This is a genomic window from Duganella vulcania (assembly GCF_009857655.1).
In the GTDB taxonomy this organism is placed as follows: domain Bacteria; phylum Pseudomonadota; class Gammaproteobacteria; order Burkholderiales; family Burkholderiaceae_D; genus Rugamonas; species Rugamonas vulcania.
This window is the reverse complement of record NZ_WWCX01000013.1, coordinates 56,268-112,970: the sequence shown is the minus strand read 5'-3', so window position 1 is coordinate 112,970 and position 56,703 is coordinate 56,268. Positions and strand designations below refer to the sequence as shown.

Genomic DNA, 56,703 nt, shown 5'->3' with positions numbered 1-56,703 from the left:
CGCAGCAGCTGCCGCTCGGTCGAGCTCGACACGGTCTTGGAGAAATCGTTCGGATAGTTGTTGTCCGACGCCGCCCGAAGGCTCCAGCTGTAGGCCCAGTCCTTGGACAGTTCCTGGTTGTGGATCGACTTGATCATCCAGCGGTCGGTCGAGCCGCCGGCGGTGGGCGGCACGTACTGCTTGTCGTGCGGCAGGTACTCGACATAGGTCTCGCCCTGGTACAGGCCGCCGGCGGCCTCGCCCAGGTAGCGGCCGTTGGCGCCCAGCTGGAAGCCGCGCCGCGGGATGATCTTCGGGTACACCGTCAGGTCGCGGTTGGGCGCGATGTTGAAGTAGTACGGCACGGTCAGCTCGGCCGCGCCCTTGGAGCCGAAGCCCGGCATCGGCGACAGCCAGCCCGAGCGGCGCGCGCCCGACAGCGAGAACGACATCGCCGGCGTGCCCAGGATCGGCACGTCCTTGAAATAAATGATGGTCTGGCCGGCGGTGCCGACGTCGCGCCCGGAGTCCAGGTTCAGCGTGTTCGAGCGCAAATACCAGTCCGGGGTCGGCCCCTGGCAGGTGCTGTAGGTGCCGTTGACCACCACTGCCTCGTCCTCGTTGACGAAGTTGATGCGCTCGGCCTTGCCCTGGGCGTGGTTGGCCTCCAGCTGGTACGTGGGGTTGAGCATATAGCCCTTGCCGCTGTCCATGTTCAGCTTGAGCTCGTCGCCGGTGAAATAGTCGCCGAAGCGCCAGATCTTCACATGGCCCTTGGCCTCGACCTCGTCCTCGACCTGGCGGTAGCACGCGGTGTCGGCCTTGACGCGGGTCTTGTCCTTGACCAGCTCGGCGTCGCGCTCCAGGGTGATCTCACGCTCGGGGCGGCCGCTGATGTCCTCGGCCTGGATGGTGGTGACCGCGTTCTTGTCCTCCACCCGCGGCGCGCGCGCCTTCGGCGGCAGGCTCTGGGCGTGGGCCGGCAGGGCCGCGATGGCGGCGGCGATGGCAGTCAGGGCAAACGCCCAGCGATGCGGGGTAGTGGGGGGGGCCGGAAGCCAGCGCATGCGACTCATGAAAAGAAGGGATGAAACACCATGACAGGCGATTTTTTGATTTGAATCCCTTATTATATGGGAATCTTCACCCAACACCGGATTCCGGGCCCCGCTTAATGTCTTTATTACAGAATTTAACTTCCGATACATCTTCCGGCAGTGCGCCAGACCTGCGCCTGGAGCAGCTGACCGCCTGGCTGGCCACGCTGAACGTGGTGGACGCCGCCAGCGCCCGCCCGGCCTCGGCCGACGCCAGCTTCCGCCGCTATTTCCGTGTCAATGTATTGCCTGAACAGCAAGCCGCGCTGGGCGCCACGCTGGTCGTCATGGACGCGCCGCCCGAGCGCGAGAACGTGCTGGCCTTCGTCAAGCTGGACGAAATGCTGGCCCACGCCGGCGTCAGCGTGCCGCGCATCGTCGCCACCGACTACGAGCGCGGCTTCCTGCTGATGTCCGACCTGGGCGTGACCACCTACCTGCAAGTGCTGGACCATGACAACGCCTCGACCATGTACGCCGAGGCGCTGGAGGCGCTGGTCAAGTTCCAGCTGACCAGCCAGCCGGGCGTGCTGCCCGAGTACGACCGCGCCTTCATGCTGCGCGAGATGAATTTGTTCCCCGAGTGGTACATCGGCAAGCACCTGAACGCCACTTTGACCGACAAGCAGGCCGCCGAGCTGCAGGGCGTGTTCGACGCCATCCTGGCCAACGTCACGGCCCAGCAGCAGGTCTATGTGCACCGCGATTTCCACTCGCGCAACCTGATGTGGATGGACGCCGGCAACCCCGGCGTGCTGGACTTCCAGGACGCGCTGTACGGCCCGATGACCTACGACCTGGCCTCGCTGCTGCGCGACGCCTACGTGCAATGGGACGAGGAGCTGGTGCTGGACTGGGCGATCCGCTACTGGCAGCACGCCAAGGCGGTGGGCCTGCCGGTCAACCCGGACATCGACGGCTTCTACCAGGACTTCGAGTACGCCGGCTTGCAGCGCCACCTGAAGATCCTCGGCCTGTTCTGCCGCCTGAACTACCGCGACGGCAAGGACCAGTACCTGCACGACCTGCCCACCGTGATGGACTACGTGCGCAAGACCGCCGGCCGCTACAAGGAGCTGCGGCCGCTGGTGCGCCTGCTCGACCAGCTGGAAGACAAGCAGCCGCAAGTCGGCTACACCTTCTGAGGCGGCGCGCATGAAAGCCATGATCTTCGCCGCCGGACGCGGCGAGCGTATGCGTCCGCTGACCGACACCACGCCCAAGCCGCTGCTCAAGGTGCGCGGCCGGCCGCTGATCGTCTGGCACATCCTCAACCTGGTGCGGGCCGGCATCACCGAGATCGTCATCAACCACGCCCACCTGGGCGACCAGATCGAGGCCGCGCTGGGCGACGGCAGTCAGTTCGGCGCCAAGCTGATGTACTCGCCCGAGGCCACCGCGCTGGAGACCGCCGGCGGCATCGCCACCGCGCGCCACCTGCTGGGCGAGGAACCGTTCGTGGCGGTGTCGGGCGACATCTACATGCCCTACTTCGACTTCGCCCAGGTCAAGGACGTGTTGCACGACAAGGACATGTGGGGCAATCCCTACCCGGCCGACCAGCGCGACATCTGCTGGCTCTACCTGGTGCCCAACCCGGACTTCCATCCCGAGGGCGACTTCGGGCTGACCATGTACACGCTGACCAACGAAGGCTCGCCCAAATGGACCTTCGGGAATGTCGGCGTCTACCGTCCTGAAATGTTCGACGGCATCGCGCCGGGCGAATACGCCAAGCTTGGCCCGCTGATCCGCGCCTACATCGACAAGAAGCAGGTCGGTGGCGAGGTGTACGAAGGCGAATGGCACAACCTGGGCACGGTGCAGCAGCTCGACCTGCTCAACGCCCCGCCGGCCACGCGCCTGGCCGCCGCCAAGGGCGTCCAGTGATGCAGCGCCATGCCGCCCGCCGCGCGCACCTGCTGGCGCACATGCCGCCCGGCGCGGTGGCGGTGCTGCCGACCGCGCCCGAAGTCGCCCGCAACAGCGACAGCGAATACCTGTACCGCCACGACAGCTACTTCTACTACCTGACCGGCTTCGCCGAGCCGGAAAGCGTGGTGGTGCTGGTGGCCGCGCGCGGCGATGCGCCGGCGCGCTCCATCCTGTTCTGCCGCCAGAAGAACGTCGAGCGCGAGATCTGGGACGGCTTCCGCCACGGCCCGGACGGCGCGCGCGTGGCCTTCGGCTTCGACGACGCCCACCCGGTCGAGGACCTCGACGGCGAGATCGTCAAGCTGCTGGCCGACGCGCCGGCCCTGTACTACGCGCTGGGCAGCGCGTTGGACGCGCGGGTCCGCCAGTGGCTGTCCAGCGTCAAGGGCATGGCGCGCACCGGCGTCGGCGCACCGGCCAGCGCGGTCGACCTGCTGCCGCTGCTCGACGAGATGCGCCTGTTCAAGGACGACGCCGAGCAAGCCACCATGCTGCGCGCCGCCACCATCTCGTCGCAGGCGCACGCGCGGGCGATGCGGGCGTCGCGGCCCGGCATGTACGAATACGAAATCGAGGCGGAGCTGCTGTACGAATTCCGCCGCAACGGCGCGCAGGCGCCGGCCTACAACTCCATCGTCGCAGCCGGCGCCAACGCCTGCGTGCTGCATTACAGCGCCAACAACGCGCAAAGCCGCGATGGCGACCTGATACTGATCGACGCCGGCTGCGAGCTCGATGGCTACGCCTCCGACATCACGCGCAGCTATCCAGTCAACGGCCGTTTCAGCGCGCCGCAGCGGCGGTTGTATGAACTGGTGCTGGCCGCGCAATCGGCGGCGCTGCAGGCCATCGTCCCTGGCCAGCCCTACTCCGGCGTGCACGAGGCGGCGGTGCAGGTGCTGGCGCAGGGCATGCTGGACCTGGGCCTGCTCAATCACGACACCCACGGCAGCGTGGCCGACATCATCGCCAACAAGCGCCACCTGCAGTTCTACATGCACGGCACGGGACACTGGCTGGGCATGGACGTGCACGACGTCGGCCAGTACCGCGACATGGCGGCCGAAGGCAAGCCGTCGCGCGCGCTGCAGGCGGGGATGGTGCTGACGGTGGAGCCGGGCATCTACGTGCGGCCGGCCGAAGGCGTGCCGGAGGAATACTGGAACATCGGCATCCGCATCGAGGACGATGTGCTGGTCACGCCCGAAGGCCACACGATACTGAGCGCCGCCGCGCCTAAGACGGTCGCCGAGATAGAACAATTAATGCAGTCTCCATGAACACACTCAATCACGCAGCACCCGCGCACGACGGCAACGGCGACGCTCCATCCTACGACATCGCCATCTGCGGCGCAGGGCCGGCCGGCATGGCGCTGGCCGCGCTGCTGGCCCGGCGCGGCACGCCGGCGCAGCGCATCGCCCTGATCGACGCCAAGACGCTGGAGCAAGCCAGCAACGATCCGCGCTCGATCGCGCTGTCGTGGGGCAGCCGCCAGATACTGGAGGAAATCGGCGCGTGGCCGGCCGCGGCCACGGCGATCCACCAGATTCACGTGTCGCGCCGCGGCCAGTTCGGCCGCAGCCTGATCGACCGCGATGAACATAAACTGCCGGCGCTGGGCTATGTGCTGCGCTACGGCGATCTGGTGACGGCGCTGGGTGCGGTCTGCCAGCGCGCCGGCATCGCCACGCTGCGCCCGGCCCGCGTTGAAGCCGTCGACGAAGGCGCCGACGCGGTCGCGCTGACCATCGCCGGCGCGGACGCCACCACGACCACCACGGCCGCCATCGTCGTGCAGGCCGAAGGCGGCTTGTTCAGCGATCAGGAAAGCAAAGCGCAGCACCGCGACTACCAGCAGACCGCGATCATCGCGCAAGTGCGCACCAGCCGCCCGATCGCGCACCGCGCCTACGAGCGCTTCACCGAACAAGGCCCGCTGGCCCTGCTGCCGCAAGGCGAAGAATATTCACTGGTCTGGTGCGTTCGGCCCGAAACCGCCGTTCGCCTTCAGGCGCTGGACGACGCGGCCTTCCTCGCCGAACTGGGCGCCGCGTTCGGCGAGCGCCTCGGCACATTCACGCGCTCGTCGCCACGGCTGGCATTCCCCCTGGGCTTGAACGCCGATCCACGCAGCACGGCGCGCACGGTCGCCATCGGCAACGCGGCGCAAACGCTGCATCCGGTGGCGGGGCAAGGCCTGAACCTCGGCCTGCGCGACGTCGCCGTGCTGGCGCGCCTGCTGGCGCAAGGCGCGAATCCAACCATGCTGGCGCAATTCACCGAACTGCGCCGCCAGGACCGCAACACCACCGTGCGCCTAACCGACACCATGGCCCGCATCTTCGCCAACGACTCGCCGGCGCAAGCGCTGCTGGGCCTGTCGCTGGCCGCGATCGACATGGTCGGCCCCGCGCGCGGCGTGCTGGCCGAGCTCATGATGTACGGCCGACGTTGACCTGAGAATACACACAGGGGGTACCTTGCGCGCTCCCTTGGGGGAACCACGCTATTTCCGTCCTCTCGTTCCCATTCGTCTTCTCTATTTTCTTCTGAAATTCGCAAACGGCCGAGCGCAGATAAGAATCAAGAAAAATAGAAGGGAATAGAGAGCCGGAATAGTATCGTTCCCAGAAGGGCCGTGCAGATACCCCCCATACATATACCCCTGCGCGGATCCAGGCTCAGGTGCGCGTGATCGAAGCGCCGCCATCGACCAGCGACGCGGTGCCGGTGACAAAGGACGAATCGTCCGAAGCCAGGTACAGCACCGAGCGCGCCAGCTCCTCCGGCTGCGCCACGCGCTTCAGCGCATGCAGGTTGGTGACAAAGGAAGCCGCCTCCGGCGTGTCGTTCATATCGCGATACATCGCCGTATCGACCGCGCCCGGCAGCACCGAATTCACCCGCACGCCCTGCGCGCCGTACTCCGAGGCCAGCGCCTGCGTCAGGCCGATCAGGCCCGCCTTGCTGGCCGCATAAGCCGCCACGCCGGGGAAGGCAAAGCTGTAGCCGACAAAGGTCGAAGTGAAGATCACCGAACCGCCGCCATGCTTGATCATTTGAGGAATCTGATGCTTCGCGCCGAGGAAGGCGCTGGTCAGGTTGGCGGCGATGGTCTCGTTCCAGCCCTGCTCCGACACGCCGGTGGACTCGCCCATCTCGCCCAGCGTACCGGCGTTGTTGTAGGCGATATCCAGCCGCCCGAACGCCTCGACGGCGGTGGCGACCAGCTGTGCATTGAACGATTCGGAAGTGACGTCGCCGGCCAGCGCGATGGCGGTACCGCCGTCGGCGGCGATCTCCGCCACCAGCGACTCCAGCTCGGGCAGCCGGCGCGCGGCGACCACGACCCGCGCACCTTCAGCGGCAAACAGTTTGGCGGTGGCGCGGCCGATGCCCGACGATGCGCCAGTAACGATGGCGACTTTGTTTTGCAAGCGGTTCATGGTGAATCTCCTTGAGGTGGGTTGATGCAGCCATCGTAGGCCCCATCAACCCCACCATCAATCGGCTAAACGCCAATGACCCGTTCACAAAAGATGAATCAAGCTTACTCCACAGCCTTGACCATGTCCTCGATGACCTTCTTCGCGTCACCGAACACCATCATCGTATTCGCCTGGTAGAACAGCTCATTATCCAGCCCCGCATAACCGGAAGCCATCGAACGCTTGTTGACGATGATGCTCTTGGCCTTGTACGCCTCCAGGATCGGCATGCCGGCGATCGGCGACTTCGGATCCTTGGCGGCCGGGTTGACCACGTCGTTGGCGCCCAGGATCAGCACCACGTCGGTCTGGCCGAATTCGCCGTTGATATCCTCCATCTCGAACACCTGGTCGTACGGCACCTCGGCCTCCGCCAGCAGCACGTTCATATGGCCCGGCATGCGGCCCGCCACCGGGTGGATCGCATACTTCACGGTCACGCCCTTGTGGGTCAGCTTCTCGACCAGCTCCTTGAGCGAATGCTGCGCGCGCGCCACCGCCAGGCCGTAGCCCGGCACGATGATCACGCTTTCCGCGTTGGCCATGATGAACGCCGCATCGTCGGCCGAACCGGATTTGACCGGACGCTGTTCCTTCGCGCCGCCCGCACCCGCTTCCGCAGGAGCGCCGCCGAAGCCGCCCAGGATCACGTTGAAGAACGAACGGTTCATCGCCTTGCACATGATGTACGACAGGATCGCGCCGGACGAACCGACCAGCGAACCGGCGATGATCAGCATCGCGTTGTTCAGCGAGAAGCCGATGCCGGCCGCCGCCCAGCCGGAGTAGGAGTTCAGCATCGACACCACCACCGGCATGTCGGCGCCGCCGATCGGGATGATGATCAACACGCCCAGCACGAAGGCGATCGCGGTCATGACCAGGAACGGCAGCCATGCCGGCTCGGTGCCGCCGGCGAAGCAGAACGCCAGGCCCAGGCCCACCATGACGATGGCCAGGATCAGGTTCAGCATGTGCTGGCCGGCGAAGCTGACCGGCGCGCCCTGGAACAGGCGGAACTTGTATTTGCCCGACAGCTTGCCGAACGCGATCACCGAACCGGAGAAGGTAATCGCGCCGACAAAGGTACCGATGAACAGCTCGATGCGGTTACCGAACGGCAGCGCCTCGCCCACGGCGGCGATGCCGAAGGCGTGCGGCTCCGACACGGCGGCCACCGCGATACAGACTGCGGCCAAACCGATCAGCGAGTGCATCGCCGCCACCAGTTCCGGCATCTTGGTCATCTCGACCTTCTTGGCCAGCACCGCGCCGATGCCGCCGCCGACGATCACGCCCAGCGCCACCAGGCCCAGGCCCATGCCGCCGGACGCGCCGGCGGCCGCCGCCGCCGTGGCTTCCGCCTTCAGCTTGAGGATCAGCGCGATGGTGGTCACGGCGGCAATCGCCATGCCCGACATGCCGAACGCATTACCGGTGCGCGCCGTGGCCGGCGACGACAACCCTTTCAACGCCTGGATGAAGCACACCGATGCGATCAGGTACATCATCGTCACCAGGTTCATGGAGATGAAATTCATGCGTGATCTCCCTTCTTCGCTTTAGGCTCTTTTTTCTTGAACATCTCCAGCATGCGCTGCGTGACCAGAAAACCGCCGAACACATTGACGGCGGCCAGCGCCACCGCGACGGTGCCGGCGACCTGGCCGATCACGCCCTCGGTCAGCGAGGCCGCCAGCATGGCGCCGACGATGATGATCGCCGAGACGGCGTTGGTGACCGCCATCAGCGGCGTATGCAGCGCCGGCGTCACGGTCCAGACCACGTGGTAGCCGACATAAATGGCGAGCACGAAGATGATCAGATTGATGATGGTGTGGCTGACTTCCATGTTGACTCCCCTATTATTTTCTAAGCAGCTCGCCGCCGCTGCACAACAGCGTGGCCTTGATGATTTCGTCTTCGCGGTCGATCACCAACTTGTCTTCCTTGTCGATGATCAGCTTGAGGAAGTCCAGCACATTGCGCGCGTACAGCGCCGACGCGTCGGCCGCCACCAGCGTGGCCAGGTCCGGCTCGCCGACGATGTGCACGCCGTGCTTGACGACGGTTTTATTGAGCTCCGACAGCGGGCAGTTGCCGCCCTGCGACACGGCCAGGTCGACGATCACCGAACCCGGTTTCATCGCCTTCACGGTCTCCTCGGAAATCAGCACCGGCGCCGGCCGCCCCGGGATCAGCGCGGTGGTGATGACGATGTCGGCCAGCTTGGCGCGTTCGTGCACCAGCTCCGCCTGGCGGCGCATCCAGTCCGCCGGCATCGGCCGCGCGTAGCCGCCCACGCCTTGGGCGATTTCCTTTTCCTCGTCGGTCAGGAAGGGCACGTCGATGAACTTGGCGCCCAGCGACTCCACCTGCTCCTTGACCGGCGGGCGCACGTCGGACGCCTCGATCACCGCGCCCAGCCGCTTGGCCGTGGCGATCGCCTGCAGCCCGGCCACGCCCACGCCCATGATCAGCACCCGCGCCGCCTTGACCGTGCCGGCCGCCGTCATCAGCATCGGCATGAAGCGCTGGTAGGTGTTGGCCGCCACCATCACCGCCTTGTAGCCGGCGATGTTGGCCTGCGACGACAGCACGTCCATCGACTGCGCGCGCGTGATGCGCGGCACCGCCTCCAGCGCGAAGGCCTGCAGGCCGGCCGCCGCCATCGCCGCGTTGTTGTCGGCGTCGAAGGGATTCAGCATGCCGATCACCACCGTGCCGGCCGGGATCAGCGCGCGCTCCTCGGCGTTGGGGGCACGCACTTTCAACACCACCTCCGCAGCAAAGGCTTCCGCCGCGCTGCCGATCTGTGCGCCTGCGGCCACGTAGGCCTCGTCGGTGACCGAGGCCGAAAGTCCGGCGCCGGCCTGCACGATCACTTGATGCTTGGCTGCGAGTTTCTTGACTGTCTCGGGCGTCGCCGCCACCCGGGTTTCTCCCGGCCGCGTCTCGGCCGGTATGCCTACTCTCATGGTGCCTCCAAATGATTAATAAACTGACTAGAATCTAACACGGAATGCCGGGACAGCAACGCCCCTCGTTGGCCCCATCATACTTAATATATATTTATCAATAAATAGCGCATTTATCACATCATTTATTACTATTTATCACGAATTGCCGTTAAAACACTGAATTTTTCGCAAGGCAGTCAGTCAAACACGGATTAACACAACAAACCTTGCGAAATTTCAATACGAACCCACCTTTCCGTGCAGGCGGGTTCAAACCAAACGCCCGGAACAGGCTAAAATGTCGGCTCTTTCAAGGATGACTCATGCCGCGTATCTGGAAACCCTCTGTTACTGTTGCCGCCATCGTCGAAAAAGATGGCAAATTCTTGCTGATCGAAGAAGAGACCAGCGATGGCGTCCGCATCAACCAGCCGGCCGGTCACCTCGACCCGCACGAATCGCTGGAGCAGGCCGTCATCCGCGAAACGCTGGAGGAAACCGCGCACGACTTCACGCCGACCGCGCTGGTGGGCATGTACATGTCGCGCTACACCTCCAACCGCACCGGCGAGGAAGTGACGTATTTGCGCTTCACCTTCTGCGGCGTGCCGGGCGCCAAGCATGACCGTCCGTTGGACGAAGGCATCCTGCGCACCATGTGGCTCACGCGCGACGAACTGGCCGCCTGCGCCGACCGTCACCGCAGCCCGACGGTGCTGCAATGCGTGGACGAATACCTGGCCGGGCGCCGCGCCCCGCTGGAACTGATACAAACCCACACCTCGGTGTACAAGGAAGCGGCCAACGCCGCGAATGGATGAAAGCAAGATGAGCAAGAAGAAGGTCGTAATCGGCATGTCGGGCGGGGTCGACTCCTCGGTCGCGGCGTGGATGCTCAAGGAACAGGGCTATGACGTGGTCGGCCTGTTCATGAAGAACTGGGAAGACGACGACGACTCCGAGTACTGCTCCACGCGCCAGGACTGGATCGACGCGGCCAGCGTGGCCGACGTGATCGGCGTCGACATCGAGGCGGTCAACTTCGCCTCCGAATACAAGGACCGCGTGTTCGCCGACTTCCTGCGCGAATACCAGGCCGGCCGCACGCCCAACCCGGACGTGCTGTGCAACGCCGAGATCAAGTTCAAGGCCTTCCTCGACCACGCGATGCACCTGGGCGCCGACCTGATCGCCACCGGCCACTATGCGCGCGTGCGCCAGAACGGCGGCCGCCACGAGCTGCTCAAGGCGGTCGACCACACCAAGGACCAGAGCTACTTCCTGCACCGCCTGAACCAGGCGCAGTTGTCCAAGACCCTGTTCCCGCTGGGCGAAATCCCCAAGACCGAGGTGCGCAAGATCGCCGAGAAGCTGGCCCTGCCCAACGCGGCCAAGAAGGATTCGACCGGCATCTGCTTCATCGGCGAGCGGCCGTTCCGCGAATTCCTCAACCGCTACCTGTCGTACAAGCCGGGCCCGATGAAGACGCCGGACGGCAAGGTGGTGGGCGAGCACGTGGGCCTGAGCTTCTACACGCTGGGCCAGCGCAAGGGCATCGGCGTGGGCGGCATGAAGGCCTACAAGAACCCGGACGGCAGCAGCGACGCCTGGTACGTGGCGCGCAAGGACGTGGCCGAGAACACGCTGTACATCGTGCAGGGCCACGACCATCCATGGCTGCTGTCGTCGACCCTGCGCGCCGACCAGGCCAGCTGGATCGCCGGCGAGGCGCCGGTCGCGCGCGCGCTGTCGGCCAAGACCCGCTACCGCCAGGCCGACGTGGCGTGCGAGATCGCCCCGGAAGGCGATTCCGATTTCGCGTTGAAGTTCATGGAAGCCCAGTGGGCGGTGACGCCGGGCCAGTCGGCCGTGCTGTACGACGGCGACGTCTGCCTCGGCGGCGGCATCATCGACAGCTCGACCTTCGCCGCCTGATCACGCCTCGCCGGGTTCGCCGGCGTCGGGCGGGGCCTCGGCGCTGTCCTTGGCCAGCGCCGCGCGCTGGCGCTTGACCATGGCGATCACCGTGTTGCGTATCGTGTTGAGCACCGTATCGGCCTTGAACGGCTTGACGATGAAGCCGTTCACGCCCATCGCGTGGGCGGCCTGGATGGTGGCGGCGTCGAATTCGCTCGAGACCATGAAGATCAGCGTCTTCGGCCAGTTGGTCTTGATCTCGCGCACAACGTCCTCGCCGTTCTCGATCTGCTCGCGGGCGATGCAGACGATGTGGGGATTATGCTTGATCAGCAGCGCCAGGCCGCTGGCGCAGGTATGGCTCTGGCCCACCACGTCGTAGCCGCCATCGAGCAGGACCGTGTTGAGCAGGCCGCGCGCGATGGCGCTGGTGTCGATAATGACCGCTTTTAACATCTTGCAAACCTTGTCTTAGTGGGCGCGCGCTCAGTTCCGGTCCCACGCCAGCATATTCCAGCTCACGCCGACCCGCACGTCCGTTTTTAATTGCACCAATTGTCTCGAAAGATACAGCATTTCGCGTTCTTTTCGTAGAGTTTCGCCCAGCGTGTCCTTCAGAATGCCCGCCCCGGCCATGATCCCGTCCAGAGTGCCGTATGTACGCAACAGTCGCGCCGCCTTCTTGACGCCGACTTTTGACACGCCGGGGATGGAGTCGGTGGGGTCGCCCATCAGCGCCAGCAGGTCCGGCAGCTGCTCGGGCGGCACGCCCCACTTGCGCTCGACCCAGGCGTGGTCGTGCCATTCGCTTTTGAAGTGGTCCCACACGCGGGCGCCCTGCGCGATCAGGCCGTGCAGGTCCTTGTCGGTGGTGGCCACGGTGGCCTCGCCGCGGCCGTCGGCCAGCCAGCGCAGCACCACGGTGCCGATCACGTCGTCGGCCTCGACCTCGGGCAGCGACACCACATGCAGGCCGATGCCGCGCAGCTTGTCGTAGAAGGCCGGCAGCGCCTCGCGCAGCGGCGCCGGCATCGGCGCGCGGCCCTCGCGGTAGCCGGCGTACAGCGCGTGGCGCCAGGTGGGGCCGCCGAAATCGAAGGCCGGCAGCACGTGGGTCGGTTCGTGGTCGTTGACCAGTTTGCGGAACGAGGACAGCGCGTGGCGCAGCGCGATCTCGGCCTTCTCGGCGCTATCGGGTTCGGGGCTGGCTTCGTAGACGCGGCGCACGATATTGAGGCCGTCGATGGCAAGGAGTCTACCCATGTTCAACATCATCCGGGCTTGTTCAATCCATCATTTTACCCGACCTGCCTCAACCCTTGTCCGAATCGGGATTGCATCCGCCTTGAATCAGCCTATGATTTGAGCATACGCAGATCAATGGAGGCGACCATGCTCATCGCTATTTCGCTATCGGAATTCAGGGAACAGGCGCCCGCCATCTACCGGCGCCTGATCGAGTCTGGCGGACCGCTCTACGTGGAGATGGATGGCCGGGCTGTCATGGAAATACGGAAGTTCCAACAGGGCCCCACGATAACGCACGATCCGGTGCGCGGCGTGGTACTGAACGATGGCGACATCGTCTCGCCACTCGAGCCAGACGGATATGAGCCATTCGAATGATCATGCTCGACACGCATGCGTTGATCTGGTGGCGCGACAGCAGTGCCAGACTCTCGCCAAACGCCAGGGCCGCCATAGCGCAAGAGGCGCAAGGCGGAAAAATTGGCATATCTGCTTTCTCGTTCTGGGAAATTGCCTTGCTGGTCGAGCACAATCGGCTACGCCTGCCGCTGGACCTTGCCAGCTGGCTGGCCGCGGTGGAGGCAATCGACCGCATGCGCTTCATTCCGGTCGATAACGAAATCGCCGTGACCTCCGTTCAGCTCCCGCCGGGTCTGCACAAGGATCCGGCGGACCGCATCATCGTTGCCACCGCCATGCTGCTCGATGTGCCCATCGTGACTGCGGACCTGAAGATCCAAGCCTATCCGCACGTGCAAAGCATCTGGTAGCGGCCTACTTCAGCAGCTCGTACGGCCCGCCGCGCTCGAGCGCGCGCTGGAAGGCCGGGCGGCTGTGGATGCGCTTGAGGAAGGCGGTCAGGTTGGGCCGGCTGCCGTCCAGCCCCGCGCGCGCGGCGGCCGCCTCCAGCGGAAAACTCATCTGGATATCGGCCGCGCTGAACTCGGCGCCGGCAAACCACGGCCACTTGTTCAACTCGGCCTCCAGGTAATTCAGGTGCGCGGCGATCTGCGGCTCGATGTAGCCGGCCTTGACCCGCTGCGCGATGCCGCGCGCGATCGGCTTGACGAAGAACGGCGCCGGACTGTTTTCCACCCGGTCGAAGATCAGCTTCATCAGCAGCGGCGCCATCGCCGAGCCTTCCGCGTAGTGCAGGAAATACGTCCAGCGGCGGCGCTCCTCGGTGCCGGCCGGCGGCACCAGCCGGCCGTGGCCGTAGGTCTCGACCAGATACTCGATGATCGCGCCCGACTCCGCCACGACGATGTCGCCGTCGCTGATCACCGGCGACTTGCCCAGCGGGTGGATGGCGCGCAGCTCCGGCGGCGCCAGCATGGTGTGCTTGTCGCGCTCGTAGCGCACGATCTTGTAGTCCAGCTCCAGCTCCTCGAGCAGCCAGAGCACGCGCTGCGAGCGCGAATTGTTCAAATGGTGGACCACGATCATGGCGAGCTTCCCGCGAAAAAGCGGCCGAGCGCCGCAACCCCGCTACTTTAGCATCGTTGGCAACCTTGCGCGCCCCCTCCGCCAGAGAGCGATGGATTCCCGGGAGGAACAGCAGTACACTGCGCCATCAGCCGCCCACCGGAGTGTCCATGAACCTGTTGTCCCCGCGTTACCTCGTCTTCATCGCCGCCATCGTCACGCTGGCCGTGTCGCTGGCACTGGCCGCGCCCTGGTGGATCCCGCTGACGGCGGCCGCGCTGACCGTGGTCGGCATCACCGACCTGTTGCAAACCAAACGCGCGCTGCGCCGCAACTACCCGATCCTGGCGCACTTCCGCTTCTTCTTCGAATCGATCCGCCCCGAGATCCGCCAGTACTTCCTGGAGGACGACACCGTGGCCGAGCCGTTCTCGCGCAACCAGCGCAGCATCGTCTACCAGCGCGCCAAGATGGACACCGACAAGCGCCCCTTCGGCACCCAGCTCGACGTCTACGCCCCCGGCTACGAATGGATCAACCACTCGATCAGCCCCGCGCCCGAGCAGCACCACGACTTCCGCATCGAGATCGGCAACCACCCGGACTGCCCGCGCGCCCAGCCCTATTCGGCCAGCGTGTTCAACATCTCGGCGATGAGCTTTGGCGCGCTGTCGGCCAACGCCATCCTGGCGCTCAACGGCGGCGCCAAGGCCGGCGGCTTCATGCACGACACCGGCGAAGGCAGCATCAGTCCCTACCACCGCCAGAACGGCGGCGACCTGGTGTGGGAGATCGGCTCCGGCTACTTCGGCTGCCGCAACCCCGACGGCACGTTCTCGGAGGCGAACTTCATCGCCAACGCCACCACGCCGCAGGTCAAGATGATCGAGCTGAAGATGTCGCAGGGCGCCAAGCCCGGCCACGGCGGCGTGCTGCCCGGCGCCAAGGTCACGATCGAGATCGCCACCACGCGCGGCGTGGCCATGGGCCAGGACTGCATCTCGCCGTCCAGGCACTCGGCCTTCGACACGCCGCTGGAGATGTTGGCCTTCATAGACCGCCTGCGCACGCTGTCGGGCGGCAAGCCGACCGGCTTCAAGCTGGCCATCGGCCACCCGTGGGAATTTTTCGGCATCGTCAAGGCCATGCTGGCCACCGGCATCACGCCCGACTTCATCGTGGTCGACGGCGGCGAGGGCGGCACCGGCGCCGCGCCGGTCGAGTTCACCGACCATATCGGCACGCCGCTGCAGGAAGCGCTGCTGCTGGTGCACAACACGCTGGTGGGCGCCAACCTGCGCGACAGGATCAAGATCGGCGCCTCGGGCAAGATCATCACCGCCTTCGACATCGCCCGCACGCTCGCGCTGGGCGCGGACTGGTGCAACTCGGCGCGCGGCTTCATGTTTGCGCTGGGCTGCATCCAGTCGCAGAGCTGCCACACCGACCGCTGCCCGACCGGCGTGGCCACCCAGGACCACAACCGCCAGCGCGCGCTGGTGGTGCCGGACAAGACCCGGCGCGTGGCCAACTTCCACGAGAACACTTTGAAGGCGCTGGCCCAGCTGATCGCCGCGGCCGGCCTGACGCACCCGTCGCAGCTGAAGGCGCATCATTTGGTGCGGCGCATCTCGCCCAACCAGGTCAAGCTGGCGTCGGCGCTGCTGCCCTACCTGGAGCCGGGCGAGCTGCTCGACCCGAGCCAGCTGTCACGCCTGCCGCCGGTGTTCGGCCTGTACTGGCCGATGGCGCAGGCGGAGTCGTTCAACCCGGTTTGCTGAGCGGCGGGAGATCAGCGCTGCACGCGCAGCATGATCACGCGCTTGAGGGGCGCGGAGGTGGGTGCGTCGGACGATGCCGATGGCGTGGTTTCGCACGAGCCGCAACTGGCGCAGCCGTCGCCGCAGCTCGATTTCGTGTTAAACAGTTTAGCCAGTTTATTCTGGTCGAAGCCTCGCCGCGACAGCAGGTAGACGATCTGCCTGCGCAAGGCCGCCGGCAAATACTTGGTGCAGAAATGCCCCAGCGCCGCCACCACAATCACCGCCACGATCACTTGCTGCCACATGCTCAGCCTCCGATGAAGAACAGCGAAATACGATACGTCAGGAACGACGCCGTGTACGCCAGCGCGAACATATAACCGGCCATCATCAGCGGGTAGCGGATGCTGTTGGTCTCGCGCCGCACCACGCTCAGCGTCGACATGCACTGCGGCGCGAACACATACCACGCCAGCAGCGACAAGGCGGTCGGCAAGGTCCACGAGCTGGCGATGATCGGCGTCAGCGACTGCGCCAGTTCCTCGCCGCTCTGCGACAGCGCGTACACCGTGCCCAGCGCCCCCACCGCCACCTCGCGCGCGGCCAGGCCCGGCACCAGCGCGATGCAGATCTGCCAGTTGAAGCCGATCGGCGCGAACACATATTCCAGCCCGCGCCCCAGCATGCCGGCCATGCTGTAATAGATGGCCGGATGGGTCGCCCCTTCAGGCGCGCCGGGGAAGGAGCTGAGGAACCACAGCAGCACCATCAAGGTCAGGATGATCGTGCCCACGCGCGACAGGAAGATCTTGCAGCGCTCCCACAGGCCCAGCGCCAGGTTCTGCAGATGCGGCCAGTGATAGGCCGGCAGCTCCAGCATCAGCGGCTGCTTGTGGTTCGAGCCCATGGTGCGCTTCATGAAGTAGGCCACCGCCATCGCCGACGCGATGCCGGCGAAGTACAGCGCGAACAGCACCAGGCCCTGCAGGCTCATGAAACCGCCCACTTCGCGCTCGGGAATGAAGGCCGCGATGATCAGCGCATACACCGGCAAGCGCGCCGAGCACGTCATCAGCGGCGCGATCATGATCGTCACCAGCCGGTCGCGCGGGTTCTGGATGGTGCGCGCCGCCATGATGCCGGGGATCGCGCACGCAAAGCTCGACAGCAGCGGAATGAAGGCGCGCCCCGACAGGCCCACGCCGCCCATCAGCCGGTCCAGCAGGAAGGCCGCGCGCGGCAGGTAGCCGCAGTCCTCCAGGATCAGGATGAAGAAGAACAGGATCAGAATCTGCGGCAGGAACACCAGCACGCTGCCGGCCCCGCCCAGAATCCCCTCCACCAGCAGGCTGCGCAGCAAACCATCCGCCATCGCGCCCTTGAGCAGGCTGCCAACGCTGTCGACACCGGCCTTGATCATATCCATCGGCACATTGGCCCAGCTGAACACCGCCTGGAACACCAGGAACATCAGCACCGCCAGGATCACCGGGCCGAGCACCGGATGCAGCACCACATTATCGATCTTCTCGGTCAGGTTGCCGGTGTCGCGCGCGTCGCTGCTGACCAGCGCCAGGATGCGGCGCACCTCGCGCTGCGTCTCCTCCACGCCGACCGCGTCGATCGCCGACAGCGACGCCGGCTTGACCTCGTGCAGCGGCCACATGCCGTCGAGCGCGCGCAGCAGCGACTTCTCGCCGCCGGCCTGCACCGCCACCGTCTCCACCACCGGCATCTCCAGCTCCTGCGCCAGGCGCGCGGCGTCGATCTCGATGCCGCGCTTCTTGGCCACGTCGACCATGTTCAGCGCCAGGATCATCGGCAGGCCGAGGCGCTTGATCTCCAGCACCAGCCGCAGGTTCAGGCGCAGGTTGGTGGCGTTGACCACGCACACCACCACGTCCGGCGACTGCTCGCCCGCGCGCAGGCCGGCCACCACGTCGCGCGTGATGGCCTCGTCCGGCGTGTGGGCCGACAGGCTGTAGGCGCCCGGCAGGTCCAGCACGCGGAAGGCGCGCCCTTCCGGCGAGGTGAACGCGCCTTCCTTGCGCTCGATGGTCACGCCGGCGTAGTTGGCCACCTTCTGGCGCGCGCCGGTCAGGCGGTTGAACAGCGCGGTCTTGCCGCAATTCGGATTGCCCAGCAGGGCCATCATCGGTGTCCTCGACAGGACCGGCGCCACCGGCGCCGCGATATCAGCTGCACCCATGGCTTATTCCGGCTGGATCGATGGTTGAACCGAAACCAGCGCCGCCTCGAAGCGGCGCAGCGCGAAGGTGGAGTTGCCGACCTTGATCGCCAGCGGCTCGCCGCCCGGCATGCCGCGCTTGAGCATGCGGATTTTTTCGCCCGGCACGAAGCCCAGCTCCATCAGGCGGCGCGCCAGCATGGGGCCGTCGTGCGCCGCGTCGCCGGGGGCGATGTGCACCACGGTGGCGCTGTCGCCGACCGTCAGGGTATCAAGGGTGATCAGGGGAGCTGCATGCGTCATGGCAAAGTCCGTTCAAATCGCCGCCCGGCCAAGGCCGCGGCGGCTTGCCGGCGAACTGCAAGATCGCGTTCTGGCCGGAAATAAGATAGTAGCATTATAAACGGTAATGCGAATTACTTCTATTTGCGCTTGCATCCCGCTCAAACTTGAGGCAGTATACGATTAATGATAATGATTCGCATTAAGTAGCTAACACGCAATCATGTCAGTTCATTCTTTTTGTACAGCCTAGCCAGAAGGTGCATCGATGATTGTATGTGTCTGCAACAACATATCTGATCGTGAAATCCGTCAAGCCGTGGAATTGGGATTGACCTCGATGGAAGAACTGCGCCGCGACCTGGGCGTGTCCACCTGCTGCGGCCAGTGTTTCGCCTGCGCCGAGGAAATCCTGAACGAACACCTGGCGGCCACCGCCCAGATCCAGGAAACCGTCCTGAAGCGCCCGGTTTTCACCAACTAAATTACTCCGATGAACACACTGAGCTATGGCCGCGCGGCGACGCCGGCGGCGGACGACAGCGGCCTGGCCGCCCTCCTCAAGCAACAATGGCAGGCGCGCGGGCGCAAGTTCGCGCCGCTGGCCGCCATCGTCATGGTGCACGCGTTCGGGTTTTACATGTTCCAGTCGGGAATGCTGCGCCAGGTGTCGCACGCCATCCTGCCGCAAGTAGTCAACGTCACCTTTGTCGCGTCGCCGGAGCCGCTCAAGCCGGCCCCGCCGCCGCCCAAGACCGTGCCGGTGGTGCGCCAGGCGCCCGCCTTCATCCCGCCGATTCCGCTGGTGAACGTGGCGCAGACCGAGCCGACCATCACCGTGCCGCAGCCGCAGCCGCGCCCGAGCGAGCCGGCCGCCGTGGCCGCGCCGCCCGCCCCACCGGCACCGGCCCATGTGGCCGCGCCGTCCGCGCCGAAAACCGTGTCCGGCGTCGAATACATCCGCGCGCCGCAGCCGGTCTACCCCAGCATCTCGCGCCGCATGGGCGAGAGCGGCACCGTGATCCTGCGCGTGCTGATCGGCGAAAAAGGCCAGGCCGAGCAAGTGGTGATCCACAAGTCGTCCGGCTCCAGCAACCTCGACGAGGCCGGCCGCCAGGCCGTGCTGCGCGCCCTGTACAAGCCCAACATGGAAGACGGCAAGCCCGTGCCCGTGTACGCGCTGGTGCCGATCAACTTCCAGCTGGGCTGATCCTTCAGACGTCCAGCCTGCCCTCGACCGAGTCGTCGAGCGGCTTGCCGAGCACGGCGCCCAGCAGCATCTTGACGCTGGCCACCGCGCGGCCGTGCCGGGTATCCCAATAGTAGCCGTAGGTCGGCGCGAACTTGATCAAGGTGATGCGCGGATCGTCCTCGCCGCCGGTGAACCAGGTCTTCATCGTAAAGCTCCACAACTCCTTCAGCTTGACCGGATCGCGCAGCACCGTGGCGATGCCCTCCAGGTGCATGTACTCGGCGTTGCCGGCGCCCTGGAAGTACAGCGTGGCCGACGGCTCGGCCGCCAGCTCCAGGTTCTTCAGGCTGTCGCTGGCGCTGACAAACCACAGGTTGCCCAGCGTATCGACCTGCAAGGCGGTCATCGGCCGCGCGTCGCCGGGGCCGCCGTCCACGTCGCTGGTGCAGAAGAAGCAGCCCGGCGAACTGTCGACAAAGTCGCGGATCTTCCTGACGGCGTCCTCGCCGACCAGGTCCTGGTGATGGCTCTCACTGTTCGAGTCCATGACGGTACTCTCCGTTAGCAATGGAACCTCCATCCTACTCCTGACGCCGGCCATCCTCGGTGGGTTGCCTCACACTTCGGCCCACATGCGCAGCAGGTTGTGATAGTGGCCGGTCAGGTCCACCGCGATGGCGTCGTCGCCATGCGCGGCGCGCAGCTTCTGGATGTTCTGGTCCAGCTCGAACAACATGCCCCGCTTGGCATCGTCGCGCACCATGCTCTGGCTCCACAGGAAGGCCGCCACCCGCTCGCCGCGCGTGACTGGCGCCACCCGATGCACGCTGCTGGACGGATAGACGATCAGGTCGCCCGCCGCCAGCTTGACCTCGTGCGTGCCGTAGGCGTCGCTGACGATGAGTTCACCGCCGTCGTATTCCTCCGGCTCGCTGAGGAACAAGGTCGACGACACGTCGGCCCGCATCGCGTTGGCCGTGCCGGGCCGCGTGCGGATGGCGCCGTCGATATGCATGCCGTAATGCTCGCCGCCGGCGTAGCTGTTGAAGTAAGGCGGCAGTATGCGCAGCGGCAGCACCGCCGCGAAGAACAGCGGATGGCTGGCCAGCACCTGCGTGATGAACCCACCCAGCTCCTGCGCCAGCGGCGACAGCTCCGGCAGCTGGCGGTTGCGTTTGACCTGCGTGCTCTGCGCGCCGGCTGTGGCGCGGCCGTCCACCCACTCGGCCTGCGCCAGCCGGTGGCGGAATTCCTGCACCTGCGGCTTGGTCAGCACGGCGGGGATATGCAGCATCATGGGAACATCCTTTCAACTTGGCGATACGGGAATGTTAATTGTTTTCATTTGCGCCAACAATCTCACTCCGCCGATATTGGTACACTTTGCACGCATTGCCCCACGCGAGCACGGCGTTCGTGGCAAAATGTCAGTATTCCACCACCATTTTAGAAAGCATCCCATGAAGGGTGACCCAGAAGTTATTCGCCTGCTGAACGCTCAGCTGACCAACGAACTCACCGCCATCAACCAGTACTTCCTGCACTCGCGCATGTACCGTCACTGGGGTTTCGAGAAGATCGCGAAGAAGGAATACGAAGAATCAATCGGCGAAATGAAGCACGCCGACAAACTGATCGACCGCATCCTGATGCTGGACGGCCTGCCCAACCTGCAAGCCATGCACAAGATCATGATCGGCGAGAACACCGAGGAAATGCTCGGCTGCGACCTGAAGCTGGAAAAGGGCGCGCAGATCACCGTCAAGGAAGGCATCGCCGCCGCAGAGAAGGCCGCCGACTACGTCTCGCGCGACCTGCTGCTGATGATTTTGGAAGACACCGAAGAACACATCGACTGGCTCGAAACGCAGCTGGACCTGATCGGCAAGGTCGGCATCCAGAACTACCTGCAAAGCCAGATGCACGAAGACTAAGCCGTCCTGGCTTCCTCAGCAAGCCGCGGGTTCACAGCCTGCGGCTTTTTTATTTTCACCGCCAGTACCGCCAGCGCGCCGCACAGCATCAGGCCACCGGCCAGGCGGATCACGTTCTCCGGGTTCCCGCCCAGCAGGCTGCGGTAGTACAACGGCAGCGTGAAGATCTGGATGATCATCGGGATCACGATGAACATATTGAAGATGCCCATGTAGACGCCGGTGCGCTCCGGCGGTATGCAACCCGCCAGCATCACATACGGATTGCCCATGATGCTGGCCCACGCCAGCCCGATGCCCACCATCGGCACGAACAGCAGCGCCGGCGTATGGATCATCGGGATCGCCAGCATGCCCACGCCGGCCAGCGCCAGGCAGGCGCTGTGCGTCAGCTTGGGCCCATAACGCCGCGTGAACGGCACCAGCGCCAGCGCGCCCACGAATGCGATGAAGTTGTAGAACGCCCCGACCTGCCCCGCCAGCAGGCCGGCGTCGCGGAAGCCCTGCGAGGCCTGGTCGGTGGTGCCGTAGATGGTGGTCGACAGCGACAGCATGATGTACTGCCAATAGCAGAACATCGCATACCACTGGAACAGCTTGACCCAGGCCAGCTGCTTCATCGTCGGCGGCATCTCGCGCACCGCGCTGGCGATGTCGCCCAGCGTGTGGCGCCAGCCGGCCGGCCGCGCGCGGATCTGCGCCAGCTCCTCGCCGCTGAGCGGATGCTCGGGCGTGGTCTTCAGCGTCCACAGCACCGAGGAAATCGAGAACACCGCGCCGATCAAAAAGGCCACGATGACGATGTGCGGAATATGGCTGCCGTTGACGGCGTCCTTGTTCATCCCCATCCACACCAGCAGCGACGGCGTCAGGTAGGCCAGCGTCTGACCCAGGCCCGTGAAGGCGCTCTGCGTCAGGAAGCCGACCGAATGCTGCGCCGGATCGAGCTTGTCGCTGACGAAGGCGCGGTACGGCTCCATCGTCACATTGTTGGCCGCGTCCAGTATCCACAGCAGGCTGGCCGCCATCCACAGCGTGGGGCTGAACGGCATCGCCAGCAGGCCAAGGCTGCACAGGATGGCGCCGATCAGGAAGTACGGCGTGCGCCGTCCCCAGCGCGTGACCGTGCGGTCGCTCATCGCGCCAATCAGCGGCTGCACCAGCAGGCCGGTCATCGGCCCGGCCAGCCACAGGTAGGGCAGGCTGGCCTCGTCCGCGCCCAGGTATTTGTAGATGGGGCTCATGCTGCTCTGCTGCAGGCCGAAACTGAACTGGATGCCAAAGAAGCCGATGTTCATGTTCACGATCTGCCAGAACGACAGCCGCGGCTTCATGCGACGGCTCCGGGCATGACCGCGTCGCCGCGCCAGGCCGCGATCCACGGCCGGTAGAACGCGATATCGGCCGGCACCGCGCCGGAGATGCCGCAGATGGCGCCGGCGAAGGCGTTGGCGCGCGCCAGCGTCAGGCTGAGCGGCCACCCCTGCGACTGCCCGAACAGGAACACGGCGGAGAAGGCGTCGCCCGCGCCCACCGTGTCGACGATGCGCACCGGCGCGTGGCAGTCCTGGTTGGCGATGACCGCGCCGTCGGCGCCGAAGTACAGCGCACCGCGCTCGCCCAGCGTGACGATCAATCCCTTCAGCGTGAAGATGCGCATCAGCGCCTGGCAGGCGTCCACCATCTCGGCGCTGTCGATGGCCTTGGTGCCTGGCTTGGTGTGGGTGTACCAGCTGAACAAATCCTTCAGCTCATCCTCGTTGACCTTGACGATGTCCGCCAGGTGCAGCGACTCGAAGGCGCAGCGCTCGGTCACCTGGCCGTCGCGCACATTCAGGTCCAGGTAGCGCTGGACGTTGAACGCGGCCGATGCGTCAAGCATCGCCCGCAGCGCCGCGCGAGAGCGCTCGTGCCGCTGCGCCATGGTGCCGAAGTAGATCGTGCCCGGCGCGGCCTGTGCCAGCGCCGTCAGCGCCGGCGCGGTTTCCACGTAATCGTAGGCCTGGTCGGGCAGGATGATGAAGCGGTGGCCTTCCGCGTTACGCTCGACCACCACGCGGCCGGTGGCCTCCTGCGGATCGAGTTGCAGGCCCGCCTCGCTCATGTCGAAGCGTTCGAACTCGTTGCGCACCAGGGCGCCGTTCTTGTCCGTGCCGATGCGGGTGACCATCAGCGTCGCCACGCCGAAGGCGGCCAGATTGCGCGCGACGTTGAACGGAGCACCGCCGACAACCTGCTCGGTGATGAAATCGTCGACCAGCGCTTCGCCGAATACGGCGATGGTTTGTTGGGTCATGCTTGTCTCCACGCCCTGTTTGGGCGATTCTATATTATTCGCGTTCCAGCCAGTACATCGCGTACGGTTCCAGCACCAGCGTGCCACCCACCGCCAGCTCCGCCACGCAATCGCGCCACGCGCCTTGCAGCGCATAGCTTTGCGGCTGGCCGGAGAAGTTCATCAGCGTCAGGAAACGCTCGCCGCGCGCCAGCGCCAGCATGCCTTCCGGCGCATCGGCCAGCAGCGTGCGGGGCGCGTTGGCCGCCAGCGCATCATGCCGCCGGCGGATACGCACCAGCCTTGCCAGCGCCTGGTGCATCATGCCTGGCAAGGTGGAGACATCGTAGCGGTGCTTCCAGCGCTGCTGGTCGAACACCGGCCGTTGCAGCCAGCGGCTGTCCATCGCGTGCTGCGGGCGTTGCAGGTAGCTGTAGTCGTTCTCCATCGCCAGCTCGTCGCCCATGTACAACACCGGCAGCGCGCCGAAGCTCAGGGCCAGGCCGTGCAGCAGCAGCATGCGGCGCAATGCCAGCGCGCGTTCCTCGTCGGTGCTGGCAGACTGCAAGCCGGTCAGCGATGCGGCCATGCCGTTGCTGCCGTGCGCCGCGTTCGGATCCGTGCTCTGGAATGCCGCGCCGATGGCGTAGCTGCCCTCCGCACCGCTGAAGAAGCGTGCCACGCGCGCCAGCCGCGCCGCACTGTCGCTGCCGTCGGCCGAGGCCTCGGCGCGCAGCACGTTCCAGCCGATGTCGTCGTGGCAGCGCACATAACTAAGCCACGTCGCGGCGGCCGGCAGCGCCGGTGTGTTGCGTATCACTTCGCGCAGCACGCTGGTGCCCTGCTCAGCCAGCGCCACCCAGCCGGCCGCCATCAGGCTGCTGTGATAGGCGATGTGGCACTCGGGTGCAGCCGCACTGCCCAGGTATGCCGGCAGCTCGCGCGTCGGCACGATGGCCTCGGCCTTCAGCAACAGGCCCGGCGCGACGATATCGACAATCGCCCGCAAGGCTTGCAGCAGCTGGTGCGCCTCCGGCTGGTTCATGCTGTTGGTGCCCTCGCGCTTCCACAGGAAGGCGGTGGAATCGAGCCGGAACACTTCGATGCCGCGATTGGCCAGCCGCAGCATCGCGGCGGCCATCTCGGCGAACACCGCCGGGTTGGCGTAGTTCAGGTCCCATTGATACGGGTAGAACGTGGTCCACACCCAGCCGCCCATCGCCTCCACATGCGTGAAATTGCCCGGCGCTACCTGCGGAAACACCTGGCCCAGCGTGCGCTCGTGGCGGTCCGGCATGTCGCGGTCGGGGAACACATGGAACATCGCCCGCGCCGCCGCGTCGCCGGCCTTGGCCGCCTGCGCCCAGGCGTGATCGTCGGCCACGTGGTTCAGGATGAAGTCCGAACACAGGCTGATGCCGGCCGCGCGCAGCTGCGTGGTCAATGCATCCAGGTCGGCGTTGCTGCCCAGCGCGGGATCGACCTCGTCGAAACTGGAGACGGCGAAACCGCCGTCGTTCTCGCCCGCGCGCGGACGCAGGAACGGCAGCAGGTGCAGATAGCTGACGCCCAGTTCCCGCAGATAAGGGATCCGCGCCGCCACGCCGTTCAAGTCGCCGCCGAAGTTCTGCACGTAGGCGCAGTAACCCAGCATGCGCTGGCTGAGGAACCACTCCGGCTGCGCGGCGCGTTGCGCGTCAAGCGCCCGCAGCTCCGGCGGCCGCGCCGAATACAGCGCGCCCAGCGACTCCATCAGCTTACCCAGCCATGCATCGAAATCCGCGCGCTCGCCATACAGGCCGGCCAGCAGCCGGCGCAGCACCGGCTCCGCCGCCACCAGCCGTTGCGCAGCCTGCGGGCGCAGGTCGTCGGGCAGGACCGCCAGCAGGCGGTCCGACATTACTTTAGAAGGCATAGGACAGGCTGACTTTCGCGGCACGGCCGGTGATGGAACGGGCGGCATGGCCGTCGCCTTCGACTTCGGTGTAGCCGATCTTGTTGAACAGGTTATTCACGCTCAGCGACAACGTGGCTTTCTCGGTCACGCGGTAGTTGACGAAGGCGTTCACCACCTCATACGCCGGCAGCACGATGGTGTGCGCATCGTCGCCCCACGACTTGCCGGTGCCGATCAAGCTGGCGCCAACGGTGGCCTGGCCGAAGGTGTAGGTCGGAGCGATCTGGTACACCACCTTGGCCTGGCGGCGCGGCGTGTTGCCGATCACCGCCACATCGCCGGGCGCGGTGCCGGTGATCTTGGCATCGGTGTAGGTCATGCCGCCGGTGACGCGGAAGTCGCCCAGCGCATACGCGCCTTCCAGCTCCACGCCCTTGGCGTCATACTTGTTGGAGGTGCTGCGCTGCGTGGTCGCCTCGTAGTTGCTCTCGTCGGTCTTGGCCTGGAACAGCGTCACGAAGGTGCTCACGCCACCACTGCGCCACTTCACGCCGCCCTCGATCTGCTTGACGGTGTTGATGTTGATCGGCGCGCTGCCGTCCAGCGGAGTACCGAACAGGATGCGGTCCGCGTTGAAGGCCACGCCGTCGCTCACACGTGCAAACGCCGCCAGGCTGCTGGTGATGCGGTAGTTGCCGCCGACCGAGTACGAGTTGTGGTTGATCTTGTAGTCCACCAGCTGCTGCGTGGCCGGATCGTAGCGCAATGCGCCGCCGCTCATGGTCGCGATGTTGGCCGTGCCGCTGGCGCGCTGGCGGTCCTGGCGCACACTGGCGTCGATGTTCAGAGGACCGGTTTCATAGCCCACGTTCAGGTAAGGCGAAGTCAGTTTGTATTCCATGTCGACCGCGCGCGAGCAGCAGCCGCCGAAGGCCGGACCGACCAGGCCAGGCGTGGCGCTGGAAGTCTGCAGCAGCGCGGGCTTGTCGCCGCTGGCCTGCATCAGGTACTCGTTGAAGTTCCAGGTCAGCGCCAGCTTCTGCGTCGACAGATACAGGCCGGCGGTGGTGGTCAGCTTGGAGCCGTCGGCCAGCTTGAAGGTCTTGGCCAGCTTGGTGTCGTTGAGCGTGTTGCCCGCGTCATCGATCGAGGTGTTGAACACCACGGCGGAGAAGGCGCGGCCATTGTAGGCCTGGCCCTTGCTCGGACCCGTCGCGAACACATAGCTGCCAACCTTGCCGTTGTTGCCGGCGAAGACGCCGGTGAAGCGCCCGCTGTTGCTGGAGGTGCGGAACTTGTCGCTCAGGTTCCAGCCGTCACCCAGGTCGAACGAGCCTTCCAGGCCGATGGTGTCGCTCTTCACTTTCAGGCCGTCGTTGACGTTGGTCGACACCGGCGTGTTGTTCTTGCCCAGCGTGACATCGCGCACCCAGTACGGCGAGTAGAACGTCACCTTGCGCGGATCGATGCCGGGGATTTCCTGGATCTGCTGGTTCACCACCTGCACCGGCACCGGCAGCGCGGTCGGCGATTTGTCGTCCACGTGTTTGAACGACACGCGGATAAAGCCATTGTCCAGGTCATGCGTCAGATTGCCGCGAATCTGGCCGCCGTCCTCGGTGCTCATGCCGGTATTGCGCACGCCTTCGCCCGTGCGGTAGTTCCCGCCGATGAAGAAGCGCGTCTTGTCCGAGATCGGCGCGCCGTAGTCGAAGTCCAGGCGGGTTTCATCGTAGCCCAGGCCATGGCTGATGCCCACATGGCCGCCCTTCTCCTCGCCGGTCTTGGTGATGAAGTTGATGATGCCGCCCGGCGCGTTGGTCGCCAGCGTGGAGGCCGAACCGCCGCGCACCACTTCCAGGTGGTCCAGCGTGCCGTCGATCTTGACGAAGCTGTCCGGCGTGATGAAGTTGAAGTCACCCGATTGCAGCACCGGCAGGCCGTCTTCCTGGATCTGCACATAGCGCGCGCCGCCGGCCGAAATCGGCACGCCGCGCACGGTGATGTTGGCGTTGCCCTCGCCGCCCGACGATTCCGAGCGCACGCCCGGCACCGAGCGCAGCACCTCGGCGGCGCTTAATGGCGCGCTGTTCTTGATGGTGTCGCCTTCCAGGGTACTGATCGACACGCTGGTCTTCATCTTGGTGGAACCGCCGGAGGTGCCGGTGACGACCACGCGCTCCATGTTCAGGCCATCGGCCGGGGCGGCCGGTGCGGCCTGCTGCGCCGAGGCGCTACCCATGTGCAGGACAGCCGTTGCAACAGCGGCAGCGATGCCGCCCATTTTGAATGTGCGTTGTTCCATTGTCGTCTCCAGATATTGTCGTTTTGATCTGCCATTAAATTGAGCAGGTACGCCATTATTTCTCGGTTTTCGATTTAATGCAATCGATTGCATAACCCTGCAAAAAAAATATTTGCAGCCCTCATTGTAAGGTTCATGCAATCGGTTGCATAAATCAGACAGAACTGTTGCGGACGATCAATTGGGTAGGGATTTGCAGCGAAGGCGCCGGACGGCCGTCGACCAGCTCCAGCAGCTGGGACACCAGCGCCCGGCCGGCCTCGCGTATAGGTTGCTGCACGGTGGTCAGCGGAGGATGGAAGTAGCCGGCCAGCTCGATATCGTCGTAGCCGACCACGGCGACCTGGCGCGGCACATCGTAGCCGAGCTGGCGCAGCGTGTTAATCGAGGTCATGGCCATCAGGTCGCTGCCGGCGAAGACCGCGTCGAACGGCACGCCGCGGCGCAGCAGTTCCTGCACCGCCTCCCTGCCGCCCTCCGGCAGGAAGGACACCGACACCTGCAGCGCCGGATCGACCTGCATGCCGGCCTTGCGCAGCGCGCGGCACTGGCCCTCGTAACGCTGGCCCACCTCGGGCAGGTTGATGTCGCCGAAGAAGGCGATATGCTTGCGGCCCTGCGCGATCAGGTGCGCGGCCGCCAGCTCGCCGCCGGTGACGTTGTCGCCGCCGACGGTGCAGTACAGCTGCTGCGGCAATTGCGCGCCCCACACCACGATCGGCACATGGCGCGCGGCCAGCTGGTTAAGTTGTTCATGGTGGCGCCACTGGCCGATCAGGATGATGCCGATCACGCGGCCCGTGTCGAACGGCGCGGCCGCCGCGTCCAGCTCCTCGGCGTCCACGCGCGAGACCAGCATGTCGAAACCCAGCTCGGTGAGCGCGTCGGCCAGGCTGCCCAACATCGACAGGAAGAAGGGATCGGACAGGTGCTGGCGCGTGGCCGAGTCGTACGGGATCACCACGCCGACGGTGCGGTTCTGCTTCATGCGCAGGTTCTGCGCACCGATGTTGATGGTGTACTTGAGCGAGCGCGCCAGCTCCATGATGCGCACCCGCGTCTCTTCGCTCACCAGCTTGCTGCCGGCCAGCGCGCGCGACACGGTCGATGTCGACACGCCGGCCAACCGCGCGATGTCGGCCATCTGCAGGCGCCGCTGCTGGGCGGAGCTGTCCGCGTCGGGCGGCGTGGTCTTGGGCATGACTTAGCGCGGGACCGTGTCCTTGAACGACTGGCGTTCGGATAGCTTGTCGAGCAGGCGGGCCAGGTTGGGATGGTCGTCGCGCCAGGTGATTTCCGGGAAGCGGAACGACAGCCACGCCAGCGTGCAGCCGACCGCCACGTCGGCCAGCGAGTAATGGATGCCGGCGCAATACGGCGACTCGCCCAGCTTGTCCGACAGCGAGGCCAGGCCCAGCTGCACCTTGCGCATCTGGCGCGCCATCCACGCCTCGCTCTGCTGCTCAGGCGGACGGTGGATGCGCTCCAGGCGCACGGTGACGGCGGCGTCCAGGATGCCGTCGGCCAGCGCTTCCCAGCACTTGACGTCCGCGCGGTCGCGGCCGTTCGGCGGCAGCAGCTTGCAAACCGGCGTCAGCGTATCGAGATACTCGACCATGACGCGCGAGTCGATCAGGACGTCGCCATCCTCCATCACCAGGCTGGGCACTTTACCCAGTGGATTCAGCTTGTCGATGGTGGTGTCCGCGGCCCACACATCTTCCAATTCGAACTGGTAATCCAGCTTTTTTTCCGCCAGGACGACACGAACTTTGCGGACATAAGGACTGGCGAGGGAACCGATGAGTTTCATAGAGGCTTAGAGTGGAAGATCAGACAACAGTATAACATCGCCGGCCAATGGTAAAATCTACCTTTGCGCAATTTTAACCCTGCCTCCTTCCCATCATGACCACTACTCCTTACTCCACGCTGTCGGCGCTGTCGCCGCTGGACGGCCGCTACGCCGGTAAAACCGACCTGCTGCGTCCCATCCTGTCCGAATCGGGCTTCATGCACCACCGCGTCAAAGTAGAAATCTCCTGGCTGCAAGCGTTGTCGCTGGCCGGTTTCGCTGAAATCAAGCCGTTCTCGGCCGCGGGCACCGCCCTGCTGGACAAGATCGCCAACGAGTTCACCGAACAGGACGCCGCCCGCATCAAGGAAATCGAAGCCGTCACCAACCACGACGTCAAGGCCGTGGAGTACTGGTTGAAGGAGCAGGTCAAGGACGTGCCGGAACTGGTGGCCGCGTCGGAGTTCATCCACTTCGCCTGCACCTCGGAAGACATCAACAACACCTCGCACGGCATGATGCTCAAGGCCGCCCGCGACAGCGTCATGCTGCCGTCGCTGACCAAGGTCATCGCCCGCCTGAAGGAAATCGCCATCGACAACGCCGACGTGCCGATGCTCTCGCGCACCCACGGCCAGACCGCCAGCCCGACCACCCTGGGCAAGGAAATGGCCAACGTCGTGGCCCGCCTGCAGCGCGCCATCAAGCGCATCGAACAGGTTGAAATCCTGGGCAAGATGAACGGCGCGGTCGGCAACTACAACGCCCACCTGTCGGCCTACCCATCGTTCGACTGGGCTTCGTTCTCCAAGAACGTGATTGAACAGCGCCTGGGCCTGGTGTTCAACCCGTACACCATCCAGATCGAACCGCACGACTACATGGCCGAACTGTTCGACGCCTTCGCCCGCGCCAACACCATCCTGCTGGACCTGAACCGCGACATCTGGAGCTACGTCTCGCTGGGCTACTTCAAGCAGAAGACCAAAGCCGGCGAGATCGGCTCGTCGACCATGCCGCACAAGGTCAACCCGATCGACTTCGAAAACTCCGAGGGCAACCTGGGCCTGGCCAACGCCGTGCTCAAGCACCTGTCGGAGAAGCTGCCAGTCTCGCGCATGCAGCGCGACCTGACCGATTCGACCGTGCTGCGCAACATCGGCGTCGGCCTGGGCTACACGCTGCTGGCCTACGACAGCTGCCTGCGCGGCCTGAACAAGCTGGAAGTGAACCACGCCCGCCTGGCGGCCGACCTGGACGCCAACTGGGAAGTGCTGGCCGAGCCGGTGCAAACCGTGATGCGCCGCTACGGCATCGAGAACCCGTACGAGCAGCTGAAAGAGCTGACGCGCGGCAAAGGCATCTCGAAGGACGCGCTGCGCGACTTCATCACCGGCCTGGCGATTCCGCAGGACGCCAAGGACCTGCTGCTGGCCATGACCCCGGCCAACTACATCGGCATCGCGACGTCTCTGGCAAAAGCCATCTAAGCAATCCCGTCAAACTGTTTTACACTAGCCCCCGCCGACAATTGTCCCGGGGGCTTTTTTTCGCCTGTCCAGCACGCATTGCATTTCTTTGGTATATTAGTCCTAACACGTACTATTTTTCTGGAGCTAACGCTTATGCAACGCTATACCAAAACGGCCATATTGCTGCACTGGCTGACCGCCCTGCTGATCATCGCCGCCTTCTTCCTCGGCCTGACCATGGTGGACATCCACGGCATCACGCCCACCAAGCTCAAGTACTACTCCTGGCACAAATGGCTGGGCGTGACGGTGCTGGGCGTGGCCGCCATCCGCCTGCTGTGGCGCAAGGCCAATACTCCGCCGCCGCCGCTGGCCAGCATCCCGGCTTGGCAGCACAAGGTGGCGGACGGCATGCACTACCTGCTGTACTTCTTCATCTTCGCGGTGCCGGTCTCCGGCTACCTGTACACGTACGCGGCTGGCGTGCCGGTGGTGTACCTGGGCCTGTTCCAGCTGCCGGCCCTCATCGAGCCGAACGCCGAGCTTAAGCCGATCTTAAAAACCGTTCACTATGTTCTGACCATGACGATGGCCGCCGCCGTCGTGGCGCACGCGCTTGCCGCGTTCAAGCATCACTTCATCGACCGCGACGCCACGCTCAAACGCATGCTGCCGTAACCCCCACCCACATCACCGGAGCCCCTATGAAAACCATGAAAAAACTCGCCCTCGTCTCGATGATGGGTATCGCCCTGGCCGCCAGCGCCGCCGCGCTGAAGACCGATCCGTCCAAGTCCACCGTATCGGCCGTGTTCAAGCAGATGAACGTGCCGGTCGAATCCAAGTTCAAGAAATACACCGTCGCCATCGACTACGACGCGGCCAAGCCGGACGCCTCCAAGGCCACCGTTGAAGTCGAGACGGCCAGCCTGGACGTGGGCGACGCCGACATGAACAAGGAAGTGGCGAAGAAGGAATGGTTCAACTCGGCCCAGTTCCCGAAAGCGACCTTCGTCTCGACCGCGATCAAGAGCGCCGGCGCGGGCAAGCTCAACGTCACAGGCAAGCTGACCATCAAAGGCAAGACCGCCGACATCAGCTTCCCGCTGACGGTCAAGGCGGACGGCGGCAAGCAAGTGTTTGAAGGCGCGCTGCCGATCAAACGCCTGGCCTACAACATCGGCGAAGGCGAATGGAAAGACACCGGCATGGTGGCCGATGAAGTGACCATCAAGTTCCACGTCGTCGCGCAATAATTTTTACACCGGAGACCGTTAGATGAAACTGCAAATCCTGATCGCCACCCTGCTGGCCGCCTCGGCCACGTCCGCCATCGCCGCCACCTACAACATCGACCCGACGCACACCTACCCGAGCTTCGAGGCCGACCACATGGGCCTGTCGGTCTGGCGCGGCAAGTTCGACAAGACCAGCGGCACCGTGACGATGGACCGCGCCGCCAAGACCGGCGCGCTGGACATCGCCATCGCCGCCGACTCGATCGACTTCGGCATGGAGAAGATGAACAGCCACGCCAAGACGGCCGACATGTTCAACGTCGAGAAATTCCCGACCATCACCTACAAGAGCAAGTCGTTCAAGTTCGAGGGTGACAAGCTGGTCGGCGTGGATGGCGAGCTGACGCTGCTGGGCGTGACCAAGCCGGTGGCGCTGAAGGTGGACAAGTTCAACTGCATCATGCACCCGCGCTACAAGCGAGAAGTGTGCGGCGCCAACGCCGTGGCCGAGTTCAAGCGCACCGATTTCGGCCTGAACTACGGCACCCCGGCCTTCGCCCCGGAAGTCAAACTGGCGATCCAGATCGAAGCCATCAAGGCCGATTAACTTTCGTAAACTTTGGGGTCAAGTCTGACATTCGGACACAAGCTCGGCCGTAGCATTGTCGCTACGGCAGAGCTCGTGTCCGAATGTCAGACTTGACCCCAATTTTTTGAGCGCATTTTTTATTGCTATACTCCCGTCGTTGTTCCCTTTACCACCACTTCAACAACGACAAAAATGCACAAATCACTGATCGCGCTCGCCATCCTGAGCACCGCAGCCCAAGCCGATGAAGGCATGTGGATGCCGCAACAGCTGCCACAAGTAGCCAAGCAACTGAAGGCCGCCGGCCTGAAACTCGACCCCGCCAACCTGACCAAACTGACCGAGTTCCCGATGGGCGCCATCGTCAGCCTGGGCGGCTGCTCGGCTTCCTTCGTGTCGCCGCAAGGCCTGGTCGCCACCAACCACCACTGCGTCTACGGCAGCGTGGCGCACAATTCCACACCGGAACGCGACCTGCTGGCCAATGGCTTCCTGGCCCACAGCTTTGCCGAGGAACTGCCGGCCGCCCCAGGCAGCCGCATCTTCGTGACCAAGGCCGTCACCAACGTCAGCAAGCAAGTGGTCACCGCCGATGTCGCCAAACTGAGCGGCAAGAAGCGCAGCGACGCCATCGAGAAGAACCAGAAAGCCATCCAGGCCGAATGCGAAAAGGACGAGGGCCACCGCTGCACCGTGTCGTCCTACTACGGCGGCCTGGAGTACTACCTGATCAAGCAACTGGAAATCCGCGACGTGCGCCTGGTGCACGCGCCACCGGCCGGCGTGGGCAAGTTCGGCGGCGACACCGACAACTGGATGTGGCCGCGCCACACCGGCGACTACGGCTTCTACCGCGCCTACGTCAGCAAGGACGGCAAGGCCGCCGACTTCAGCAAGGACAACGTCCCCTACATTCCGCAGCACTACCTGAAGCTGGCCAAGGAAGGCGTGAAGGAAGGCGACTTCGTCATGGTGCTGGGCTACCCGGGCCGCACCAACCGCCACCGCCTGCCGTCGGAAGTGGCTTACACCTTCGACTGGAGCTACCCGGCCTTCGTCAAGACCTCGGCGGAAAACCTGGCCATCATCGCCGACGCCACCAAGGACAACAAGGACACCGCGCTGAAATACGCGTCGCAGGTCGCCAGCATCAATAACTACTACAAGAACCGCCAGGGCATGCTGGACTCCTATGCCGGCAGCGATATGCTGCAGCGTAAAACCGCCGAGCACGAAGCGCTGAAGACCTGGATCAACGCCACCCCGGCCCGCAAGGCCGAATACGCCGGCGACATCGAGCTGGTGGAAAAGCTGATCGCCCAGCGCGACGCCGAAACCAAGCGCGACTACTTCCTGGCCTCGTCCAAGCCGCGCCTGCTCAACACTGCGCGCATGCTGTACCGCCTGGCCAACGAGAACACCAAGCCTGACGCCGAGCGCAAGTCCGGCTACCAGGTCCGCGACGTGCCGCGCATCAAATCGTCGGTCGCCGCCTTGGTGCGCAACTACGACGAGAAGGTCGACAAGGCGCTGGTGATCAACAGCCTGGCTAAATACGCGGCCCAGCCGGCGGCCCAGCGCAACGCCAGCTTCGACGCCATCTTCGGCATCAAGGACGGCATGAGCAAGGCCGACCTGCAAGCCGTGCTGGACGCGATGTACGCCGGCAGCAAGCTGGGCGACGCCGCCGAGCGCGCCAGCTGGATCGGCAAGACGCCGGCAGAGTTCAAGGCCAGCAACGACGCCTTCATCAAGACCGCCGTCGCCATGTACGACATGGACATGAAAAACGAAGCGGATGAAGAGGAACTGGGCGGCAAGCTGCAGCAAGCCTACGCCAACTACATGAAGGCCAAGATCGCCTTCATGCAGAGCAAGGGCCAGGCGGTCTACCCTGACGCCAACAGCACCCTGCGCGTGACCTTCGGCCAGATCGCCGGCCGCGACCACGGCGCCGACGGCACCACCTGGAAGGCCTTCACCACGGTCGAAGGCGTGGCCGCCAAGGCCACCGGCGTGGGCGAGTTCAACGCGCCGAAAGCCCAGCTGGCCGCGATCAAGGCCAAGGACTTCGGCAAGTACGTCGATCCGAAACTGAAATCGGTGCCGGTCGCCTTCCTGGCCACGCTGGACATCACCGGCGGCAACTCCGGCTCGGCCGCGCTGAACGCCAAGGGCGAGTGGATCGGCCTGGCCTTCGACGGCACGCTGGATTCCATCATCTCGGACTGGGACTTCAACAAGGCCAACACCCGCGACATCCAGGTCGACCTGCGCTACATCCTGTGGAACATGAAGCACGTCGACCACGCCGACAACCTGCTGAAGGAAATGCACGCGGAATAAGCCTCCCCGCGTCACCGACGAAACCACGCCCCGGCAACGCGGCGTGGTTTTTTTCATGGATCGGTTACATTAAGGCCTTCCCACAACCGTGTTCAGGAGAAGTCATGGCCGCGAAAAAAGTCGCCGTAGTGATCGGCAGTCTGCGCAAGGATTCGCTCAACCGCAAGTTCGCCCACGAACTGATCGCGCTGGCGCCGCCGTCGTTGCAGATGGAGATCGTCGAGATCGGCGAACTGCCGCTGTACAACCAGGACCTGGAGGAAAACGGCGCCACCGCGCCGCAGACCTGGACCCACTTCCGCCAGCGCATGAAGGAAGCGCAGGCCGCGCTGTTCGTCACGCCGGAATACAACCGCTCGGTGCCGGCGCCGCTGAAGAACGCCATCGACGTCGGCTCGCGCCCTTACGGCAGCAGCATCTGGAGCGGCAAGCCGGCCGCCATCGTCAGCGTCTCGCCGGGCGCGACGGGCGGCTTCGGCTCGAACCACCACCTGCGCCAGTCAATGGTGTTCCTCGACATGCCGCTGTTGCAGCAGCCCGAAGCCTACATCGGCGGCGCCGCCAAGCTGCTCGGCGACGACGGCAAGTTGAACAACGACAGCACCCGGGAGTTCCTGCAAAAGTTCATGGCCGCCTTCGCCGCCTGGGTGGACACCAACGCCAAAGCCTGATCAGCGCTTGATCGCCTTGAAGGCGTGGCCGGCCTCGGTCAGCGCGGCCGGCCTGGCGGCGGCTCCGGCCGCCGGCGGCGCCGCGCGTTGCAGCGCCAGCAGCAGCGGCGCATTCCGGTCCGGCAGCAGCGCCAGGTCCGCGCCCGGCAGGCGCTGGGCCAGCACGCCCGCCGCGTCCGCGCCCACCGGCTCGCAACTGACGTACAGCCGGTACGACGCCCAGCTGTTGCCTACCTCCAGCATGAACCCCGCCACGTTCACCGAACCTGGCGGACCGGGCAGCGCCGTCACGCGCAGCCGCGTCTTGCCCTTGCGCAGATGCAGCGCGTCCCAGGTCTGCATCGGATAGAACTGCGGCGGCCGCAGCACCGACTTGGCCGACGCCAGCCCGGCGGCGACCGGCTCCACCACGATCACCGGCAGCTTACCCAGCGATGCCAGCGGCGCCACCCCGCCGTAGCGGCCGCTGCTGGCAGGCGTCACCAGCAGCAGGTCGGCCGCCGGCCACCGGCGTGCCGCCTCGGCGCTATAGGCGTCCGCATCGGCGCCCACGGTCAGGATGGTCAGGCCCTGGAAGCGGATCAGCGCCAGCCCCTTGCCCGCCAGTTGCACCCGCCCCGGCGCGGTTGGCGCCGCCTGCGCCGCGCCCTCCAGCTCGATCACGTAGCGCGGCCCGATCTGCGCCAGCCCCACCCTGCACCCCAGCGCCAGCAGCACCAGCACGATCACCGCGCGCCATCCGTAACGGTTGCCCATCGCTTTCTCCCGGTCAAGTTCCAGTTCTCCAGTAGACCACCAGCCGCATAAGGTTTTCTTGAAGCAACTCAATACGTGCGCCGGACCGGGCCGGCGCCGCTCAAAAATCGGGCACGAATGATACAATTCCGCCCTCGGCAGTGCGTTGCAGTGCTTACCAAGCGCGACGTGCCCTCCCCCAACTCCCTCTGAGATCCAGACCGCCATGCACCCAGACATGCCCACGCCTTACGAACAAGGCAATCAAAACCAGACCACCCTGTGGAGCGAGTGCATCGCCTTCTACCAGGAGCTGGCGCAACGCTTCCCGCAGGTGCTGCGTTTTGAGCAGATCGGCACCTCCGACGGCGGCATCCCGGTGCATGCGGGCGTAGTCAGCGCGGACGGCGTGTTCGACCGCGCGCAAATCAAGGCCGAAGGCCGCACCGTCTTCTTCAACAACAACGGCATCCACCCCGGCGAACCCGAAGGCGTGGACGCCTGCATGGCCATCGTGCGCGACCTGTGCTTCGATCCGGCCCGCCTCGCCGCGCTGGGCAAGACCGTGCTGCTGTTCGTCCCGCTGTACAACGTCGACGGCGCACTCAACCGCGCCAACACCTCGCGCGTCAACCAGGACGGCCCGGAGCAGTTCGGCTTCCGCGGCAACAGCCGCCACCTGGACCTCAATCGCGACTTCATCAAGTGCGACACGCTCAACGCGCAGCTGTTCAACCAGCTCGTCACCAGCTGGGATCCGGACGTGATGGTGGACACCCACACCTCCAACGGCGCCGACTATCCGTACACAATGACGCTGATCCACACGCAGGCGGACAAGCTGGGCTACGGCCTCGGCCCCTTCCTGCGCGAGACCATGCTGCCGCACATCTACGCGCAGATGGAAGCGAAAGGCTGGCCGACCTGCCCCTACGTCAACCCGGTGCAGGACACGCCGGACGACGGCATCGCCGAATTCCTGGAAGTGCCGCGCTTCTCGACCGGCTTCGCGGCGCTGCACCACGTGATCGGCTTCATGCCCGAGACGCACATGCTCAAGCCCTTCAAGGACCGCTACGAATCGATGCGCGCGCTGCTGGACGTGACCATGGCCTTCACCGTCTCGCACGGTGAGCAGATCCGCAAGCTGCGCGCCGACGCGCGCGAGCAGGCCGCCAACGCCAAGGAGTGGACCGTGAGCTGGAAGATGGACGAAGCCAATCCGTCGACCTTCCGCTTCAAGGGCTACGCGGCCAAGCGCAGCCCAAGCCTGCTGGGCGACTACGTCCGCCTGTCCTACGACCGCAGCCAGCCATGGGAAAAGGACATCGCCTACTACAACAGCTTCGTGCCGTCGGCCACCGTGCGCGCACCGAAAGGCTACGTGGTCCCGCAAGCCTGGCGCGAAGTCATCGAGCGCCTGCAATGGAACGGCGTGGAGATGGCGCGCTTCGACGAAGCCTCCACCTTCGAGGCGCAGTACTACCACATCGCCTCCGTCACCTCGCGCCCGAACGCCTACGAAGGCCATATGTACCACGACGAGGTGGAACTGGAAGCGCGCACCGGCAGCTTCACCGTGCAGCCGGGCGACTACTTCATCCCGCTCAAGCAGGCCAACGCCCGCTACGCCGTCGAGACGCTGGAACCGCAAGGCCACGACTCCTTCTTCCGCTGGGGTTTCTTCAACAGCGTGCTGGAGAAAAAAGAAGCCTACTCCGACTACGTGTTCGAAGACCTGGCGCTGGAGATGCTGGAAACCGAGCCTGAACTGAAGGCGAAATTCGAACAATGGAAGGCCGCCAATCCGGCGCTGCTGACCAACCAGGACAAGGTCCTCGGCTTCATCTTCGAAAACGGCAAGCGCCACGCGGAGCCGGAATGGCGCCGCTATCCGGTACTGTCCGTCCTCTAAATACTGCACCAACCCGCATCACCCCATGCGCGCGGCGGCGATCCCGCGGCGCGCATGCTAGCTGCCCACAAGGCCATAGCCCATGCATTACGCACTAAACCTGCGCACGTTTTTCTACAGCCATTACTTTTACCTGGGCCTGCGCTTCGCAGCGGGCCTGGTCGGCGTCACCCTGATCACGCTGCAATTCGCCGGCCTGTCCACCGCCATGACGGTGTGCATCGGCGCGCTCTGCACCGCGCTGATGGACATGCCCAGCCCCCTGCGCCACAAGTTCAACGAGATGAGCGCCTCGGTGCTGCTGTGCAGCGCCGTCACGCTGTTGATCAGCCTGTGCGCGCCGGTGCATTGGCTGCTGATGACGATGCTGGTGGCGATCAGCTTCCTGGCCTGCATGATGGTCGTCTACGGCAAGAAGTCGATGCCGCTGCAACTGGCCACGCTGTTCATCATGACCATGTCGATGGAACACGACATGACGGCGCGCGAGTCCTTCATCCACACCGGCCTGTTCACCTTGGGCGCCGTGGCCTACCTGGCCTACGCCATGGGCATCTCGTGGATACTGCGCCACCGCATCAAGCAGCAGGTGCTGGCCGAGGCGCTGTTCGAGCTGGCGGCCTACATCGACATCAAGGCCGACTTCTACGACACGCGCTACAACCTCACCGAGCAATTCAACAAGCTGGTACGCCACCAAAGCCTGCTGGCCGACCGCCAGCAAGCCTCGCGCGACCTGATACTGCGCAGCCACCAGAACAGCAAGGACGCCATCGTCGTACAGACCCACGTCTGCATGCTGGACCTGTATGAGCTGGTGCTGTCCACCCACACCGACTACGCGCAGCTGCGCGTGCACCTGGCCGATTCGCCGGTGCTCAAGACGCTGCACGACCTGGCCTACAAGGCGGCGCGCGATATCGAATCGGTGGCCTACGACGTCACGCGCAAGAAGGCGTCCTACCCGGAGATCAGCTACGAGCCGGAACTGGCCGCCATCGAGGCGGAGCTTGCGGCCCTGCAGCGGCGCGTGGACGAGGGCAAGCCGGTACAGGAGGCGCTGGCCGTGCTGCGCGCGCAGCGCAACAAGATCCGCGCCATCATCAAGATGATCGGTGAGCTGCACCAGGCCAGCCAGAAGGCCTACGACACCACGCCGTTCTGGGTCGACGCCGACATGGGGCCCTTCCTGTCGCAGCAGAAGTACGAGCTGCGCATGATCCTGTCGCACCTGCGCTTCGATTCGCCGATCTTCCGCTTCTCGCTGCGGGTGGCGATGGCGATCTCGGTCGGCCTGGCGGTGGCTGCGTGGCTGCCGTACGCGGCGCACAGCTACTGGATCGTGCTCACCATCGTCATCATCCTCAAGCCCAGCTTCAGCATGACCAAGCAGCGCCGCAGCGACCGCATCGTCGGCACCATCATCGGCTGCGTGATCACGGCGCTGATCATCAAGTACCTGAACTATCCGGCGGCGATCCTCGGCTTCCTGATTTTGTCGACGGTGGCCACGCCGACCTTCATCTACGTGCGCTACCGCTACGCGGCCATCGCGGTCAGCATCATGATCCTGCTGCAGATGCACCTGATCGCGCCGGGCAACCATGACCTGATCGTCGAGCGGCTGATCGACACCTTCATCGGCGCGGCGGTGGCGACCGCGTTCAGCTTCGTGCTGGCGACCTGGGAATACCAGACCCTGCCCCGCCTGATCCGCGAGGTGCTGGACGTGAACCTGCGCTACATGCAGGCCAGCTTCGATCTTCTGCAGGGCAAAGGCAAGGACGATTTCGCGTATCGCATCGAGCGCAAGCGCCTGATGGACAGCCTGGCCGCGCTCAGCTCCGCGCTGGTGCGCATGCTCGACGAGCCGGCCCGCAAGCAGCGCGCGGTGGAGGACATCAACCTGTTCATCGTGCAGAACTACCTGCTGGTGGCGCACGTGGCCGCGCTGCGCGCCATCCTGCGCCGCCACGTGAAGGAGCTGCCGACGGAGCCGGTCAACGCCATGCTGCGCGAGAGCCATGAGCAGGTCATGCACACATTGACGCAGGCGCTGGCGCCGCAAACCGCAGGCGCTCCGCCGGCGGCTGCGGCGACGGCCACCGCGCCTGCCGCCATCGATGATGCCGGCGTGCCGTGGTCCGGCTGGCCGCTGGTGCAACGCCGCATTCGCCTGCTGCAGGCGGACGCCCTCAAGATCATCGTCCACAGCGAAGCCATTGTCCGCGACGTGGCCTGATCCGGCCCTGCGCCAGCAGCTCTGGCGCAGGCCTGTTAAGATGGATGGATGAGCGCTACCTCCCCGCCTTCCTTCAGCACCCGCGACCTGATCTCCGCCCTGTTCGTAGTCCTCATCTGGGGCACCAACTTCGTCGCGATGAAGGTCGGCCTGCGCCACCTCACACCGTTCCAGATGGGCGCCGCCCGCTACGTGTTCGCCGTGCTGCCGCTGATCCTGTTCATCCGCCCGCCCAAGCTGCCGGCGAAATGGATCATCGCCTACGGCTTGTGCCAGGGCGTCGGCCAATTCGGCCTGCTGTTCCTGTCGCTGCGGATCGGCATGTCGGCAGCACTGGCCTCCGTCATCCTGCAAACGCAAGTCTTCTTCACCGCCTTCTTTGGTTTCGCGCTGCTGCACGAACGCGCCAGCCGCCAGCTGCAAGCGGGCCTGCTGCTGGCCGCAGTGGGCCTGGTGTGCTTCGGCATGAACTACGTGCAGCCCGGCCACGCGGGCGGCACCACCGCCGGCGGCTTCGTGCTATGCCTGGCCGCCGCCGCGATGTGGGCGGCGTCGAACATCGTCGTGCGCCGTGCGCAGCAGGCCACGCCGCAGTTCGATGTGGTGGGGTTCATGGTCTGGTGCAGCCTGGTGCCGATACTGCCGTTCATCTGCCTGTCGCTGGCATTCGACGATCCGGCCACGCGCTGGAGCTGGACCAGCGCGCCATTGGACACCTGGATCTCGGCGGCCTACCTGGGCTGGATGGCGACCATCCTCGGCTACGCCATGTGGACACGTTTGCTCAAGCGCCATCCGGTCAACCGCGTGGCGCCTTTCAGCCTTGGCGTGCCGGTGGTCGGCATCAGCGCCGGCATGATCGCGCTGGGCGACGTCATCACCGGCTGGCAGTGGGCCGGCATCGCGCTGATCGTCGCCTCGCTGATCTGCACCATGTTCGGCGGACGCTGGTTGGGCCGCCGCGGCTAATCAGGCGAAGCAGACCCGGTTGCGGCCCGTCTGCTTGGCGCGGTACAGCAGCGCGTCGGCCTTTTGCAGCATTGCTTCCGCGGTGCCTGCAGCCAGGTCGGCGTACACACCCATGCTCATCGTGACCTTCAGGTCGGGATGCACCTCATGCCACGGGAAGCCTTCGATCAGGTTGCGCAGCTTGTCGCACAGCGCGGCGGCTTGCGGCAGTTCGGTCTCCGGGAAGGCGATCACGAATTCCTCGCCGCCGTAGCGCGCCACCAGATCGCTCAGGCGCATATGGCTGCGCAGGATCTCGCCCACCTGGCGCAGCACCGCGTCGCCGGTGGCGTGCGAGAACTGGTCGTTGATGCGCTTGAAGAAATCGATATCGCCGATCACCATGCTCAATGGCCGCTTGTGGCGCACCGCATGGCTGAACAGCGTGGTCGCATGCTCGTCGAAGTGGCGGCGGTTATGCAGCTTGGTCAACGCGTCGCGCACACTCAGTTCGCGCATCTGCTCCGCTTGCGCCAGGATGGTCTGGTGGGTGGCCTTCAGCTCCTCGTGCGAGTGCGCCAGCTGCTCGCTCATGTCGTTGAAGGCGCTGGCCAGCGCCGCCACTTCATCCTTGCCCTCCACCGGCACCCGCTGCAGCAACGAACCGCCGTGCATGGCACGCACCGCGTCGGTCAGGTGACTGAGCTTGCGGCTCAAGCCTCGGCTTAACAAGACGCCCAGCAGCACCGCCAGCGCCGCCGCGCCGGTCACGCCGGCCAGCAGCGCTTCGCGCATCGCGTCCATGTACTGCATTTCCTGTTTGCTGGGCGTGAAAATGCCTTCCGGTGAAATGTAGGCGGCCACCCGATCGCCCACCTTGACGGCGCGCGCATCCTTGCGGGCGGATTCCGGCAACAGCTCACCGCGCCGGTACACGCCGGCCCCCAACAGCACACGGTAATCCTGGTCGGCGACAATGAAGTGATATGGGGGCTCGCCGTTGCCGCGACGCGGCGGCGGCGGACGGTCGTCGCGGCGCGCAGGCTCTTCGCCCTGTGGCGGCCCCGGACGGTCTTCGCCTGGCCGTGGCCCTGGGCGATCCTCACCACCCTGCGGCGGTCCCTGACGATCTTCACCATCCTGCTCTGGTGGCGGCGGCCGGCTGCCTTGCGCATCCCGCCGGCTGTGCATGAACTCATCAAAGCCCTCCTGGCCGCCGGCGGCCTGCCAGCTGCCGTACTTTTGCAGGTAAGCGCTCATGCCTTCGTAAAAGGTGTCGGCGGCGTGCTGGCGGCGGATCACATCGACCTTCTTGGTCATGCCCACGTAGGCCAGGCCGCCCACCATTGCCACCGCTGCCAATCCGGTCAGCAGCAAGGCCAGCATGAATTTCGTGCGCAGGGACATCGGAGCTCCATCAAATTATTGCCAGTTGGACAGCAATCATACCTGATGGACGCCCCGCCGTAAAAAATCCGCCCTTAAAAAGTTACTCTTAAGAACGCATTCTTCATAGGGAAAATCGCCAGTTATATTGAATTATTATGGCCAGTATCACAAATCAAAAGTTTATTTATTACTGAAAGACGCGCATACTGCACTGCAACAAACAAACATTTAAAGGAGCTTGCCATGAGCGCATCGAACAACCTGACTTACACCGACTTCGCCACCCCTGGCTATGCCAGCAATGTTGCCGCCGCAGCGCGCCAGCTGGTTGCCGCACTGTTCGCCGTCAAGCCACGTCCAGCCGTTGTGGCGGACGAAGTTGTCTCGCCGCGCCAGAAAGCCTCCGCCGCCGCCTGGCTGAACAGCATGGCCAATGACTGCGAACGTCATTCCCCCAGCCTGTCCGCCGAACTGCGCTTCCTGGCCTCGCGCGGCTAATTGAACCGAATTTAACTTCCTGGAGATCACCATGTTGACCATCATCGAAAACCTGCCTGCCGCCATCGCCCTGTCGGGCCTCGTACTGCGCCTCTACCTGGGCGCAAATCCAGGCAAAGAAGAAGCGTAAGCTGCCGCACCAAACAAAAAGCCCCGGTTACGCGCAAGCGGCCGGGGCTTTTTTAACGTCGCGAGGTTTTACGCGGCGTGATTCAATCGCGAATTGCGCATGCCGTACAAGAAGTAGGTCAGCACCGCCGCGCTCATCCAGATGACGAAGATGGTGTAGGTCGTCATCGACAGGCCGAACATCAGGTACAGGCAGGCGGCGATGCTCAAGCCCGGCACCACGTACGGGCCGAATGGCACGCGGAAGCCCTTGGTGCCCTTGCCGTTTTCCTTCTTGCGCATCACCGGCACCGCCAGCGACACCACGATGAAGGCCGTCAGCGTCCCCATGCTGACCATATCCCACAGGAAGGTCGCGTCCACGAAACCGGCCACCAGGCCGACCACGATGCAGACGATCAGCGTGTTATGCACCGGCGACGCCGTGCGCGGGTTCACCTTCTGGAACGACTTGGAAATCAGGCCGTCTTTCGAGATCGCGTACAGGATGCGGGTCTGGCCGTAGATCGTCACCAGCGTCACGCTGAACACCGAGATCACCGCGCCCGCCGCCAGCACCAGCGCCGGCCAGGTCTTGCCGGTTACGTTCTGCAAGATCACGGCCAGGCCGGCTTCCTGCCCGGCGAACTTGTAGGCCGGCTGCGCGCCCATGGCCGCCACGGCCACCAGCAGGTAGAACAAGGTGACGATGCCCAGCGCCGCCAGGATGCCGATCGGCACGTTGCGCTTGGGGTCGCGCACTTCCTCGCCGGCGGTGGCCACGGTGTCCAGTCCGATGAAGGAGAAGAACACGGTGGCCGCTGCGGCCGTCACGCCGGTCATGCCGGTGATGTGGGCGCCGTTGTCCGGGCTGAAGAATGGGTGGAAATTGTTTATATCAAATCCCGAGAACGCGATCGCCACGAAGAAGATCAGGATCGCCAGCTTGATCATTACCATGATGGCGTTGGTGGTGGCCGATTCCTTGGTGCCGCGTATCAGCAGCAGGCAGCACAGGCCGACCAGCAGCACCGGCGGCAGGTTGATATGCCCGGCGTGGATCTCCATGCCCTTGGGCGTGGACACGATCATCGGCGAGCGCAGCGCCTCGGGAATATGCCAGCCGAAGGCGTTGTTGAGGAAGTTGTTCAGGTAGTCGGACCAGCCGATCGCCGTGGCGCTGGCCGCCAACCCGTATTCAAGCAGCAGGCAGGCCGCCATGATGAAGGCCAGGAACTCGCCGACGGTGGCGTACGCGAACGAGTACGACGAGCCGGAGGCCGGAATGCGGAACGACAATTCGGCATAGCACAGCGCGGTCAGGCCGGCGGTGATGGCGGCGAACAGGAAGGACAGGATCACGGAGGGCCCGGCTTTTGGCACGGCCTCCACCATCGTGAAGAAGATACCGGTGCCGATCGTGGCGCCGACACCGATCATCGTCAAGGGGAACAAGCCTATGGAGCGGTGCAGGCTGTTGCTACTGGTAGGAGCAGGTTCTACTTGGTTGTCGACCGGCTTGATACGGGTCAGTTTCTGGACCAACGTTTGGTTCACAGGTAATCCTTGTGGGAGATATGTACGGGCAAAAAAACTAAGCGATTATAGGGCCTTCCGGCCCATCGCAATACAGTAATTTTGTGTTAGAAAAACAACTTGGACGCCAGGCGGGACAAGGGCTCCGTTACAGTTGCTTACTTTTGATACAGCGGGATGTATAGATTGGAAATTGTTGTCAAGCTACTCTAGGCTCAAGTGTTACATCCAGCCAATAAGGAGACCATCATGCCTATCCAAAAGATCCCCACCGTATCCCGGCGTATCCATCCTGCCGTCGCGGGCGCCGCCGTTGTTTTGCTGGGCCTGGCGGGCACCTTGGCGACCTGGCTGGTGCGCGGTTAAGCGTACGCCCCGAGGTAGTCGCGCTTGCCGACCGGGACGCCCTGGTTGCGCAGGATGTCGTGGGCGGTGGCGATGTGGAAGAAGAAGTTCGGCAACGCGAACGTCAGCAGGTAATCGTCCCCTTTGAACTCCGGCTGGAACGAACCAAAATTAAGTTTGATCGCGCGCGCCTCGCTGCCGGCGAAATCGCTTTCGGCGACGCTGTCCAGATAGGCGATGGTGTCGGCGATCCGCTGCTGCAATTGGGCAAACGAGGTCTCGTTGTCTTCAAACTTGGGCGCGGGCACGCCGCTCAGGCGCTCCACCGACAATTTCGACGTATCGCTGGCGCGCTGCACCTGCGCCGACAGCGGCAACATATCGTCCGCCAGCCGCGCGGAGATCAGCGCATCCGGCACCGAGCCATGCTGCTCGGCATAGGCTTCCGCCTTCCCCAGCAAGTCCGACAACACCTTCAAGCCACGCACAAACACGGGCACCGACACCCGATGCATCGATAACGACATCGCGAACTCCAATGGGTAAGGAAGAGCTTGTGAGTGTAACGCAAGCCTAGCCAATCCGCAGCGCCAATGAACCGATCAAGCCAACTGATCGACGTTGCTGCCGATCTTGCTGGTGTCGGATGTTTTGTCGGGATGGGCAATGCTGTAGACCAGCTGCTCCTGGGCGGAGACTGTTCCATCCTTGTTGGTATCGGCCGCTTCGTAGGTTTTGGTCGAGCTGCTGGCGCTGCTGACGCCGCCCGCACCACCGCCGCCACCTACACCGCGTCCGCCTTCCGCATGCTGGCCCCCTTGCGGGCCGCTGGGGCCACCCGCTTCGCCGCCGCCATTGGGGCGCGGTGGCGCGAAGGAGCCGCTCTTGATCGCGGTCTCAAGGTCGGATTGAGTGATCGATCCAGTCTTCTGCGTATCGATCGCGTCAAACTGCTTGGTGGCGTCATCGGCCGACACGCCTTTCGACGCCAGCCCCGATACGAATTCGTCCTTGTTGACCTTGCCGTCCTTGTCGGCATCCAGGTCAGTGAATACCTTGGCCGCGAAGCGGGCCGCCCCCTTCGCGGGATCGAAGGTGGTGGCCTGGGTGCTGCCGCTTGAAACGCCGCTGATTGCTGTGGTCATGTCGATTACTCCGTAGTTAAGGAATGCTATTCCTGTTAACGAAACAATCGGTGTAACTATGACCCCGCAAAGTGTAAAGCGGCGTAAAGATCAGGAAACGCGCACCACCATCAGTCCCGCGCGCAAGCCGACGCGTACGTCCGGGTTGGGGAATACCACCAGCTCCTCGGGATGCTGGACGGTATAAACGGTATCGCCATCGCGCGCGATTTCCTCGCCCTGCTTGAGCGCCGTGAAGTTGTGCGTCTCTTTGCCGAACGCCATCTGGAACTTGTCGCTCAACTTGATGATCTGGCGCGCCGTGTTGAACACGTGCGGCTGCTGCCTGGCCTCACGCCTGGCCGCGCCGCGCAGCAGGTCGTCCAGCGCCTGCGACGCATCGGCAAACTGCGACAGATCGTTCTGCCCCAGCGTGCCGATACGCCCCAGCTCCACCGTGGTACCGGCCGCCGCGTGATGCTCGGCCGAGTAGTAGCTGTACGTCCCCACCGAAGCAGGATTCATGATGACCGCACCAATGCCGGCCAACCCGAGCCACTCGATCAACTCGCGGCGCGGCTGGTCGGGAATCAGCTCCGGCACGATGGCGAAGGTCGGATACACCGACGGCCGTATCGCCGTATGCAGATCCAGATGCCAGCGCACCGGCCCCGCGCCATCGAAGAAGGCGGCCGTCGCGGCGATCATCACATCGGCGCGCGCCGCTTCGGCCGTGCCTTCCAGCGAGCCGCGCTCCTTGCGGAACATGCGGTTCAAGTCGGCGTCGATGAAACGCTTGCCGGCCCTGATCGCGCCGATATTGCCGACGCAAAGCATCAGGTTGACCGCGAGCGAGGAAGCCTGCTGCGACAGGGCCTCCAGCAGATACGCCACCACCTCGATCGGCCCGGTCTCGTCGCCGTGCACGCCGACCGAAACCAGCACGCTCGGACGTGCGCCCTCGGCCTTGATCGTCAGGATGCCGTCGGCCGGCTGCGTCACCGCAAACCCGGCCGCCGAAAAGCGCCGCGCGACCACGCTGAAATCCGCTTCAGCCAGTGCGCGCACCGACTCAGGCAAAGCCTTGGGTAAATCGTCGCTCATTACACCACCAGCATCGTGTTACCGGAATTGGTCGCCTCGGACAAAGCCCAAACGTCCAGCATCGCCTGTTCCAGATCGGCCGACGCCGCGTAGCCGGACAAGCCCAGCGTGTTGGCGACGACTTCCACCGCCTCCACTGCCGTATGGCCGCCGGTCGCATGCTGCAGCACCTGCGACAGCAGGCGTTGCTGCGTGCGGCGCAGCGCGTTCTGTGCGTAGCTGCGCAGCTGCTCCTGCGAACGGCTGGTGGCCGGCAGCTTCAGGCCGCGCTCCAGCATGTCGATGCCGACCTGCGCGCGCAGCGCCAGGCCCACTTGCAGGAACGCCGGCAGGTCCATGCCTTCCGGACGCGATACCGACAGCGCCGCGAACACAAACGCCGCCACCGCATCGATCGCATCGACAGCCTTCCAGGCCTGGACGAATTCGGCGCGCAGGCCGGAGGTGATGTCCGCATCCGACTGGCCGTCGGCCGGCGTCAACTGCGCCAGCGTCTCAGGCTTGGCGAACAGCTTGGTCAGCTCGGCCACGCCGGCGCGCAGCTGGTCGGCAGGCACCGACAGCGCGCCTTCGATCACCGACTTTTGCAGCACGCGGGTACGCGCATCGACCTTGATCGACACAGCGCGCGGCACCTTCAGCGCATCCGCATCCAGCGTCGTGAAGATCGGCGCCAGGTTCAGCGCGGACCATGCCTGGCCCCACGCCAGGATCACTTCCGATTCGTCCACGCCATGTTCGCCGGCCAGTTGGCGCAGCATCAGCGGACCGCAGCGGTTGACCGATTCGTTGGCCAGCACGGTCGCCAGGATGGCGTTGGCCAGCGGGTGCGCCAGCGCAGGGCGGGTTGCCACCAGCAGGTCCGGGAAGTACGGCTTCAATACCGACTCGGCCCAGCTCAGGTCCGTCAGCGGCAGCGCCGACAGGATGCGCTTGTAGCGGTTCTTCACGTTGGCGACCACCACCGCCAGTTCCGGCGTGGTCAGGCCACGGCCGTCGGCCTTGCGGCGCGCCAGTTCGGCCACCGATGGCAGCTGCTCCAGCTCACGCGACAGCGCGCCCTCTTCCTCCAGCGACGCGATCAGCGCGGCGTAGCCGTCCTGCACCGCGGCGTCGACCTGCGCCTGCGCCTCGCGCACCAGCAGCTGCGTTTGCAGCGTGTTGTCGCGCAGGACCAGGCGTTCGATGTCGGCGGTCATTTCGTTCAGCACGCGGTTGCGGTCTGCCTCGCTCAGCTGGCCGGCGTTCATTTCCACGTCCAGCCACATCTTCGCGTTCACTTCATGGTCCGAGCAATCCACGCCGGCCGAGTTGTCGATCGCATCGGTGAAGATGCGGCCACCCGCCAGCGCGAACTCGATGCGGCCGGCCTGGGTCGCGCCCAGGTTGCCGCCTTCCGCCACGACCTTGCAGCGCAGCTGGTTGCCGTCCACGCGGATGTTGTCGTTGGCGCGGTCCTTGACCTGCGCGTGCGATTCGGTCGACGCCTTGATGTAGGTCCCGATGCCGCCGTTGTAGAACAGGTCCACAGGCGCCAGCAGGATGCGGTGCATCAGTTCTTCAGGCGGCAGCGAGGTTTCCTCGATATCCAGCATGGCGCGGATCTGCGGCGACAGCTCGATGCTGCGGGCGCTGCGCGGGAACACACCGCCGCCGGCCGAGATCAGCTCCTTGTTGTAGTCATCCCACGAGGAGCGCGGCAGCGCGAACATGCGCTCGCGTTCGACGAAGGATTTTTCCATGTCCGGATTCGGATCGAGGAAGATGTGGCGGTGATCGAAGGCCGCCACGATTTTCAGTTTGCGCGACAGCAGCGCGCCGTTGCCAAACACGTCGCCCGACATGTCGCCCACGCCCACCATCGTCACCGGGGTGGCGTGGATGTCGTGGTCCATTTCGTAGAAGTGGCGCTTGACGGCTTCGAACGCGCCCTTGGCGGTGATGCCCATCTTCTTGTGGTCGTAGCCGTTCGAGCCGCCCGACGCGAACGCGTCGCCCAGCCAGAAGCCGCGCTGCACGGCGATGCCGTTGGCGATGTCGGAGAAGGTTGCGGTGCCCTTGTCGGCGGCCACCACCAGGTACGGATCGTTGCCGTCGTAGCAGACGGTATCGGCAGGCGAGACGATCTTGCCCAGCACGCGGTTGTCGGTCACTTCCAGCAGGCTGGCGATGAACAGGCGATACACTGCCTCACCTTCGGCCGCAATGGTTTCACGCACGGCATCCTTCGGCATCTGCTTGCAGACGAAGCCGCCCTTGGCGCCGGCCGGCACGATGACGGCGTTCTTCACCATCTGCGCCTTCACCAGGCCGAGGACTTCGGTGCGGTAGTCTTCCATGCGGTCCGACCAGCGCAGGCCACCACGGGCGACCGGGCCGCCGCGCAGGTGCACGCCTTCGAAGCGGCGCGAGAACACGAAGATCTCGCGGAACGGACGCGGCTCCGGCACCAGCGACAGATTGCTGGTGTCGAACTTGAAGATGATCTTGTCGCCCTTCTGGTTGTTCTGGAAGTAGTTGGTGCGCAGCGTGGCGGACATCAGGTCCGTCATCGCGCCCAGCACTTCCTCGCTGTCGGCGTGGTTGATCGCCGGCAGGCGGCTCTTGATGCCGGCCAGCGTATCGAGCGCGGCGGCGCGGGTGGCATCGTCCAGCGCAGGATTGAAGCGCTGCAGGAAGGCATCCACCAGCTCCTTGACCACCACCGGCTGTTTGCGCAGCGTCTCGGCGATGTAGCGCACCGAGAAGCGGCTGCCGGTCTGGCGCCAGTAGCTCATGTAGGCGCGCACCAGCTGCACCTGGCGCACACTCAGGCCGCCTTCGATGACCAGGCCATTCAGGCGGCCATCTTCAGCTTCGTTGTTGAACAATGCGGTGAACAGCTCCTGCGCGACCGGCACGATTTCCGGCTTGGCCAGGTTGGTGCCGCTGGCGGCATTGACCGACAGGCTAGTGACGAAATGACGCTTGCCGTCCACGCGCAGCGAGTGCGCCTGTTCGCGGTCGATCGCCACGCCGGCGTTATGCAGCGCAGGCAGGATGGTCGACAGCGACGGTACGCGGTCGACGGAGTACAAACGGATGGTGGTGGCGTCGGCCACGGTTTCAACACGCACGTCCACGCGCGACGGATCGGTGTTGCGCAGGATGGTGCCCAGGTCGTGGAAGGCGGCTTCCGGCGCGGTGGCGGCGACGTAGTCGGTCGGCAGCGTGGCGCACATCTTGCGCAAGCTGGCGCGCAGCGGCACGTCGGCCACGGCGTCGGCCAGCGCGGAGAACTGGTCGTGCCAGCCGTCCAGCACCGACAACAGCGGTTGCTGGATATCGGTTTCCAGGTCCAGCGGATAACGCGCGCCGTGGGCGATCAGGTACACGCGGGCCAGCGGGCCGTCAGCCACCAGCGTCTGCGAGCTGACATGCTGGGCGCCGGAACTGGCCTGCAGCGCCTTGGCCAGCGAGGAAGCGACGCTTGCGCTGTAACGCTCACGCGGCAGGTAGACCAGCACGTTCAGGTGGCGCGCATACACGTCGCGGCGGGCGAACACCTTGGTACGCGGCTGCTTGTACAGCGACACCACGGCGCCGCACACTTCGGCCAGCCATTCAGGTTCCGCTTCCAGCGCTTCGGTGCGCGGCAGCGATTCCAGGATTTCGATGAATTTCTCGGCGCGGAAGCCTTCCTGGCGCACGCCGGCGATGCTCAGCACCTTGGCCACGCGGCCACGCGCGAACGGCAGGCGGTTCAGCGGCGTCGCGGTGGCGGCGCGGGTGAACAGGCCCACGAAGCAGTATTCGCCCAGGATCGCGCCTTGCGCGTCGGTGTGGCGGATGCCGATGAAGTCCAGCTGCTGGTCGCGGTGCAGCGTGCCTTCGACGTCGGCCTTGACGATGGACAGCGTGTTGACGCGCTTCGACAGCGTGTCGAAATCGCCGGGGATATTGGCCAGGCAGGTGCCGTAGACCGGATGCGCCGTATCCTGCAGCACGCCGATGCGGCTAGGGATATCGCGTTCGAGTTCGCGCGCGCCCGGCTTGACCTGGTAGTAGGCGTAGCCGAACGGCTCGAAGCCTTCGGTTTTGGCCCATTCCAGGAAGGCGGCGACTTCCTTGCCTTCTTCGCCGTGCGATGCGGCTTCGGCGCCGATGCGGCTGAAGTGTTCCAGCATCGCGGCCTTGTCGCGGCGCACCACGGCGGCGTCGCGCGACACCATTTCCAGGCGCTCGGCCAGCATGCCGATTTCGGCGTCGGCCAGGTCTTCGGACAGCAGGCACATGACGTAGGATTCGAGCTTGGCGCCGGCCTGGCCGACGGCGGTGACCACGCCGTCCGCATTACGCGTGACCGGCAGCACCGAGTTCAGGACACCGCTGACGCCCACGCGCAGCTTGCGCATCGCCATGACGATCGAATCGACCAGGTAAGGCATGTCGTCGTTCAGGACCAGCAGCGCGGTGGCCATGCCGCCGCGGCCATCCGCGTAGCGCAGCTTGGCGATTTGCGCGCCGGAGCCGGAACGCTTGGAGGCTTGCGTGAAACCGTCCCACAACACCGGGGCGAGGCTGCCGGGGGCGGTGCCCGCCAGGTCTTCATCGTCCAGGGATCCGAGCCAGGCGCTGATCAGCGCTGCGACCTGGCCGCTGTCGCTGGCCGGCTTGCTGGCGTTGACCAAATCAAGCGTCTGTGCGCGCAGGTCTTGTGGCATTTGTTTCATCGAGCTTCTCCAATACGTTATGTGTATTTTATGTTGCAGGGCCGCGCCGGCTTGTGGCTGCGCGGCGGTGGTCGAGTGTAATTAAACACCAAATCGTCATATGGGGGCGAAAATCTGTTTTACAAATCGTACAGCCCTGGCAGGCCCAGAATGCGGCTCAGGTCTTCCAGCGCGGTGTGGACCTCGATCGCCAGCGCCGGATCGGCCAGGTCGGACGGTTCCAGACGGTCGCGGTAATGCTTCTCCACCCACGCCACCAGCGTGTGGTACAGCGCCTCGGTCATCACCACGCCTTGATGCATCGCAGCCGCTTCGGCGTCGGTCAGCGCCACGCGCAGGCGCAGGCACGCGGGGCCGCCGCCGTTGCGCATCGACTGGCGCAGGTCGAAGTGAATCAGTTCGTCGACCGCGTTGCCGCTGGCGACCAGGCCTTGCAGGTAGGCCGCGACGGCGGCGTTTTCCTCGCACTCCTGCGGGATCACCAGCGCCATCTTGCCGTTGTCCTTGCTCAGCAGCTGGCTGTTGAACAGATAGCTGTGCACCGCGTCGGCCACCGACACCTTGGCAGTATCGACGCGGATCGCGTTCAGGTCCGCGCCCACGCCGCCCATCGCGCGGCGCAGCTGTTCCAGCGCACCCCCTTCGTCGGCGAAAGCCTGCTCGTGGTAGAACAGCACATTGCCGTTGCCGACCGCGATCACGTCGTTGTGGAACACGCCCTGGTCGATCACGTCCGGATTCTGCTGGATGTAGACGGTGCGCTCGGCGGACAGGCCGTGCAGGCGGGCCACCGCCTGCGATGCTTCCAGCGTCTGGCGGGCCGGGTATTTTTTAGGCGCCGGCGCCGAGGCGTCGAACTCGGTGCGGCCGTAGACGAACATCTCGACGGCGGCGCTGCCGTGGTCCTTGCACAGGCGCGTGTGGTTGGCCGCGCCCTCGTCGCCGAATGCCGGCGTGCCTGGCAGCGCGTCATGCACCGCGAAGTGCTTCTCGTCCTTGAAGATGGCGCGCAGCGAACGTGCCGACTGCGCGTGCTCGAAAGCGCGGTGCAGCTTGTTATTCAGGTTGGCCGCGGTGAAGTGGGTGCGGCCGTCGGCGCTGTCGGCGGACGGGCTGACTGTGGCCGCGTTGGCGGTCCACATCGGCGAGGCCGAGTAGGCGCAGGCCAGGATCACCGGCGACTCCTTGGCGGCCTTGGCCAGCACCTCGGCATCGCTGCCGTTGAAACCGATGCTGCGCAGCAGGCGGAAATTCGGACGGTCCTGCGGCGGCAGCAGCGCCTGGCCGAAGCCGCGCGCGGCCAGCGCGCGCATCTTGGCCAGCCCTTGCAGCGCCGCCAGCTTCGGATTCGAAGCGCTCTTGACGTTGCTGAACGAGGCCACATTGCCGAACGACAGACCGGCGTAGTTGTGCGATGGGCCTACCAGGCCGTCGAAGTTGAATTCGCGTGCGCGCATCTCGGTTCCTTAGAAGTGCATGCCCGGCGATAGCTTCGCAGGCATTTCAAGTACGTTGTTTTCGATCGAAGCGACCGGATAGGCGCAGTAGTCCGCCGCGTAGTAGGCGCTCGGACGATGGTTGCCCGATTTGCCCACGCCGCCGAACGGCGCGCTGCTGGCGGCGCCAGTGGTCGGACGGTTCCAGTTGACGATGCCGGCGCGTGCGCGCACCTGGAAGATCTTCCACAGGTTTTCGTCGTTCGAGATCAGCGCCGAGGCCAGGCCGAATTCGGTGGCGTTGGCGGCCTTGATCGCGCTGTCGAAATCCGCCACGCGGATCACCTGCAGCAGGGGGCCGAACCATTCTTCATCCGGAATGCCTTTGGCGTCGGTCACATCGACGATACCGGCGCTGACAAAGCCGGTGTTATCCACCAGCTGACGCATCGCCAGCAGGCTCTTGCCGCCTTTGGCGATCATGTCGGCCTGCGCCTGCACCAGGCGCTTGGCGACGGCCGCCGACACGACAGGGCCCATGAACGGCGCAGGTTCCGCAGCCGATGCGCCGATGGTCAGGCGGCTGGCCACGTCGACCAGGCGCGCGACGATCGCATCGCCTTCCGCGCCCTGCTTGACGATCAGGCGGCGCGCGCAGGTGCAGCGCTGGCCGGCCGAGATGAAGGCAGACGAAATCGCCATGAACACGGCGGCGTCGATATCCTTGACGTCCCACACCACCAGCGGATTGTTACCGCCCATTTCCAGCGCCAGCATCTTGCCCGGCTGGCCGCCGAACTGCTTGTGCAGCGCGGTGCCGGTCTGGCAGCTGCCGGTGAACAGCACGCCGTCCAGCAGTTCGTTCTGGCCCAGCGCGACGCCAGCATCGCGGCCGCCGTTGACCAGGTTGATCACGCCTTTCGGCACGCCGGCCTTTTCCCACAGCTGCACGGTCTTGACGGCGGTGCGCGGTGCGTACTCGCTCGGCTTGAAGACCACGGTGTTACCGGCGATAAGCGCAGGCACGATATGGCCGTTCGGCAGATGGCCGGGGAAGTTGTAGGGACCGAACACGCCGAACACGCCGTGCGGACGGTGGCGCAGCACGGCCTCGCCGTCGGCGACCTTGTTCTGGGTTTCGCCGGTGCGCGCACCGTAGGCCTGCACCGAGATGTCGATCTTGTTGGCCATGGTGGTCACTTCGGTGCGGGCTTCCCACATCGGCTTGCCCACTTCCTCGGCGATCAGCAGCGCCAGCTCCTCGGCGTCCTGCTTGAGCAGGTCGCGGAAGCGGGTGCAGACGGCGATGCGCTCGGCCAGCGGCGTCAATGCCCAGGCTTCGAACGCGTCCCGCGCGGCGGCGGCGGCGTGCGCCACGTCCTGCGCGGTCGATTCGTTGCTGGCCCAGGTCTGCTTGCCGTTCGATGGATCGATGGTGACCAGTTCAGCGCCGCTACCGGCGAGCCATTCGCCGTTGATGAAGTTACTCAAAGCTTTAGACATGTGGATTCTTCCTCAGATTAAGGGACAGCGTGCGCACCGTATCGCCGGTATGGCAGTGCAGGACTTGTTGTTCGGCTTCCGGCAGCGCGATGGCGCCGTTGACCGGCACCGATTGCGACAGGATCATGCGGAAATCCTTGAGCGTGGTGTTCGACACCAGCATCGGTTCGGCGGGCGCGGATTCCGGCGCGCAGGCCGAATCCCAGTCCGTCGTCGGGCCGATTTCGGCCAGCGTGCTTTCGCGCATGGCGCGCAGTTCCGACACGCGCGCCTGCAGCACCGGGCCGGCGTCGAAGATGTCGACGTAGCCTTCGAAGTAAAGGCCTTCCTGCTCCAGCAGGCGGCGCGCCGGCGCGGTCGAGGTGTGGACCTTGCCGATCACTTGCTGCGCGTCTTCCGGCAGGTAGGCCACGTACAGCGGCTGGCGCGGCATCAGCTCGGCGATGAAAGACTTCTTGCCGACGGCGGTCAGGTCGTCGACGTGGTCGAAGTCCATCTTGAAGAAGTGGCGGCCCAGGCCTTCGTAGAACGGCGAACGGCCGCTCTCCTCCTGGTAGCCGCGCATCTCGGCGATCAGCTTTTCGGTGAACAGGTGCGGGAACTGGGCGATGAACAGGAAACGGCTCTTCGACAGCAGCTTTCCGTTGTTGCCGGTGCGGTAGTCCGGCGCCAGGAACAGCGAGCACAGTTCGGTGCTGCCGGTCAGGTCGTTCGACAGGTACAGCGTGTCCATGCGGGTGAACACATCCAGCTCGCGGCTGGAGTGCACCAGGGTGCCGATGCGGTAGTTGTAGAACGGTTCGGTCAGGCCGACCGCGCCCTTGATCGCGCACACGCCGGCGATGCGGCCGTTGCTGGTGTCCTCCATGACGAACATGTAGTCGCGCTTTTCGGGCGGGATGGTCTCGGCGAAGGAGGCGACGGCGATCGCCAGGCGGTCGCCCATCATCTTCATGTCCGGCTTGAGGGTGGTCATGCCGCTGCCGACCTGCGTGGCCATCACGTACAGGGCGTCGAGGTCATTGGCTGTGATTGCGCGTACTACTAGCATAGTTGGTCCACTCTTAGATTCTGACGCAGATGACGGTATCGCCTTCGGCGATCTGAAG

At 64.9% G+C, this 56,703-nt stretch carries 52 protein-coding genes (2 of these 52 running past the window's edge); 22 read left to right on the top strand and 30 right to left on the bottom strand.

What is annotated here, in order from left to right; all coding sequences use genetic code 11:
• On the bottom strand, nt 1-1,046 hold the beginning of the coding sequence (locus GTP90_RS11160; RefSeq protein WP_161083592.1) for an LPS-assembly protein LptD. The gene continues 1,219 nt to the left of window position 1, outside the view; the window shows 1,046 of its 2,265 coding nt (coding positions 1-1,046); the start codon lies at nt 1,044-1,046; its stop codon lies beyond the left edge, outside the window.
• A gap of 107 nt (nt 1,047-1,153) precedes the next feature.
• Here GTP90_RS11160 and GTP90_RS11155 point away from each other — a divergent pair, with 107 nt between their 5' ends.
• Genes GTP90_RS11155 through GTP90_RS11140 form a run of 4 tightly spaced genes read left to right on the top strand, consistent with a single transcriptional unit; the run spans nt 1,154 to nt 5,469 of the window.
• Complete coding sequence (locus GTP90_RS11155) at nt 1,154-2,221, top strand: aminoglycoside phosphotransferase family protein (RefSeq protein WP_161083591.1); 1,068 nt, start codon at nt 1,154-1,156, stop codon at nt 2,219-2,221.
• 10 nt (nt 2,222-2,231) lie between these two features.
• The gene (gene murU, locus GTP90_RS11150) at nt 2,232-2,966 is read left to right on the top strand and encodes an N-acetylmuramate alpha-1-phosphate uridylyltransferase MurU (protein ID WP_161083590.1); all 735 of its coding nucleotides are present in this window, start codon (nt 2,232-2,234) and stop codon (nt 2,964-2,966) included.
• Nucleotides 2,966-4,291: an aminopeptidase P N-terminal domain-containing protein gene (locus GTP90_RS11145; protein ID WP_161083589.1), complete on the top strand. Its 1,326-nt coding sequence runs from the start codon at nt 2,966-2,968 to the stop codon at nt 4,289-4,291. Before murU ends, GTP90_RS11145 begins: the two co-directional genes overlap by 1 nt.
• Nucleotides 4,288-5,469: a UbiH/UbiF/VisC/COQ6 family ubiquinone biosynthesis hydroxylase gene (locus tag GTP90_RS11140; protein WP_161083588.1), complete on the top strand. Its 1,182-nt coding sequence runs from the start codon at nt 4,288-4,290 to the stop codon at nt 5,467-5,469. Before GTP90_RS11145 ends, GTP90_RS11140 begins: the two co-directional genes overlap by 4 nt.
• Nucleotides 5,470-5,695: 226 nt before the next feature.
• Here GTP90_RS11140 and GTP90_RS11135 read toward each other — a convergent pair whose 3' ends face one another.
• The 4 genes from GTP90_RS11135 to GTP90_RS11120 form a co-directional block, all read right to left on the bottom strand.
• A complete protein-coding gene (locus tag GTP90_RS11135; protein ID WP_161083587.1) occupies nt 5,696-6,460 on the bottom strand; it encodes an SDR family oxidoreductase in 765 nt (254 codons plus the stop codon).
• Between the two features lie 104 nt (nt 6,461-6,564).
• Nucleotides 6,565-8,043, bottom strand: coding sequence for an NAD(P)(+) transhydrogenase (Re/Si-specific) subunit beta (locus tag GTP90_RS11130; protein ID WP_161083586.1), 1,479 nt, complete (start codon nt 8,041-8,043; stop codon nt 6,565-6,567).
• Complete coding sequence (locus GTP90_RS11125; RefSeq protein WP_117014135.1) at nt 8,040-8,354, bottom strand: proton-translocating transhydrogenase family protein; 315 nt, start codon at nt 8,352-8,354, stop codon at nt 8,040-8,042. Before GTP90_RS11125 ends, GTP90_RS11130 begins: the two co-directional genes overlap by 4 nt.
• Before the next feature lie 13 nt (nt 8,355-8,367).
• Nucleotides 8,368-9,480 carry a Re/Si-specific NAD(P)(+) transhydrogenase subunit alpha gene (locus tag GTP90_RS11120; RefSeq protein ID WP_161083585.1) on the bottom strand — a complete coding sequence of 371 codons (1,113 nt, stop codon included), beginning with the start codon at nt 9,478-9,480 and terminating at the stop codon, nt 8,368-8,370.
• Between the two features lie 305 nt (nt 9,481-9,785).
• Here GTP90_RS11120 and GTP90_RS11115 point away from each other — a divergent pair, with 305 nt between their 5' ends.
• Together GTP90_RS11115 and mnmA are read left to right on the top strand one after the other, a co-directional pair.
• Nucleotides 9,786-10,283 carry an NUDIX hydrolase gene (locus GTP90_RS11115; RefSeq protein WP_161083584.1) on the top strand — a complete coding sequence of 166 codons (498 nt, stop codon included), beginning with the start codon at nt 9,786-9,788 and terminating at the stop codon, nt 10,281-10,283.
• A 7-nt stretch (nt 10,284-10,290) separates the two neighbouring features.
• Complete coding sequence (gene mnmA, locus GTP90_RS11110; protein WP_161083583.1) at nt 10,291-11,397, top strand: tRNA 2-thiouridine(34) synthase MnmA; 1,107 nt, start codon at nt 10,291-10,293, stop codon at nt 11,395-11,397.
• On the opposite strand, the gene GTP90_RS11105 is transcribed toward mnmA, so the two are convergent.
• Both GTP90_RS11105 and GTP90_RS11100 read right to left on the bottom strand, forming a co-directional pair.
• On the bottom strand, nt 11,398-11,835 hold the full coding sequence (locus tag GTP90_RS11105; protein WP_161083582.1) for a response regulator: 438 nt from the start codon (nt 11,833-11,835) through the stop codon (nt 11,398-11,400). It lies immediately after the preceding gene.
• A gap of 30 nt (nt 11,836-11,865) precedes the next feature.
• Nucleotides 11,866-12,642 carry a 5'-3' exonuclease gene (locus GTP90_RS11100; protein WP_161083581.1) on the bottom strand — a complete coding sequence of 259 codons (777 nt, stop codon included), beginning with the start codon at nt 12,640-12,642 and terminating at the stop codon, nt 11,866-11,868.
• 129 nt (nt 12,643-12,771) lie between these two features.
• On the opposite strand from GTP90_RS11100, the gene GTP90_RS11095 reads away from it, so the two are divergent.
• The gene (locus tag GTP90_RS11095) at nt 12,772-13,005 is read left to right on the top strand and encodes a hypothetical protein (protein ID WP_161083580.1); all 234 of its coding nucleotides are present in this window, start codon (nt 12,772-12,774) and stop codon (nt 13,003-13,005) included.
• A complete protein-coding gene (locus tag GTP90_RS11090) occupies nt 13,002-13,397 on the top strand; it encodes a type II toxin-antitoxin system VapC family toxin (protein ID WP_161083579.1) in 396 nt (131 codons plus the stop codon). The genes GTP90_RS11095 and GTP90_RS11090 overlap by 4 nt, the downstream gene beginning before the upstream one ends.
• A 4-nt stretch (nt 13,398-13,401) precedes the next feature.
• Here the strand turns inward: GTP90_RS11090 and GTP90_RS11085 are convergent, their stop codons facing one another.
• Entirely contained in the window at nt 13,402-14,073 is a 672-nt protein-coding gene (locus GTP90_RS11085; RefSeq protein ID WP_161083578.1) for a glutathione S-transferase, read from the bottom strand.
• A gap of 149 nt (nt 14,074-14,222) precedes the next feature.
• Here GTP90_RS11085 and GTP90_RS11080 point away from each other — a divergent pair, with 149 nt between their 5' ends.
• Nucleotides 14,223-15,833, top strand: a complete 1,611-nt coding sequence (locus GTP90_RS11080) for an FMN-binding glutamate synthase family protein (protein ID WP_161083577.1) — start codon at nt 14,223-14,225, stop codon at nt 15,831-15,833.
• 11 nt (nt 15,834-15,844) lie between these two features.
• Here the strand turns inward: GTP90_RS11080 and GTP90_RS11075 are convergent, their stop codons facing one another.
• The 3 genes from GTP90_RS11075 to GTP90_RS11065 are packed head-to-tail and all read right to left on the bottom strand — an operon-like array spanning nt 15,845 to nt 18,306.
• Nucleotides 15,845-16,120 (bottom strand): DUF6587 family protein, encoded by a 276-nt coding sequence (locus GTP90_RS11075; RefSeq protein WP_161083576.1) that lies wholly within the window; start codon nt 16,118-16,120, stop codon nt 15,845-15,847.
• Nucleotides 16,121-16,122: 2 nt separating this feature from the next.
• A complete protein-coding gene (feoB, locus tag GTP90_RS11070; RefSeq protein WP_161083575.1) occupies nt 16,123-18,024 on the bottom strand; it encodes a ferrous iron transporter B in 1,902 nt (633 codons plus the stop codon).
• Between the two features lie 3 nt (nt 18,025-18,027).
• On the bottom strand, nt 18,028-18,306 hold the full coding sequence (locus GTP90_RS11065) for a FeoA family protein (RefSeq protein ID WP_161083574.1): 279 nt from the start codon (nt 18,304-18,306) through the stop codon (nt 18,028-18,030).
• Nucleotides 18,307-18,553: 247 nt separating this feature from the next.
• On the opposite strand from GTP90_RS11065, the gene GTP90_RS11060 reads away from it, so the two are divergent.
• Both GTP90_RS11060 and GTP90_RS11055 read left to right on the top strand, forming a co-directional pair.
• Nucleotides 18,554-18,769: a (2Fe-2S)-binding protein gene (locus tag GTP90_RS11060; protein WP_161083573.1), complete on the top strand. Its 216-nt coding sequence runs from the start codon at nt 18,554-18,556 to the stop codon at nt 18,767-18,769.
• 9 nt (nt 18,770-18,778) lie between these two features.
• Nucleotides 18,779-19,495: an energy transducer TonB gene (locus GTP90_RS11055; protein WP_161083572.1), complete on the top strand. Its 717-nt coding sequence runs from the start codon at nt 18,779-18,781 to the stop codon at nt 19,493-19,495.
• Between the two features lie 4 nt (nt 19,496-19,499).
• Here the strand turns inward: GTP90_RS11055 and GTP90_RS11050 are convergent, their stop codons facing one another.
• Together GTP90_RS11050 and GTP90_RS11045 are read right to left on the bottom strand one after the other, a co-directional pair.
• Nucleotides 19,500-20,024, bottom strand: a complete 525-nt coding sequence (locus tag GTP90_RS11050; protein ID WP_161083571.1) for a pyridoxamine 5'-phosphate oxidase family protein — start codon at nt 20,022-20,024, stop codon at nt 19,500-19,502.
• 69 nt (nt 20,025-20,093) lie between these two features.
• Nucleotides 20,094-20,774, bottom strand: a complete 681-nt coding sequence (locus GTP90_RS11045) for a Fe2+-dependent dioxygenase (protein ID WP_161083570.1) — start codon at nt 20,772-20,774, stop codon at nt 20,094-20,096.
• Between the two features lie 163 nt (nt 20,775-20,937).
• Between GTP90_RS11045 and bfr the strand changes: the two genes are divergently transcribed.
• Entirely contained in the window at nt 20,938-21,411 is a 474-nt protein-coding gene (gene bfr, locus GTP90_RS11040) for a bacterioferritin (RefSeq protein ID WP_161083569.1), read from the top strand.
• Here the strand turns inward: bfr and GTP90_RS11035 are convergent.
• The 6 genes from GTP90_RS11035 to GTP90_RS11010 form a co-directional block, all read right to left on the bottom strand.
• Nucleotides 21,408-22,745, bottom strand: a complete 1,338-nt coding sequence (locus tag GTP90_RS11035) for an MFS transporter (RefSeq protein WP_161083568.1) — start codon at nt 22,743-22,745, stop codon at nt 21,408-21,410. The genes bfr and GTP90_RS11035 overlap by 4 nt on opposite strands.
• Entirely contained in the window at nt 22,742-23,707 is a 966-nt protein-coding gene (locus GTP90_RS11030) for a PfkB family carbohydrate kinase (protein ID WP_161083567.1), read from the bottom strand. The genes GTP90_RS11035 and GTP90_RS11030 overlap by 4 nt, the downstream gene beginning before the upstream one ends.
• Nucleotides 23,708-23,741: 34 nt before the next feature.
• Nucleotides 23,742-25,601 (bottom strand): amylosucrase, encoded by a 1,860-nt coding sequence (locus GTP90_RS11025; RefSeq protein ID WP_161083566.1) that lies wholly within the window; start codon nt 25,599-25,601, stop codon nt 23,742-23,744.
• Nucleotides 25,591-27,888 (bottom strand): TonB-dependent receptor, encoded by a 2,298-nt coding sequence (locus GTP90_RS11020; protein ID WP_161083565.1) that lies wholly within the window; start codon nt 27,886-27,888, stop codon nt 25,591-25,593. Before GTP90_RS11020 ends, GTP90_RS11025 begins: the two co-directional genes overlap by 11 nt.
• Nucleotides 27,889-28,042: 154 nt before the next feature.
• Nucleotides 28,043-29,089: a LacI family DNA-binding transcriptional regulator gene (locus GTP90_RS11015; RefSeq protein ID WP_161083564.1), complete on the bottom strand. Its 1,047-nt coding sequence runs from the start codon at nt 29,087-29,089 to the stop codon at nt 28,043-28,045.
• A 3-nt stretch (nt 29,090-29,092) separates the two neighbouring features.
• Nucleotides 29,093-29,701, bottom strand: a complete 609-nt coding sequence (locus GTP90_RS11010) for a glutathione S-transferase N-terminal domain-containing protein (protein WP_161083563.1) — start codon at nt 29,699-29,701, stop codon at nt 29,093-29,095.
• 95 nt (nt 29,702-29,796) lie between these two features.
• On the opposite strand from GTP90_RS11010, the gene purB reads away from it, so the two are divergent.
• From purB to GTP90_RS10980, 6 genes are all read left to right on the top strand, one after another.
• A complete protein-coding gene (gene purB, locus GTP90_RS11005) occupies nt 29,797-31,173 on the top strand; it encodes an adenylosuccinate lyase (RefSeq protein WP_161083562.1) in 1,377 nt (458 codons plus the stop codon).
• Between the two features lie 135 nt (nt 31,174-31,308).
• A complete protein-coding gene (locus tag GTP90_RS11000) occupies nt 31,309-31,833 on the top strand; it encodes a cytochrome b (RefSeq protein WP_161083561.1) in 525 nt (174 codons plus the stop codon).
• 26 nt (nt 31,834-31,859) lie between these two features.
• Entirely contained in the window at nt 31,860-32,411 is a 552-nt protein-coding gene (locus tag GTP90_RS10995) for a YceI family protein (protein WP_117014159.1), read from the top strand.
• 22 nt (nt 32,412-32,433) lie between these two features.
• A complete protein-coding gene (locus GTP90_RS10990) occupies nt 32,434-33,000 on the top strand; it encodes a YceI family protein (protein ID WP_161083560.1) in 567 nt (188 codons plus the stop codon).
• A 174-nt stretch (nt 33,001-33,174) separates the two neighbouring features.
• Nucleotides 33,175-35,328, top strand: a complete 2,154-nt coding sequence (locus tag GTP90_RS10985) for a S46 family peptidase (RefSeq protein WP_161083559.1) — start codon at nt 33,175-33,177, stop codon at nt 35,326-35,328.
• Between the two features lie 104 nt (nt 35,329-35,432).
• Nucleotides 35,433-35,999, top strand: a complete 567-nt coding sequence (locus tag GTP90_RS10980; RefSeq protein ID WP_161083558.1) for an NADPH-dependent FMN reductase — start codon at nt 35,433-35,435, stop codon at nt 35,997-35,999.
• Here the strand turns inward: GTP90_RS10980 and GTP90_RS10975 are convergent, their stop codons facing one another.
• Complete coding sequence (locus tag GTP90_RS10975) at nt 36,000-36,755, bottom strand: hypothetical protein (protein WP_161083557.1); 756 nt, start codon at nt 36,753-36,755, stop codon at nt 36,000-36,002.
• A 205-nt stretch (nt 36,756-36,960) separates the two neighbouring features.
• On the opposite strand from GTP90_RS10975, the gene GTP90_RS10970 reads away from it, so the two are divergent.
• The 3 genes from GTP90_RS10970 (at nt 36,961) to GTP90_RS10960 (ending at nt 41,860) form a co-directional block, all read left to right on the top strand.
• Complete coding sequence (locus tag GTP90_RS10970) at nt 36,961-38,649, top strand: M14 family zinc carboxypeptidase (RefSeq protein WP_161083556.1); 1,689 nt, start codon at nt 36,961-36,963, stop codon at nt 38,647-38,649.
• A gap of 82 nt (nt 38,650-38,731) precedes the next feature.
• On the top strand, nt 38,732-40,891 hold the full coding sequence (locus GTP90_RS10965) for an FUSC family protein (RefSeq protein WP_161083555.1): 2,160 nt from the start codon (nt 38,732-38,734) through the stop codon (nt 40,889-40,891).
• 48 nt (nt 40,892-40,939) lie between these two features.
• Nucleotides 40,940-41,860 (top strand): EamA family transporter, encoded by a 921-nt coding sequence (locus GTP90_RS10960; protein ID WP_161083554.1) that lies wholly within the window; start codon nt 40,940-40,942, stop codon nt 41,858-41,860.
• On the opposite strand, the gene GTP90_RS10955 is transcribed toward GTP90_RS10960, so the two are convergent.
• Complete coding sequence (locus tag GTP90_RS10955) at nt 41,861-43,246, bottom strand: diguanylate cyclase (protein ID WP_161083553.1); 1,386 nt, start codon at nt 43,244-43,246, stop codon at nt 41,861-41,863.
• A 225-nt stretch (nt 43,247-43,471) separates the two neighbouring features.
• Here GTP90_RS10955 and GTP90_RS10950 point away from each other — a divergent pair, with 225 nt between their 5' ends.
• Nucleotides 43,472-43,726: a hypothetical protein gene (locus tag GTP90_RS10950; protein WP_161083552.1), complete on the top strand. Its 255-nt coding sequence runs from the start codon at nt 43,472-43,474 to the stop codon at nt 43,724-43,726.
• Nucleotides 43,727-43,924: 198 nt separating this feature from the next.
• Here the strand turns inward: GTP90_RS10950 and GTP90_RS10945 are convergent, their stop codons facing one another.
• From GTP90_RS10945 to GTP90_RS10905, 9 genes are all read right to left on the bottom strand, one after another.
• Nucleotides 43,925-45,391, bottom strand: a complete 1,467-nt coding sequence (locus GTP90_RS10945) for an APC family permease (protein WP_161083551.1) — start codon at nt 45,389-45,391, stop codon at nt 43,925-43,927.
• 341 nt (nt 45,392-45,732) lie between these two features.
• Nucleotides 45,733-46,242, bottom strand: coding sequence for a DUF1993 domain-containing protein (locus GTP90_RS10940; protein WP_161083550.1), 510 nt, complete (start codon nt 46,240-46,242; stop codon nt 45,733-45,735).
• A gap of 75 nt (nt 46,243-46,317) precedes the next feature.
• Nucleotides 46,318-46,860, bottom strand: coding sequence for an EF-hand domain-containing protein (locus tag GTP90_RS37310; protein ID WP_161083549.1), 543 nt, complete (start codon nt 46,858-46,860; stop codon nt 46,318-46,320).
• 90 nt (nt 46,861-46,950) lie between these two features.
• Nucleotides 46,951-47,943, bottom strand: coding sequence for a succinylglutamate desuccinylase (locus tag GTP90_RS10930; RefSeq protein ID WP_161083548.1), 993 nt, complete (start codon nt 47,941-47,943; stop codon nt 46,951-46,953).
• Nucleotides 47,943-52,655, bottom strand: a complete 4,713-nt coding sequence (locus GTP90_RS10925; RefSeq protein WP_161083547.1) for an NAD-glutamate dehydrogenase domain-containing protein — start codon at nt 52,653-52,655, stop codon at nt 47,943-47,945. The genes GTP90_RS10930 and GTP90_RS10925 overlap by 1 nt, the downstream gene beginning before the upstream one ends.
• Before the next feature lie 119 nt (nt 52,656-52,774).
• Nucleotides 52,775-54,112 carry an N-succinylarginine dihydrolase gene (astB, locus tag GTP90_RS10920; RefSeq protein WP_161083546.1) on the bottom strand — a complete coding sequence of 446 codons (1,338 nt, stop codon included), beginning with the start codon at nt 54,110-54,112 and terminating at the stop codon, nt 52,775-52,777.
• A 9-nt stretch (nt 54,113-54,121) separates the two neighbouring features.
• Nucleotides 54,122-55,594: a succinylglutamate-semialdehyde dehydrogenase gene (astD, locus tag GTP90_RS10915; protein ID WP_161083545.1), complete on the bottom strand. Its 1,473-nt coding sequence runs from the start codon at nt 55,592-55,594 to the stop codon at nt 54,122-54,124.
• A complete protein-coding gene (astA, locus tag GTP90_RS10910) occupies nt 55,587-56,645 on the bottom strand; it encodes an arginine N-succinyltransferase (protein ID WP_161083544.1) in 1,059 nt (352 codons plus the stop codon). The genes astD and astA overlap by 8 nt, the downstream gene beginning before the upstream one ends.
• 13 nt (nt 56,646-56,658) lie before the next feature.
• Nucleotides 56,659-56,703: the end of an arginine N-succinyltransferase gene (locus tag GTP90_RS10905; RefSeq protein ID WP_161083543.1), read on the bottom strand. The gene runs 993 nt beyond the window's last position; only the last 45 of its 1,038 coding nucleotides appear in the window; its start codon lies beyond the right edge, outside the window — the gene reads right to left on this strand; the stop codon is at nt 56,659-56,661.

Bases quoted from the DNA above. Each gene is read 5' to 3' on its own strand.
- GTP90_RS11155 (WP_161083591.1), top strand. From the start codon at position 1,154: ATGTCTTTATTACAGAATTTAACTTCCGATACATCTTCCGGCAGTGCG.
- murU (WP_161083590.1), top strand. From the start codon at position 2,232: ATGAAAGCCATGATCTTCGCCGCCGGACGCGGCGAGCGTATGCGTCCG.
- GTP90_RS11145 (WP_161083589.1), top strand. From the start codon at position 2,966: ATGCAGCGCCATGCCGCCCGCCGCGCGCACCTGCTGGCGCACATGCCG.
- GTP90_RS11140 (WP_161083588.1), top strand. From the start codon at position 4,288: ATGAACACACTCAATCACGCAGCACCCGCGCACGACGGCAACGGCGAC.
- GTP90_RS11135 (WP_161083587.1), bottom strand. From the start codon at position 6,460: ATGAACCGCTTGCAAAACAAAGTCGCCATCGTTACTGGCGCATCGTCG.
- GTP90_RS11130 (WP_161083586.1), bottom strand. From the start codon at position 8,043: ATGAATTTCATCTCCATGAACCTGGTGACGATGATGTACCTGATCGCA.
- GTP90_RS11125 (WP_117014135.1), bottom strand. From the start codon at position 8,354: ATGGAAGTCAGCCACACCATCATCAATCTGATCATCTTCGTGCTCGCC.
- GTP90_RS11120 (WP_161083585.1), bottom strand. From the start codon at position 9,480: ATGAGAGTAGGCATACCGGCCGAGACGCGGCCGGGAGAAACCCGGGTG.
- GTP90_RS11115 (WP_161083584.1), top strand. From the start codon at position 9,786: ATGCCGCGTATCTGGAAACCCTCTGTTACTGTTGCCGCCATCGTCGAA.
- mnmA (WP_161083583.1), top strand. From the start codon at position 10,291: ATGAGCAAGAAGAAGGTCGTAATCGGCATGTCGGGCGGGGTCGACTCC.
- GTP90_RS11105 (WP_161083582.1), bottom strand. From the start codon at position 11,835: ATGTTAAAAGCGGTCATTATCGACACCAGCGCCATCGCGCGCGGCCTG.
- GTP90_RS11100 (WP_161083581.1), bottom strand. From the start codon at position 12,642: ATGGGTAGACTCCTTGCCATCGACGGCCTCAATATCGTGCGCCGCGTC.
- GTP90_RS11095 (WP_161083580.1), top strand. From the start codon at position 12,772: ATGCTCATCGCTATTTCGCTATCGGAATTCAGGGAACAGGCGCCCGCC.
- GTP90_RS11090 (WP_161083579.1), top strand. From the start codon at position 13,002: ATGATCATGCTCGACACGCATGCGTTGATCTGGTGGCGCGACAGCAGT.
- GTP90_RS11085 (WP_161083578.1), bottom strand. From the start codon at position 14,073: ATGATCGTGGTCCACCATTTGAACAATTCGCGCTCGCAGCGCGTGCTC.
- GTP90_RS11080 (WP_161083577.1), top strand. From the start codon at position 14,223: ATGAACCTGTTGTCCCCGCGTTACCTCGTCTTCATCGCCGCCATCGTC.
- GTP90_RS11075 (WP_161083576.1), bottom strand. From the start codon at position 16,120: ATGTGGCAGCAAGTGATCGTGGCGGTGATTGTGGTGGCGGCGCTGGGG.
- feoB (WP_161083575.1), bottom strand. From the start codon at position 18,024: ATGGGTGCAGCTGATATCGCGGCGCCGGTGGCGCCGGTCCTGTCGAGG.
- GTP90_RS11065 (WP_161083574.1), bottom strand. From the start codon at position 18,306: ATGACGCATGCAGCTCCCCTGATCACCCTTGATACCCTGACGGTCGGC.
- GTP90_RS11060 (WP_161083573.1), top strand. From the start codon at position 18,554: ATGATTGTATGTGTCTGCAACAACATATCTGATCGTGAAATCCGTCAA.
- GTP90_RS11055 (WP_161083572.1), top strand. From the start codon at position 18,779: ATGAACACACTGAGCTATGGCCGCGCGGCGACGCCGGCGGCGGACGAC.
- GTP90_RS11050 (WP_161083571.1), bottom strand. From the start codon at position 20,024: ATGGACTCGAACAGTGAGAGCCATCACCAGGACCTGGTCGGCGAGGAC.
- GTP90_RS11045 (WP_161083570.1), bottom strand. From the start codon at position 20,774: ATGATGCTGCATATCCCCGCCGTGCTGACCAAGCCGCAGGTGCAGGAA.
- bfr (WP_161083569.1), top strand. From the start codon at position 20,938: ATGAAGGGTGACCCAGAAGTTATTCGCCTGCTGAACGCTCAGCTGACC.
- GTP90_RS11035 (WP_161083568.1), bottom strand. From the start codon at position 22,745: ATGAAGCCGCGGCTGTCGTTCTGGCAGATCGTGAACATGAACATCGGC.
- GTP90_RS11030 (WP_161083567.1), bottom strand. From the start codon at position 23,707: ATGACCCAACAAACCATCGCCGTATTCGGCGAAGCGCTGGTCGACGAT.
- GTP90_RS11025 (WP_161083566.1), bottom strand. From the start codon at position 25,601: ATGCCTTCTAAAGTAATGTCGGACCGCCTGCTGGCGGTCCTGCCCGAC.
- GTP90_RS11020 (WP_161083565.1), bottom strand. From the start codon at position 27,888: ATGGAACAACGCACATTCAAAATGGGCGGCATCGCTGCCGCTGTTGCA.
- GTP90_RS11015 (WP_161083564.1), bottom strand. From the start codon at position 29,089: ATGCCCAAGACCACGCCGCCCGACGCGGACAGCTCCGCCCAGCAGCGG.
- GTP90_RS11010 (WP_161083563.1), bottom strand. From the start codon at position 29,701: ATGAAACTCATCGGTTCCCTCGCCAGTCCTTATGTCCGCAAAGTTCGT.
- purB (WP_161083562.1), top strand. From the start codon at position 29,797: ATGACCACTACTCCTTACTCCACGCTGTCGGCGCTGTCGCCGCTGGAC.
- GTP90_RS11000 (WP_161083561.1), top strand. From the start codon at position 31,309: ATGCAACGCTATACCAAAACGGCCATATTGCTGCACTGGCTGACCGCC.
- GTP90_RS10995 (WP_117014159.1), top strand. From the start codon at position 31,860: ATGAAAACCATGAAAAAACTCGCCCTCGTCTCGATGATGGGTATCGCC.
- GTP90_RS10990 (WP_161083560.1), top strand. From the start codon at position 32,434: ATGAAACTGCAAATCCTGATCGCCACCCTGCTGGCCGCCTCGGCCACG.
- GTP90_RS10985 (WP_161083559.1), top strand. From the start codon at position 33,175: ATGCACAAATCACTGATCGCGCTCGCCATCCTGAGCACCGCAGCCCAA.
- GTP90_RS10980 (WP_161083558.1), top strand. From the start codon at position 35,433: ATGGCCGCGAAAAAAGTCGCCGTAGTGATCGGCAGTCTGCGCAAGGAT.
- GTP90_RS10975 (WP_161083557.1), bottom strand. From the start codon at position 36,755: ATGGGCAACCGTTACGGATGGCGCGCGGTGATCGTGCTGGTGCTGCTG.
- GTP90_RS10970 (WP_161083556.1), top strand. From the start codon at position 36,961: ATGCACCCAGACATGCCCACGCCTTACGAACAAGGCAATCAAAACCAG.
- GTP90_RS10965 (WP_161083555.1), top strand. From the start codon at position 38,732: ATGCATTACGCACTAAACCTGCGCACGTTTTTCTACAGCCATTACTTT.
- GTP90_RS10960 (WP_161083554.1), top strand. From the start codon at position 40,940: ATGAGCGCTACCTCCCCGCCTTCCTTCAGCACCCGCGACCTGATCTCC.
- GTP90_RS10955 (WP_161083553.1), bottom strand. From the start codon at position 43,246: ATGTCCCTGCGCACGAAATTCATGCTGGCCTTGCTGCTGACCGGATTG.
- GTP90_RS10950 (WP_161083552.1), top strand. From the start codon at position 43,472: ATGAGCGCATCGAACAACCTGACTTACACCGACTTCGCCACCCCTGGC.
- GTP90_RS10940 (WP_161083550.1), bottom strand. From the start codon at position 46,242: ATGTCGTTATCGATGCATCGGGTGTCGGTGCCCGTGTTTGTGCGTGGC.
- GTP90_RS37310 (WP_161083549.1), bottom strand. From the start codon at position 46,860: ATGACCACAGCAATCAGCGGCGTTTCAAGCGGCAGCACCCAGGCCACC.
- GTP90_RS10930 (WP_161083548.1), bottom strand. From the start codon at position 47,943: ATGAGCGACGATTTACCCAAGGCTTTGCCTGAGTCGGTGCGCGCACTG.
- GTP90_RS10925 (WP_161083547.1), bottom strand. From the start codon at position 52,655: ATGAAACAAATGCCACAAGACCTGCGCGCACAGACGCTTGATTTGGTC.
- astB (WP_161083546.1), bottom strand. From the start codon at position 54,112: ATGCGCGCACGCGAATTCAACTTCGACGGCCTGGTAGGCCCATCGCAC.
- astD (WP_161083545.1), bottom strand. From the start codon at position 55,594: ATGTCTAAAGCTTTGAGTAACTTCATCAACGGCGAATGGCTCGCCGGT.
- astA (WP_161083544.1), bottom strand. From the start codon at position 56,645: ATGCTAGTAGTACGCGCAATCACAGCCAATGACCTCGACGCCCTGTAC.